General features: G+C 62.8%; 55 protein-coding genes (1 of these 55 only partly in view). 43 read left to right on the forward strand and 12 right to left on the reverse strand.

Annotated elements, in window-relative coordinates; all coding sequences use genetic code 11:
- The 7 genes from mscM to frdD all read left to right on the forward strand — a co-directional run.
- The coding region (gene mscM / locus BN1127_RS11905) for a miniconductance mechanosensitive channel MscM (RefSeq protein WP_042649590.1) at positions 1-3,012 on the forward strand (3,012 nt) is incomplete at its 5' end.
- A gap of 77 nt (positions 3,013-3,089) precedes the next feature.
- Positions 3,090-3,767 (forward strand): glycerophosphodiester phosphodiesterase, encoded by a 678-nt coding sequence (locus BN1127_RS11910; RefSeq protein ID WP_042649591.1) that lies wholly within the window; start codon positions 3,090-3,092, stop codon positions 3,765-3,767.
- A gap of 159 nt (positions 3,768-3,926) precedes the next feature.
- Complete coding sequence (locus BN1127_RS11915) at positions 3,927-5,804, forward strand: methyl-accepting chemotaxis protein (RefSeq protein WP_005329900.1); 1,878 nt, start codon at positions 3,927-3,929, stop codon at positions 5,802-5,804.
- A gap of 514 nt (positions 5,805-6,318) precedes the next feature.
- Entirely contained in the window at positions 6,319-8,103 is a 1,785-nt protein-coding gene (gene frdA, locus BN1127_RS11920) for a fumarate reductase (quinol) flavoprotein subunit (protein ID WP_042649592.1), read from the forward strand.
- Positions 8,096-8,830 (forward strand): succinate dehydrogenase/fumarate reductase iron-sulfur subunit, encoded by a 735-nt coding sequence (locus BN1127_RS11925; protein ID WP_005317203.1) that lies wholly within the window; start codon positions 8,096-8,098, stop codon positions 8,828-8,830. The genes frdA and BN1127_RS11925 overlap by 8 nt, the downstream gene beginning before the upstream one ends.
- 11 nt (positions 8,831-8,841) lie before the next feature.
- Entirely contained in the window at positions 8,842-9,240 is a 399-nt protein-coding gene (locus tag BN1127_RS11930) for a fumarate reductase subunit C (RefSeq protein WP_041205215.1), read from the forward strand.
- An 11-nt stretch (positions 9,241-9,251) separates the two neighbouring features.
- Positions 9,252-9,608 carry a fumarate reductase subunit FrdD gene (gene frdD, locus BN1127_RS11935; RefSeq protein WP_041205216.1) on the forward strand — a complete coding sequence of 119 codons (357 nt, stop codon included), beginning with the start codon at positions 9,252-9,254 and terminating at the stop codon, positions 9,606-9,608.
- Positions 9,609-9,707: 99 nt separating this feature from the next.
- Here frdD and BN1127_RS11940 read toward each other — a convergent pair whose 3' ends face one another.
- Entirely contained in the window at positions 9,708-10,946 is a 1,239-nt protein-coding gene (locus BN1127_RS11940) for a winged helix-turn-helix domain-containing protein (protein WP_042649593.1), read from the reverse strand.
- Between the two features lie 74 nt (positions 10,947-11,020).
- Positions 11,021-11,662 (reverse strand): class I SAM-dependent methyltransferase, encoded by a 642-nt coding sequence (locus BN1127_RS11945; RefSeq protein ID WP_042649594.1) that lies wholly within the window; start codon positions 11,660-11,662, stop codon positions 11,021-11,023.
- Positions 11,663-11,792: 130 nt separating this feature from the next.
- Here BN1127_RS11945 and BN1127_RS11950 point away from each other — a divergent pair, with 130 nt between their 5' ends.
- From BN1127_RS11950 to BN1127_RS11980, 7 genes are all read left to right on the forward strand, one after another.
- Positions 11,793-12,458: a thermostable hemolysin gene (locus BN1127_RS11950; RefSeq protein ID WP_042649595.1), complete on the forward strand. Its 666-nt coding sequence runs from the start codon at positions 11,793-11,795 to the stop codon at positions 12,456-12,458.
- Positions 12,455-13,948, forward strand: a complete 1,494-nt coding sequence (locus BN1127_RS11955) for an AMP-dependent synthetase/ligase (protein WP_042649596.1) — start codon at positions 12,455-12,457, stop codon at positions 13,946-13,948. Before BN1127_RS11950 ends, BN1127_RS11955 begins: the two co-directional genes overlap by 4 nt.
- Positions 13,945-14,601: an iron-containing redox enzyme family protein gene (locus BN1127_RS11960; RefSeq protein WP_042649597.1), complete on the forward strand. Its 657-nt coding sequence runs from the start codon at positions 13,945-13,947 to the stop codon at positions 14,599-14,601. The genes BN1127_RS11955 and BN1127_RS11960 overlap by 4 nt, the downstream gene beginning before the upstream one ends.
- Positions 14,598-15,446, forward strand: coding sequence for an SDR family oxidoreductase (locus tag BN1127_RS11965; RefSeq protein WP_042649598.1), 849 nt, complete (start codon positions 14,598-14,600; stop codon positions 15,444-15,446). Before BN1127_RS11960 ends, BN1127_RS11965 begins: the two co-directional genes overlap by 4 nt.
- Before the next feature lies 1 nt (position 15,447).
- Positions 15,448-16,083, forward strand: a complete 636-nt coding sequence (locus BN1127_RS11970; RefSeq protein ID WP_042649599.1) for a tetratricopeptide repeat protein — start codon at positions 15,448-15,450, stop codon at positions 16,081-16,083.
- Positions 16,084-16,166: 83 nt separating this feature from the next.
- On the forward strand, positions 16,167-16,859 hold the full coding sequence (locus BN1127_RS11975; RefSeq protein WP_042649600.1) for a response regulator: 693 nt from the start codon (positions 16,167-16,169) through the stop codon (positions 16,857-16,859).
- Positions 16,856-18,298 (forward strand): ATP-binding protein, encoded by a 1,443-nt coding sequence (locus tag BN1127_RS11980; protein ID WP_042649601.1) that lies wholly within the window; start codon positions 16,856-16,858, stop codon positions 18,296-18,298. The genes BN1127_RS11975 and BN1127_RS11980 overlap by 4 nt, the downstream gene beginning before the upstream one ends.
- Positions 18,299-18,373: 75 nt before the next feature.
- Here the strand turns inward: BN1127_RS11980 and rloA3 are convergent, their stop codons facing one another.
- Complete coding sequence (rloA3, locus tag BN1127_RS11985; protein ID WP_081934664.1) at positions 18,374-18,874, reverse strand: retropepsin-like aspartic peptidase RloA3; 501 nt, start codon at positions 18,872-18,874, stop codon at positions 18,374-18,376.
- Positions 18,875-19,272: 398 nt separating this feature from the next.
- On the opposite strand from rloA3, the gene BN1127_RS11990 reads away from it, so the two are divergent.
- The 6 genes from BN1127_RS11990 (at position 19,273) to BN1127_RS12015 (ending at position 24,957) form a co-directional block, all read left to right on the forward strand.
- Complete coding sequence (locus BN1127_RS11990) at positions 19,273-20,316, forward strand: GMP reductase (protein ID WP_042649602.1); 1,044 nt, start codon at positions 19,273-19,275, stop codon at positions 20,314-20,316.
- Positions 20,317-20,410: 94 nt separating this feature from the next.
- A complete protein-coding gene (gene earP, locus BN1127_RS11995) occupies positions 20,411-21,604 on the forward strand; it encodes an elongation factor P maturation arginine rhamnosyltransferase EarP (protein ID WP_042649603.1) in 1,194 nt (397 codons plus the stop codon).
- Between the two features lie 43 nt (positions 21,605-21,647).
- The gene (gene efp / locus BN1127_RS12000) at positions 21,648-22,214 is read left to right on the forward strand and encodes an elongation factor P (RefSeq protein WP_011707002.1); all 567 of its coding nucleotides are present in this window, start codon (positions 21,648-21,650) and stop codon (positions 22,212-22,214) included.
- 198 nt (positions 22,215-22,412) lie between these two features.
- A complete protein-coding gene (locus tag BN1127_RS12005) occupies positions 22,413-23,024 on the forward strand; it encodes a DUF2238 domain-containing protein (protein WP_042649604.1) in 612 nt (203 codons plus the stop codon).
- A 106-nt stretch (positions 23,025-23,130) separates the two neighbouring features.
- Positions 23,131-23,883, forward strand: a complete 753-nt coding sequence (locus BN1127_RS12010; protein WP_042649605.1) for a DUF3530 family protein — start codon at positions 23,131-23,133, stop codon at positions 23,881-23,883.
- Between the two features lie 117 nt (positions 23,884-24,000).
- Positions 24,001-24,957 (forward strand): D-2-hydroxyacid dehydrogenase, encoded by a 957-nt coding sequence (locus BN1127_RS12015; protein ID WP_042649606.1) that lies wholly within the window; start codon positions 24,001-24,003, stop codon positions 24,955-24,957.
- 110 nt (positions 24,958-25,067) lie between these two features.
- Here BN1127_RS12015 and BN1127_RS12020 read toward each other — a convergent pair whose 3' ends face one another.
- From BN1127_RS12020 to BN1127_RS22125, 3 genes are all read right to left on the reverse strand, one after another.
- Positions 25,068-25,544 carry a glycine zipper domain-containing protein gene (locus tag BN1127_RS12020; protein WP_042649607.1) on the reverse strand — a complete coding sequence of 159 codons (477 nt, stop codon included), beginning with the start codon at positions 25,542-25,544 and terminating at the stop codon, positions 25,068-25,070.
- A gap of 244 nt (positions 25,545-25,788) precedes the next feature.
- On the reverse strand, positions 25,789-27,336 hold the full coding sequence (locus BN1127_RS12025) for a sensor domain-containing diguanylate cyclase (RefSeq protein ID WP_042649608.1): 1,548 nt from the start codon (positions 27,334-27,336) through the stop codon (positions 25,789-25,791).
- Between the two features lie 18 nt (positions 27,337-27,354).
- Positions 27,355-27,603: a hypothetical protein gene (locus BN1127_RS22125; RefSeq protein WP_156139769.1), complete on the reverse strand. Its 249-nt coding sequence runs from the start codon at positions 27,601-27,603 to the stop codon at positions 27,355-27,357.
- Positions 27,604-27,616: 13 nt separating this feature from the next.
- Between BN1127_RS22125 and BN1127_RS12030 the strand changes: the two genes are divergently transcribed.
- Complete coding sequence (locus BN1127_RS12030; RefSeq protein ID WP_042649609.1) at positions 27,617-28,219, forward strand: nitroreductase family protein; 603 nt, start codon at positions 27,617-27,619, stop codon at positions 28,217-28,219.
- Positions 28,220-28,329: 110 nt separating this feature from the next.
- Positions 28,330-29,811, forward strand: a complete 1,482-nt coding sequence (locus BN1127_RS12035) for a sensor domain-containing diguanylate cyclase (RefSeq protein WP_042649610.1) — start codon at positions 28,330-28,332, stop codon at positions 29,809-29,811.
- Between the two features lie 77 nt (positions 29,812-29,888).
- On the opposite strand, the gene BN1127_RS12040 is transcribed toward BN1127_RS12035, so the two are convergent.
- Positions 29,889-30,488, reverse strand: a complete 600-nt coding sequence (locus BN1127_RS12040) for an HAD-IA family hydrolase (protein ID WP_042649611.1) — start codon at positions 30,486-30,488, stop codon at positions 29,889-29,891.
- Positions 30,485-30,709, reverse strand: a complete 225-nt coding sequence (locus BN1127_RS12045; RefSeq protein ID WP_025326108.1) for a hypothetical protein — start codon at positions 30,707-30,709, stop codon at positions 30,485-30,487. The genes BN1127_RS12040 and BN1127_RS12045 overlap by 4 nt, the downstream gene beginning before the upstream one ends.
- 113 nt (positions 30,710-30,822) lie before the next feature.
- Here BN1127_RS12045 and BN1127_RS12050 point away from each other — a divergent pair, with 113 nt between their 5' ends.
- On the forward strand, positions 30,823-31,719 hold the full coding sequence (locus tag BN1127_RS12050) for a LysR family transcriptional regulator (protein ID WP_005329839.1): 897 nt from the start codon (positions 30,823-30,825) through the stop codon (positions 31,717-31,719).
- Between the two features lie 45 nt (positions 31,720-31,764).
- Here BN1127_RS12050 and BN1127_RS12055 read toward each other — a convergent pair whose 3' ends face one another.
- Both BN1127_RS12055 and BN1127_RS12060 read right to left on the reverse strand, forming a co-directional pair.
- Positions 31,765-32,415, reverse strand: coding sequence for a cold shock domain-containing protein (locus BN1127_RS12055; RefSeq protein WP_042649612.1), 651 nt, complete (start codon positions 32,413-32,415; stop codon positions 31,765-31,767).
- Positions 32,416-32,563: 148 nt separating this feature from the next.
- Complete coding sequence (locus tag BN1127_RS12060) at positions 32,564-33,727, reverse strand: FAD-dependent monooxygenase (RefSeq protein WP_042649613.1); 1,164 nt, start codon at positions 33,725-33,727, stop codon at positions 32,564-32,566.
- A gap of 225 nt (positions 33,728-33,952) precedes the next feature.
- Between BN1127_RS12060 and miaB the strand changes: the two genes are divergently transcribed.
- The 5 genes from miaB to lnt all read left to right on the forward strand — a co-directional run bounded on the left by miaB (position 33,953) and on the right by lnt (position 39,668).
- Entirely contained in the window at positions 33,953-35,386 is a 1,434-nt protein-coding gene (gene miaB / locus BN1127_RS12065; protein ID WP_042649614.1) for a tRNA (N6-isopentenyl adenosine(37)-C2)-methylthiotransferase MiaB, read from the forward strand.
- Between the two features lie 49 nt (positions 35,387-35,435).
- Entirely contained in the window at positions 35,436-36,494 is a 1,059-nt protein-coding gene (locus BN1127_RS12070) for a PhoH family protein (protein WP_042649615.1), read from the forward strand.
- The gene (gene ybeY / locus BN1127_RS12075) at positions 36,491-36,961 is read left to right on the forward strand and encodes an rRNA maturation RNase YbeY (protein WP_042649616.1); all 471 of its coding nucleotides are present in this window, start codon (positions 36,491-36,493) and stop codon (positions 36,959-36,961) included. The genes BN1127_RS12070 and ybeY overlap by 4 nt, the downstream gene beginning before the upstream one ends.
- A 99-nt stretch (positions 36,962-37,060) precedes the next feature.
- On the forward strand, positions 37,061-37,942 hold the full coding sequence (gene corC / locus BN1127_RS12080; RefSeq protein WP_005329827.1) for a CNNM family magnesium/cobalt transport protein CorC: 882 nt from the start codon (positions 37,061-37,063) through the stop codon (positions 37,940-37,942).
- A gap of 196 nt (positions 37,943-38,138) precedes the next feature.
- Entirely contained in the window at positions 38,139-39,668 is a 1,530-nt protein-coding gene (lnt, locus tag BN1127_RS12085; RefSeq protein WP_042649617.1) for an apolipoprotein N-acyltransferase, read from the forward strand.
- A gap of 228 nt (positions 39,669-39,896) precedes the next feature.
- On the opposite strand, the gene BN1127_RS12090 is transcribed toward lnt, so the two are convergent.
- Complete coding sequence (locus BN1127_RS12090) at positions 39,897-40,379, reverse strand: zinc ribbon-containing protein (RefSeq protein WP_042649638.1); 483 nt, start codon at positions 40,377-40,379, stop codon at positions 39,897-39,899.
- Positions 40,380-40,614: 235 nt separating this feature from the next.
- Between BN1127_RS12090 and leuS the strand changes: the two genes are divergently transcribed.
- The 15 genes from leuS (at position 40,615) to BN1127_RS12165 (ending at position 56,157) form a co-directional block, all read left to right on the forward strand.
- Entirely contained in the window at positions 40,615-43,191 is a 2,577-nt protein-coding gene (gene leuS / locus BN1127_RS12095; protein ID WP_042649618.1) for a leucine--tRNA ligase, read from the forward strand.
- A gap of 109 nt (positions 43,192-43,300) precedes the next feature.
- The gene (locus BN1127_RS12100) at positions 43,301-43,783 is read left to right on the forward strand and encodes an LPS-assembly lipoprotein LptE (RefSeq protein ID WP_041205225.1); all 483 of its coding nucleotides are present in this window, start codon (positions 43,301-43,303) and stop codon (positions 43,781-43,783) included.
- Between the two features lie 27 nt (positions 43,784-43,810).
- Positions 43,811-44,845: a DNA polymerase III subunit delta gene (gene holA / locus BN1127_RS12105; protein ID WP_042649619.1), complete on the forward strand. Its 1,035-nt coding sequence runs from the start codon at positions 43,811-43,813 to the stop codon at positions 44,843-44,845.
- A gap of 64 nt (positions 44,846-44,909) precedes the next feature.
- On the forward strand, positions 44,910-45,563 hold the full coding sequence (gene nadD, locus BN1127_RS12110) for a nicotinate-nucleotide adenylyltransferase (RefSeq protein ID WP_042649620.1): 654 nt from the start codon (positions 44,910-44,912) through the stop codon (positions 45,561-45,563).
- Between the two features lie 213 nt (positions 45,564-45,776).
- Positions 45,777-46,115, forward strand: coding sequence for a ribosome silencing factor (rsfS, locus tag BN1127_RS12115; protein WP_042649621.1), 339 nt, complete (start codon positions 45,777-45,779; stop codon positions 46,113-46,115).
- A 20-nt stretch (positions 46,116-46,135) separates the two neighbouring features.
- Complete coding sequence (gene rlmH, locus BN1127_RS12120) at positions 46,136-46,603, forward strand: 23S rRNA (pseudouridine(1915)-N(3))-methyltransferase RlmH (protein ID WP_025326093.1); 468 nt, start codon at positions 46,136-46,138, stop codon at positions 46,601-46,603.
- A gap of 99 nt (positions 46,604-46,702) precedes the next feature.
- Positions 46,703-48,631, forward strand: coding sequence for a penicillin-binding protein 2 (gene mrdA / locus BN1127_RS12125; RefSeq protein WP_042649622.1), 1,929 nt, complete (start codon positions 46,703-46,705; stop codon positions 48,629-48,631).
- A gap of 66 nt (positions 48,632-48,697) precedes the next feature.
- Positions 48,698-49,801, forward strand: coding sequence for a rod shape-determining protein RodA (gene rodA / locus BN1127_RS12130; protein ID WP_005329812.1), 1,104 nt, complete (start codon positions 48,698-48,700; stop codon positions 49,799-49,801).
- Entirely contained in the window at positions 49,801-50,814 is a 1,014-nt protein-coding gene (gene mltB, locus BN1127_RS12135; protein WP_042649623.1) for a lytic murein transglycosylase B, read from the forward strand. The genes rodA and mltB overlap by 1 nt, the downstream gene beginning before the upstream one ends.
- Positions 50,756-51,688, forward strand: coding sequence for a septal ring lytic transglycosylase RlpA family protein (locus BN1127_RS12140; RefSeq protein ID WP_042649624.1), 933 nt, complete (start codon positions 50,756-50,758; stop codon positions 51,686-51,688). Before mltB ends, BN1127_RS12140 begins: the two co-directional genes overlap by 59 nt.
- 192 nt (positions 51,689-51,880) lie before the next feature.
- The gene (locus BN1127_RS12145) at positions 51,881-53,110 is read left to right on the forward strand and encodes a D-alanyl-D-alanine carboxypeptidase family protein (protein WP_042649625.1); all 1,230 of its coding nucleotides are present in this window, start codon (positions 51,881-51,883) and stop codon (positions 53,108-53,110) included.
- A gap of 289 nt (positions 53,111-53,399) precedes the next feature.
- A complete protein-coding gene (gene ybeD, locus BN1127_RS12150; RefSeq protein ID WP_005329804.1) occupies positions 53,400-53,663 on the forward strand; it encodes a DUF493 family protein YbeD in 264 nt (87 codons plus the stop codon).
- An 82-nt stretch (positions 53,664-53,745) separates the two neighbouring features.
- Entirely contained in the window at positions 53,746-54,423 is a 678-nt protein-coding gene (gene lipB, locus BN1127_RS12155; protein ID WP_042649626.1) for a lipoyl(octanoyl) transferase LipB, read from the forward strand.
- A gap of 85 nt (positions 54,424-54,508) precedes the next feature.
- Complete coding sequence (gene lipA, locus BN1127_RS12160; RefSeq protein WP_042649627.1) at positions 54,509-55,474, forward strand: lipoyl synthase; 966 nt, start codon at positions 54,509-54,511, stop codon at positions 55,472-55,474.
- A gap of 164 nt (positions 55,475-55,638) precedes the next feature.
- A complete protein-coding gene (locus tag BN1127_RS12165; RefSeq protein ID WP_048824789.1) occupies positions 55,639-56,157 on the forward strand; it encodes a GNAT family N-acetyltransferase in 519 nt (172 codons plus the stop codon).
- Between the two features lie 48 nt (positions 56,158-56,205).
- On the opposite strand, the gene nqrE is transcribed toward BN1127_RS12165, so the two are convergent.
- Positions 56,206-56,435, reverse strand: partial view of an NADH:ubiquinone reductase (Na(+)-transporting) subunit E gene (nqrE, locus tag BN1127_RS12170; protein WP_042649628.1) — the final stretch only. It continues 370 nt past the right edge of the window; 230 of the gene's 600 nt are visible here — the last part of the coding sequence; its start codon lies off the right edge, out of view — the gene reads right to left on this strand; it ends in the stop codon at positions 56,206-56,208.

Consider the following 56,435-nt stretch of genomic DNA (forward strand, 5'->3'; position numbering starts at 1 on the left):
CTGCACAACTATCAACCCCAGCCCCGCCCACCCCTCTCCTCCCTGAAAGAAGAGACGTTGCGCCAGGCCATCAGCCTCAGCAGCAACCGCCAGATCAACCTGCGCAAGGAGCGCCAGGCCGTGACCGACAGCCTCAACCAGCTGGAGAGCACGGGCCAGGAGTATCATGTGCGGGTCGATGAGCTGCGCAAGCAGCTGTTGCAGACCCGCTCCCAGCTCGATCGCCTGAGCTTCAGCAACGAGTCGGACAGGCTGCAGGAGGCCCAGCAACTGGCCACCCGCCTCAAGGAGCAGAGCCTCTCCGACCGGATCCAGATGCTGGAACTGGAACAGCTCTCCGCCCAGCAGCGCAACGATCTCGGCAAGCTGAAACTGCAGGAGCTCAACCTCGCCATCACGGACGAGGACGAGTGGCAGAACAGCCTGCTCGCCCAGCAAAACCAGTTGCGGCGAGAAAAGACGGTGCAGGCGTTGGCCGAGAGCGAGCGGCTGCGCAGGCAGCTCACCTCGGATCTGCCCCTGCTGCAGGAGCAGCAACAGCAGAACCAGGCGCTATCCCTGCAACTGGGTGCCCTGGAGGATCAGATAGAGCGGGTACAGGACGAGCAGCGCGGCCTCGACACCTCCCTGTCAGGACTGAACGATCTGGTCAACTCGGTGCGCGAACAACTGGAATGGTTGCAGATAAGCAACGCCTACGGCGAAAACCTGCGCAGCAAGCTGGCCGATCTGCCGGCCTACTTCCCGCTGGAGAAACTGGAGTCCGACATCGTCAAGGCGCGCATGGCGAAATACCAGTACGAGACCGAGCAGGATGCCCTCAAGGATCCCGCGCAGATCCGCAACGAGCTGCTCAGCGGGGATGAGATCACCCTGGACAGGGCCCAGCGTGCCGTGCTCGACAACCTGCTCAAGGCCAGACGACAACTGCTGACCCGGCTCAACGACGCCTCGGATACCCTGATTCAGGAGCAGACCCGGCTCAAGCTGCTCTACAGCCGCCAGAACAGCAAGATCGACGAGATCCGCGAGATCAGCGCCAGCCATCTGTTCTGGATGCCGGATGTGCGCCCGCTCACCCCGGCCGTCCTGCTCGGTGTGCCCACCGCCCTGAGCCTGCTGCTCGATCCCGTCAACTGGCTGCAACTGCCCAGGGCCATCGTGGAAAACAACCCCATGACCCTGACCCTGGCCGGGCTCGGTCTGCTGGTGCTTGCCTGGTGCTGGGCCAAGCTGGGACGCCATCTGGTGCAATACAGCCACTACATAGCCCCGCGCATCGGCAAGGTAACCCAGGACAAGTTCAGCCTCACCAGCCGGCTGCTGATGCGCTCCCTGCTCGCGGCCCTGCCGCTGCCCGCCATGGTGTTGATGATGCGCGGCCTGCTGGACGGCGCCTGGCAATACCCCTTCGCGGTGGCGGTGGCCCGCGGCCTTGGCGAGATCTGGTTTTTGCTGCTGGCGCTGCTGGTGGCCCGCCATCTCACCCTAGAGAAGGGGATCCTCATCCTCCATTTCCGCTGGCAGAAAGAGCGGGTCCAGAAGGTGTGGGGCCAGTTCCGCACCCTGCTGCTGGTGCTGATCCCGAGCTTCTTCGTGCAGGGCATGGCCAACAGTTATCAGGAGCACGCCTTCTACGACTCCCTCGGCCGGCTGGCCTTCATCGTCGGCGCCCTCTGGCTGCTGCTGTTCTTCGCCCGCCTCAACCGGGAGAAGCTGCCCCTCACCTGGGGCCAGGCCGACATGACCAAGCCACACCTGCTGCACCACTTCATCTGGAACAGCCTGATGCTGGCCCCCCTGCTGGCGGTACTGGGCACCCTGTTCGGCTACTTCTATACCTCCCGGATCCTGCTGCGCCAGCTGGAGCTGAGCCTGCTGGCTGGGCTCGGCTGCCTGCTCGTCTACTATCTGGCGCACCGCTGGATGCTGATCCAGCGCCGCCGCCTCGCCTTCGATCGTGCCAAGAGCAAGCGGGCCGAGATCCTGGCCCAGCGGGAACGAGAGGATGACGATTTAAGCTCCGAGATCCCGGACGTGGTGGAGGAGCCTGAGCTGGATCTGGACACCATCAGCGCCCAGTCCCTCGGCCTGGTGCGCACCCTGCTGATGCTGGGCTTCACCATGCTGGTACTGGTGCAATGGTCGGATCTCAACTCGGCGTTCAGCTTCCTCAGCAGCATTGAGGTGTGGCAGGTGAGCAGCAAGGTGGCTGGCATAGAGCAACTCTCCGCCATTACCCTGCAGGATCTGATGCTGACCGCCTTCGCCTTCATCCTGACGGTGGTCACCGCCCGCAACCTGCCGGGGCTGATGGAGCTCACCCTGCTCCAGCACCTGAGCCTCTCCCCCGGTACCGGCTTCGCCCTGACCACGGTCAGCAAGTATCTGGTGATCCTCATCGGCGCCCTCACCGGCTTCTCCATGCTCGGCATCGACTGGTCCAAGACCCAGTGGCTGGTGGCGGCGCTCTCGGTGGGTCTGGGCTTCGGTCTGCAGGAGATCTTCGCGAACTTCGTCTCCGGCCTCATCATCTTGTTCGAGAAGCCGATCCGGCTCGGCGACACCGTCACCATTCGCGATCTGACCGGCACTGTCACCAAGATCAAGACCCGCGCCACCACTATCGTGGACTGGGACAGGAAGGAGATCATCGTCCCCAACAAGGCCTTCATCACCGAGCAGTTCATCAACTGGTCGCTGTCTGATGCCATCACCCGGGTCAAGCTGCGCATTCGCATCGGTCTGACCCAGGAACCCAAACGGGTACAACAGTTGCTGGAACAGTGCGTGCAGGAGTCCACTCTGGTGCTGGATACCCCGACCCCCGAGGTGTTCCTGATCGAATTCACCGACTCGGCCCTCATCTACGAGATCCGGCTCTATGTGAACAACATGGACCACAGAATGCCGATCACCCATGAGGTGCACTCGCTGATCCTGGAGAAACTCAACCAGCTCGGCATGCATCTGCCCCACCAGCAGATCGATATCAGGATGAGCCGAGGCTGATGGCTCCCTCCCCTTCATAAGGGGAAGGGTGGGGTTCTAGCTCACTCATCCCCCAATGACGACAACAGGAGCAGCGAATGCAGATCATTGCCCATCGCGGTGCCAGCAAACTGGCACCGGAGAACACCCTCAAAGCGATGGAGATAGCCATCGCACTCGGAGTCGGCGCCATCGAGCTCGACGTACAGTGGGCAGACGGCGAGCTCTGGGTCTTCCACGACCGACGGCTGGAGCGTTGCACCGACGGCCATGGGGTGCTGACAGAGCAGTCCCGGGACTATCTTGCGAGCCTGGATGCGGGGGACGGGGAGCGGATCCCGACCCTGTGGCAGGTGATGAGCCTGATTGCGGGGCGCTGCGAGCTGCACATCGAGCTCAAGGGGGCGCACACCGCCGAGCCGGTGGCGGCCCTGACCAGGCGGGCCGAGGCGGAGCTTGGCTTCACCCCGCCCCACTGGGTCGTCTCCTCGTTTCACCATCCCGAGCTGGCGCACTTCGCCCGGCTGAGGCCGGAGCTGCGCCTCGGCGCCCTGACCGCCAGCCTGCCGCTGCACGGCGCCCGCTTCGCCGAAGAGTTGGGGGCCTGGTCCCTGAACTGCGACGTGGATTTTGTCGACGCCGGACTGGTGGCGGATGCCCATCGCCGAGGGTTAAAGGTATTGGTCTATACGGTCGACGAGGTGAGTGATGGGGATGCCCTCGCAGCCATGGGGGTCGATGGCATCTTTACCAACCGGCCAGATCGATTCAGCTGAGTATTAGCACGCCCTGGCAGGCCATCAGGAGGTGAAAAAAGATCGAAAATTTTCTGTGCACCGGGATACATAAAGTCCACTTTCAGCCGATACAGAGTTGGCTCATAACAATAACAAACACCACACAGATCTCAGACTGACGCTCACAAGGATGTAAACATGAACCTATCCATCAAGAACAAGCTGGTCCTCGCCATCGGGGCCATCATCCTGGTCATCACCGGCCTGCAGGTCTGGTACAACACCACCCAGCTGCGCAGCGAAACCCAGCGGCTGATCTGGAGTTTCATCGATGACAGCTCCATCGCCAACGTGAAGGGCATCTCCCGCTGGCTCGATGCCCGCATCAACCTGGTCACCGCCACCAAGGAGGCCTTCACCAAGGAGGACGAGCCCCTCAGTCACCTGGCCCAGTCCATGAACGCGGGCAACTTCGACCTGGTCTATGTGGGCACCAAGGATGGCCGGATGATCCAGAGCAAGCCCACCGATCTGCCGGCCGGCTATGATCCGCGCCAGCGCCCCTGGTACAAGGACGCCACGGCGGCCGGCAAACTCGCCATCACGGCCCCCTACGCCGACATCACCACGGGCCAGCTAATCATCACCATCGCCGAGCCTTTCAGCCGTGGCAACACCGACGGGGTCATCGCCGGTGACGTCTCCATCGACGGTCTGGTGCGGGACGTGCTGGCCATGAACTCGGAAGGCACCTACGCCATCCTGGTGGACAGCAACGGCACCATCATCGCCCACCCGGACAAGGCGCTGGCCCTCAAACCCGCCACCGCCCTCTCTCCCGAGCTGACGGCGGCCAAGGTCAACGAGCTGGCCCATGACAACACCATCTCCGAGATGATGATCAGCGGCAAGGCCAGCGTGTTCGATCTCACCGAGATCCCCAACACCAACTGGTATTTCGGCATAGTGGTGGATGAAGCGGTCGCCTACCAGTCCGTCTCCCGCATGGTCACCTCCGCCCTGCTGCAGGGCCTGCTGACCATCCTCATCGTGGCCGGCTTCTCCTACGTGGCCATCAACAGTTCCCTGGCCCCACTGAAAACCCTGGGCGAGGCGATTGCCGATCTCTCCCGCGGCAATGGCGATTTGACCCGTCGCATCAAGATCGAGCGGGAAGATGAAGTCGGTACCGTCGCCAAACACGTCAACACCTTCATTGAGCGCATCCACGTGATGGTGCAGGACATCTCCAACTCCTCCGGACAGCTCAACCAGCAGGCCAGGTCCTCCCACGACATGGCGGAGAAATCCAACCAGGGGCTGGCCCGCCAGCAGAACGAGATCTCCCAGATTGCGACCGCGGTGCACGAGATGTCCGCCACCGCCGTCGAGGTCGCCAGCAATGCCGAGCAGACCGCAGAGGCGGCCCGCAGCTCCTCCAGCAGTTGCGAGCACGGCAAGCAGGTGATCGCGCGCAACCAGCGCTCCATCACGGATCTCGCCACCCAGGTCAAGCAGGCCTCCGGCATCATCCAGGAGCTGGAGAAGAACGCCCAGGAGATCAACACCATCCTCTCCACCATTCAGGGCATCGCCGAGCAGACCAACCTGCTGGCGCTCAACGCCGCCATCGAAGCCGCCCGGGCCGGTGAGCAGGGTCGCGGCTTCGCCGTGGTCGCCGACGAGGTGCGAGTGCTGTCACAACGTACCCACAGCTCCACCGTCGAGATCCGCAGCATGATCGAGACCCTGCAGCGCAATACCCAGGGCGCTGTCAGCACCATGCACGAGGGTCAACTGCTGGCCCAGAACAGTGTGGAAGATGCGAACGACGCCACCCAGGCCCTGGAGCAGATCACCACCTCCATCAACCAGATCTCCGACATGGCGACCCAGATCTCCAGTGCCGCCGAGGAGCAACGGGCGGTGACCGACGAGGTCAGCCGCAACATCCAGGCGGTCAAGGACGTCTCGGACGAGCTGGCGGTGGATGCGGACAGTTCACGCAACCTCTCGGCTCAACTTAAAAATATTTCAGGTGAGCTCAACAATCAGGTCGGTATGTTCCGCATCTGATCGAATCAATCAAAAGGGGCCGTCCAGGCCCCTTTTTTATATAAACCCTTTTTGTTTCAATGGTTATAATTCCCCTTCGACACAGAACACTCTGTGATCAGCCTCTCCATTCGAATATCCTTGTGACACAAATGATGCCTGCCACGGCTATATTCGCATTACTTTTTTGATGTCTTTTCATCGGTCGCCAACATGATAATAGTTATCATTAAACATTTCTGATAAAAAACTTAAAAACTTTATGGGTAATACCTAAAAAGAGAGGCATTTCTCATTTTTTTGAAAGAAAACTACGTACAATCTTGGGGTTAAAATCACTCGAGTAGCGAGTACGGCTGATCCAGATCACTGATGGATGGCGATAATGACGGCATTTTCATCCAAGGAATGGGGTGGTTGTAATAAAAATCACCGTTGCCAAGCACTAAAACAAAGCAGTTTGACTTGCATCAAGCCTGAATTTTTTTCATAGAGCAAAATCGTGCCCAGCAAATCTATCCCTAAGGAGGCAGATGTGGATATTATCAAGACCGATGTTGCCATCATCGGTGCCGGTGGCGGTGGCCTGCGTGCCGCAATCGCCATTGCAGAAGCCCACCCGGAGCTGGAAATCGCCCTGATTTCTAAGGTCTATCCGATGCGCAGCCACACCGTGGCCGCCGAAGGTGGCGCCGCAGGTGTCGTGCGTGATGACGACTCCCTCGAAAACCACTTCAACGACACCGTCTCCGGTGGTGACTGGTTGTGTGAGCAGGACGTAGTCGAATACTTCGTCAACAACGCCACCAACGAAATGATCCAGCTGGAGCACTGGGGTTGCCCCTGGAGCCGCAAGCCGGATGGCAAGGCCAACGTCCGCCGTTTCGGCGGGATGAAGATCCCGCGCACCTGGTTCGCCGCAGACAAGTCCGGTTTCCACATTCTGCACACCCTGTTCCAGACCTCCATCAAGTACCCGACCATCAAGCGCTACGATGAGCACTTCTGTCTGGACCTGATCGTCGAAGATGGCCGCGTGCAAGGCGTGCTGACCTTCGATATCCAGAACGGCATCACCCGCTTCATCCAGGCCAAGTCCGTGGTGCTGGCTACCGGCGGTGCCGGTCGCGTTTACCGCTACAACACCAACGGTGGCATCGTCACCGGTGACGGCATGGCGCTGGCCTACCGTCACGGCGTACCGCTGCGTGACATGGAATTCGTCCAGTATCACCCGACCGGTCTGCCGGGCACCGGCATCCTGATGACCGAAGGTTGTCGTGGTGAGGGTGGCATCCTGCTCAACAAGGATGGCTATCGCTACCTGCAAGACTACGGCCTGGGCCCGGAAACCCCGGTCGGCCAGCCGAAGAACAAACACATGGAGCTGGGTCCGCGCGATCGTCTCTCCCAGGCATTCTGGCAGGAGCAGCAGAAAGGCCGCGTGATCCAGGGCCCGATGGGCGACGTGGTTCACCTCGACCTGCGCCACCTCGGCGAGAAGTACCTCAAAGAGCGTCTGCCCTTCATCTGCGAACTGGCCAAGGCCTACGTGGGTGTGGATCCGGTCAAGGAGCCAATCCCGGTCCGTCCGACTGCCCACTACACCATGGGTGGCATCGAAACTGACGGCAAGTGCGCTACCCGCATGCCCGGCCTCTACGCCGCTGGCGAGTGTGCCTCCGTTGGCCTGCACGGTGCCAACCGTCTGGGCTCCAACTCCCTGTCCGAGATCGTGGTCTTCGGCAAGGTGGCCGGTGAACAGGCAGCCGAATTCGCGGCGACCCAGCAGCACGGCAACACCGAAGCGCTGGCCGCCAAGGCCGAGGCGCTGATCAAGCAGCACCTCTCGCTGATGGACATCGACGGGACCGAAAACCCGGCCGACATCCGCAACGAACTGGGCATGTCCATGGAAGCTGGCGTCGGTATCTACCGTACCGAAGAGCTGATGCAGGGCACCATCGACAAGATCAACGAGCTCAAAGCCCGTTACAAGAAGATCAAGATCAACGACAAGTCCTCGGTCTTCAACACCGATCTGCTGTACGCCATCGAACTGGGCTACATGCTGGACGTGGCCGAAGCCATGGCGCACTCCGCCATCAACCGTAAAGAGTCTCGTGGTTCCCACCAGCGTCTGGACGGTTATGAGGAGCGTGATGACGTGAATTTCCTCAAGCACACTCTCTCCTTCTATGCACCGGAAGGGGCCCCGACCATCGATTACTCCGATGTGAAGATCACTAAATCCCAACCGGCGAAGCGTGTGTACGGTTCCGAGGGTGAGAAACAAGACGAGGCTAAGAAGAATGGCTGAGATGATCGAAATTGAAATCCTGCGCTACCGTCCCGAGCAGGATAACGAGCCCTGGATGCAGACCTTCCAGGTGCCTTACCTGAAAGAGATGTCCCTGCTGGATGCGCTGCAGTACATCAAGGATCAACTGGACTCCACCCTGAGCTTCCGCTGGTCCTGCCGGATGGCGATCTGCGGCTCCTGCGGCATGATGGTCAATGGCATTCCGAAGCTGGGTTGCAAGACCTTCCTGCGGGACTACCTGCCGGGCAAGATGAAAATCGAGCCGCTCAACAACTTCCCGATCGAGCGCGACTTGGTGGTCGACATGTCCGATTTCATCGAGAAGCTGGAGAGCATCAAGCCCTACATCATCCCGAGCGAACCGCGCAGCCTGTGCGACGGCGAGTACACCCAGACTCCGGCCGACATGGCGAAATATCACCAGTTCTCCATGTGCATCAACTGTGGTCTGTGCTACGCCGCCTGCCCGCAGTATGGCATCAACAAGAAGTTCACCGGCCCGGCGGCCCTGGCGCTGGCTTATCGCTACAACGCCGACAACCGCGACAGCGCGTCCAAAGAGCGGATGAAGATCATCAGCCAGGACGAGGGCGTCTGGGGTTGTACCTTCGTGGGTTATTGCTCCGATGTCTGCCCCAAGGGTGTGGATCCGGCCGCAGCCATCCAGCTTGGCAAGGTCGAGAGCGCCAAGGACTACATGATCGCCATGTTCAAGCCGGATTGAGGAGTGAGACCATGAACAACACAGAGAGCAAACGTAAGCCTTACGTGCGCGAAATGAAGAAAGACTGGTGGCTGAAGAATGCCTTCTACACCGGTTACATGATCCGCGAAGGCACCAGCATCTTCGTCTCCATCTATGCCGTCGTGCTGATGTGGGGTCTGTTGCGGCTGGTTCAGGGTCAGGAAGCGTTCAACGGCTGGCTGGAATCCCTGCAAAGCCCGGTCGCCATCCTGTTCCACGTCATCGCGCTGGCAGCCTGCCTGTTCCACGCCAAGACCTGGTTCGCCCTGGCCCCCAAGGCCATGCGTATTTTCCGTGGTGAAGACCTGGTGCCGGAGAAGCCTATCGTCATCGCCCAGTATGTGGCGCTGGCGGTGGTATCCCTGCTGATCCTGATCATCGTGGCTTGAGGAGATTAATGATGAGACGTTCTGACGAGCCCATTTACTGGGGACTGTTTGGTGCCGGTGGCATGGTTGTCGCCATGCTGCTGCCGGTGATTGTCCTCATTACTGGTCTGCTGGTGCCCATGGGCATCATGGACGTGGAGACCATGAGCTACGAACGCGCACTCGAGTTCGCCAGCTCCTGGTGGGGTGCCTGCATCCTGCTGGTGATCATCGCCCTGCCGATCTGGCACGGCATGCACCGCATCTACCACGGCCTGCATGATCTCGGGATCCACACCACCAAGCTGCACCACTACGTGTTCTATGGCTTCGCCTTCCTGGTGTCAGCCATCACCGTCGGTCTGCTGATGGTGCTGGTACTCCAGTAATCCTTTAGTTGCCAGCAACAGATGATAAAACCGGGCCCAGTGCCCGGTTTTTGTTTGGCTGATGGTTGGCGCGCGGCGCGTTGTCTGGCTGCGTATTGCTCAAGGAAGCGGCGCTGACTCCGGCCACAGGGCCCGCAGGGGCGCCGGCATGGCGCCGAGGCGAAGCAGCGGGGTCTGGTGCCACTGCGCCAGTTTTTGCAGCGCCTTCTCCAGATCCTGCGCCAGGCTGGCGGTCACCCTGACCCCTGGCTCCAGATAGAGGCTCTTGACCTCGAACACCCCCTCCTTGCGATGGGCCTTGGCATCCAGGCGCCCCACCAGCTTGCCTCGGCGCAGCAGAGGCAGCACGAAGTAGCCGTACTGGCGTTTGGGGGCCGGGGTGTAGCACTCGATGCGGTAGTCAAAGCCAAACAGTTCGCTGGCTCGCTTGCGATCCCACACCAGGGGATCGAAGGGTGAGAGCACGGCGGTGTGGGTCGCCTTGAGGCTGCCTGCCTGGGCCCGGGTCAGCTCATCGGAGAGCGATGCGTGCACGAAGGCACCGTGCTGCCAGCCCTCCACCCGCACCGGCAACAGCTCCCCCTCGTCCGCCAGCTGATGGAGCAGGACATCGTATTTGCCGCGCTTGAGCCGGTAGTAATCCGCCACCCAGCCGGTCTTGACCAGCCCCAGCGCCCGGCAGCTGGCACGCACCATGTCCCGCTGGGCGAGCTCAGGGCTCGGCAGATCCCGCCCGTCGTCCCACTCGGGCATGACCCGCTCGGCGAGATCGTAGACCCGCTGGAAGTTGCGCCGCTCGCGCACCATCAGCTGACCCGCGGTGAACAGCACCTCCAGGTGGCGCTTCTCGGGCTTCCAGTCCCACCAGCCGTTGCCGCCCCCCTTGCGTTCGCCTCTTTCGTTTCCAATATCGGCTGCCCGCACCGGGCCCTCCCGGCGGATGCGCTCGACTATCTGCGCAATCTCGCCGCCGTGGGTCTTGAGCCACTGGGCGGAGAACTTCCAGCCCATGGCGGCGGGATCCAGCATGCGATGGCGCAGCAGCCGGTAATCCTCCCGGGGGACGAAGCAGGCCTCGTGGGCCCAGTATTCGAAGAGATCCCCCTCGGCCAGCAACTGCTCCAGCCAGCGCGGATCGTAGTGGCCGAGCCGGCTGAACAGCACCAGATAGGGGCTGCGGGCCACCACCGAGATGGTGTCTATCTGCAGCAGCGCCATGCGGCGGATGCAGTCAAGCAGATCGGAGGGGCCGGCCTTGGCGCGGCGCGGGGTCAGCAGCCCCTGGGCGGCGAGTTGCAGGTGGCGGGCGTCTTGCAATGACAAATGGGGGATCGACATGAAAATAGGGGCATCCGTTCCTGAGTGTCAGGTCACCAGCATGCCCAAGCCGCCGCCAAATGAAAATGCCCCGTTCAGGGTTTGGTGAACACGGCCACATCGGTGTGGGGGAAGCAGAGGTCCGCCTGCCAGCGGGCAGCCAGGGCGCGGAACGACGCCTCGGCAAAGAAGACGATGTGGGTCGGATCGTGGCGATAACGCCAGCTCTTGAAGCGCTCGTCACCCAGCACCCGCTGGGTCTGCAACACCAACACGCCGCCGGGGTTGAGGCAGGCCCAGAGCCCGTCCAGCACGGCGCGGGGGGCGGCCAGGTGCTCTATCACCTCGGTGCTGGTGATGAAATCGTAGCGACGAGTGAGCAGCTCGGGCTGGTCGGCATAGAACTTGTCGTAACCCGCCATATCAAAGCCCGCCTCCCGCCCCATGGCGATGAGGGCAGGCCCGGGACCGCAGCCGAAATCGAGGCCACAGGCAGGAGGGCTCACCCGGGAGAGCACCTCGCCGAAGGCCCGCATCAGAAAGCCGCGATAACGGGGATCATCCACCCGGTTGTCATGCCCGTCATAGACCGCCTTCTCTGCCGCATCGTCCAGATGATCCGCCTCATCCAGCCAGACCAGCTCGCAGTCCAGACAACGGTGATAGCGCTTGCCTGCCACCGACAGGGGGTAACTGTGGCGAGCCGAGCAGAGGGGGCAGCTGACGCTTGATGACATGACGGATCCTCCTGGGTAACAGCCGCGCAGATTGCCTGCCCGCCGCCTTGCTGACAACTTTTTTTGCGCCTTAAGGGTTTCTTAAGTTTGCCCTTTTACTCTCAACCCATCGCAAGAGAAGGAGCCAACCATGACCATCGAGATCCAAGCCCCCTACAGGTTGATCCTGGCCGAATCCCCGCAGCAGGTCATGGCGCTGCAAACTTATATCCAGGCCGCCTACACCCTCGAATTCAACGCCCGCATTCCCCATTTTCTGCCCTGTCTGCTCGGGCTCTACCGGGCCGATGGGGTGCTGGTCGGCGCCTGTGGCCTCAACCAGGCCTGCAACGGCGAGGGCGAGCAACCCCTCTATCTGGAGCAGTATCTGGAGCAACCCATCGAGGCCGCCATCGAAACCCGCCTCGGGGTAAGACCGGCCCGCAGCCGCATCATCGAAGTGGGCAACCTCGCCTGCAGCGAGCCGGGCAATGCCCGCCTGATGTTTGCCGCCCTGTGCCGCCTGCTGTGTGACAACGCCCTCGATTACGTGGTGTTCACCGGCACCGCCAAACTGCGCAACAGCTTTGCCCGGCTGCGTCTCAACCCGGTGGAGCTGGCCCCCGCCCAGGCCCACCAGGTGGGGGAAGACGCCAGTGCCTGGGGAGAGTACTACCGCTGCCAACCCAAGGTGATGGCAGGGGACATCAACCAGGGGCGCGAGGTGCTCGCCCAGAGCAGCCTGCTGCTCAACCTGTTGGGGCCCATGCCCATGCTTTTTAGCCACGCCGACAATGACAAGAGGTGCGCTCAATGAGCCTGTTTGACGCCATCGCCCGCCACGCCAGCCTGACGCCGCGACAACCGGCACTGCAAGGCAGCCAGGGTTTGCTGGATTACCAGACCCTGTGGCAGCAGATCCAGCACCTGGCCGACCGCTTGCAGCAAGCCGGCATTCGCCGCCTGGCCCTGCAGCTCGACAACGGTCTGCCCTGGGCGCTGCTCGATCTGGCCTGCACCCGGGCCGGGATCGTGGTCATTCCAGTTCCCCACTTCTTCAGCCCGGCGCAGCAATCCTGGCTGCTGGAGAGCAGCGGGGCCGACGCCCTGGTGGGGCCCGAACATGAGGGCTGGCAGGCCGCAGCCCCCCTCATCCTGATGACGGGCACCGCCGACGAACAGGAGCTGCCCCTGTGGCGGCGCACCCCGCTCGCGCCTCCGGCCCTGCCGGACGGCACAGCCAAGATCACCTATACCTCGGGCACCACGGGCCAGCCCAAGGGGGTCTGCCTGTCCCTTGCCCAGATGATGGCTGTCTGCGAATCCCTGGCCCTAAGGGTCGCCCCGGCCGGGGTTGAACAGCACCTGACCCTGCTGCCCCTGGCCACCCTGCTGGAGAATCTGACCGGTCTGTACGTGCCACTGCTCACCGGCGCCTGCAGCCGCATCCCCTCGCTCGGCGAGCTGGGTTTCACCGGCTCCAGCACCCTCGACCCGGCCATGCTGGGTCAGGCCCTGGCACGCTGGCCCAGCCACAGCCTGGTGCTGGTACCCGAGCTGCTGCGCCTGCTACTGGCGCTGTGCGCCAACACCCCGGCCCTGGCCGAACACCTCAAGGGGCTTCGCTTCGTCGCCGTCGGTGGCGGCAAGGTCGCCCCCGCGCTCATCGCCCATGCCCGTGCGCTGGGGCTGCCAGTCTATGAGGGCTATGGCCTGTCGGAGTGCGGTTCGGTCGTGGCGCTCAACGGCCCGGACGATGACCGTCCGGGCAGCGTCGGCCGCCCCCTGCCCCACTGCCAGGTGACGATCGCCGCCGACGGCGAAGTCATGGTGAGCGGCAGCGCCATGCTCGGCTATCTGGGGGAAGAGGGCGCTGCGGCCAGCCAGATCGCCACAGGGGATCTGGGTCACCTGGACTCAGAGGGCTACCTGCACATCACGGGGCGCAAGAAGAACGTGCAGATCACCGCCTTTGGCCGCAACTTTTCGCCGGAGTGGGTGGAGGCCCAGGCCCAGCTCTGCCCGGCCATCGTCCGCATCGTGATCTTCGGTGACGGCCAGCCCGCCAACGTCGCCCTGATCCAGCCGCTGCCGGGCACCCAGTTCCAGTTGGCCGAGCAGATTGCCCGGCTCAACCAGCAGTTGCCCGATTACGCCCGCATCCATCACTGGCTGCCGGTGGCGCTGGATCAGCACCCCGGCCTGCTGACGGCCAACGGTCGCCCCCGTCGCAACGAGATTTATCACCACTTTTCCCGGCAGATCGACCAATGCCTGACTCAAGGCCTCACAGGAGAATCCTCATGAGTTTCTACCAGACCCTGCAACACGCCACCGCCGTCGAGCGCGAGCACCTGTTCAATGCCCCCATCATCGAGGCCTGCCGCCGCGGCGACATCAGCCGGGAGACCTACCTCGCCTTTCTGGCAGAGGCTTACTACCACGTGCGCCACACGGTGCCGCTCCTGATGGCCACCGGCGGCAAGCTGGGACAGGAGTATGAGTGGGTGCGCGGCGCCATCCGGGAGTACATCGACGAGGAGTACGGCCACCAGGAGTGGATCCTCAATGACATCCGCGCTTGCGGCGGTGACGCCGAGGCGGTGCGCCATGGCCGACCCGGCCTGCCCATCGAGCTGATGGTCGCCTTCCTCTACGACCAGATCCAGCGCGGCAACCCCATGGGCTTCTTCGGCATGGTGCAGGTGCTGGAAGGCACCAGCGTCGCCATCGCCCTGACGGTGGCGGACCAGCTCAAGAGCGGTCTGGGCCTGCCACCCCAGGCGATGAGCTACCTCAGCTCTCACGGCGCCCTGGATCAGGAGCACCTCAAGTTCTTCGAATCCCTGATGAACCGGGTGGAAGACGCCGCCGATCAGGCCGCCATCATTCACTCAGCCAAGGTGGTCTACCGCCTCTATGGCGACATGCTCCATCAGCTCACGGGATCCTGCCAATGAAGCTCGAAGGCAAACGCATACTGCTCACCGGCGCCAGCGGCGGCATAGGGGAAGCCCTGGCCCTGGAGCTGGCGGCCCAGGGGGCGCATCTGCTGCTGCACGGACGCCGGGCCAGCGCACTGGAACGGCTGCGCAAGGAGCTGCCCCACCCAGAACGCCATCAGACGGTGACCGCCGATCTGGGCTCGCCCCAGGAGCGGGCCCGGTTGTTGCAGCACCCGGCGCTGGATGACGGGCTGGACGTGCTGATCAACAGCGCGGGCTGCAACCAGTTCGCCTGGCTGGAGGATCAGAGCAGCGAGCAGGTGACGCGCCAACTGCTGCTCAACGTCGAGGCTCCCATCCAGCTCACCCGCGCCCTGCTGCCGAGGCTGCGCAAGCCCGCCGTCATTATGAACATAGGCTCCAGCCTCGGGGCCATCGGCTATGCCGGTTACAGCGTTTATTGCGCCAGCAAGTTTGCCCTGCGGGGCTTTAGCGAGGCGCTGGGCCGGGAGCTGGAGGGCTCCGGCATCAAGGTGCTGCACTTTGCCCCCCGCGCCACCCGCACCCACCTCAACTCCGAGGCGGCCTACGCCATGAATGCCGAGCTCGGCACCCACACCGACAGCCCTCAGGACGTCGCCGAGGAGGCCGTCATCGCCCTGTGCAACGAGACACGCCGCAGCTGGCTCGGCTGGCCGGAGAAGCTGTTCGTGCGGCTCAACGGCCTGCTGCCCGCCCTGGTCGACAGAGCGCTGGCCAGACAACTGCCCGTCATCGAGCGCCATGCCCGCCGCCCAGCCCACCCGGCCACCGATCACGGGGACAACCCCACCTGTGCCACGCACGAGAAGGAACATTGAGATGAAACACGCCACTTTCCGCCCCCGATTTGGCCACAGCGTCCTGCTGCTCGCCCTCGCCAGCAGCCTGGTTCAGGCCGCAGATGCCCTGCCCACCATTCAACAGCAGTGGGCCCACTGCCAGTACCAGCAGACCGGCAAGGCCAAGGAGAGCTGCCTGGAGACCCTGAGTGCCCAGGCGGATCAGGCCAGTGCCAAGGAGGCCTTTCGCACCGATCTGCTGATCTGGTCTGCCATCGTCAAGAGCACCTGGGCCGGCGCCAAGGGCGGCCTCGGTGCCCTCAGCCTGGTGAAAGAGGCCAAGGCCAAGCTGGAGATTGCCATCAAGCAGGATCCCAAGGCGCTGGAGGGCTCCGCCTACACCAGCCTGGGCTCGCTCTACTACCAAGTGCCGGGCTGGCCGGTCGGGTTCGGGGATGACGACAAGGCCGAGCAGCTGCTCAAGCAGGCACTCACCATCAATCCCACCGGCATCGATCCCAACTTCTTCTACGGCGATTTCCTGCTGGAACAGGGGGACAAGGCCCAGGCGAAGATCTATCTGGACAAGGCCCTGGCCGCCCCGGCCAGACCGGGCCGCGAGGTGGCGGACGAAGGGCGCAAGACGGAAATCCGCGAGCGTCTCGCCAAGCTATAAACACAAGCAGATCAGTGCGCTATTTAAACTCTGCCCACCAACTTGCATACTGGTGGGCAGCGTCATTTGAGGGGAAAAAAACAATGCGGATCCTGTTGGTGGAAGATGACATGATGCTGGGGGATGGCATGGTGGATGCCCTGCGCAGCAGCGGCTACACGGTGGACTGGCTGCAGCAGGGGCTGCCCGCCCTGTCGGCGCTCAAGAGCGAGGAGTTTGCCGCCTTAATCCTGGATCTCAATCTGCCGGACATCGACGGCATCAGCCTGCTACGCAAGCTGCGCCGGGAGGGACAGACGCTGCCGGTGCTCATCCTCACCGCCCGTGATGCCCTGGACGACCGGGTGCTGGGGCTGGACGCGGGCTCCGACGACTACATGGTGAAACCCTTCGCCCTGCAGGAGCTCAACGCCCGCCTGCGCGCCCTGGTGCGCCGCAGCAAGGGGCAGGCCCAGGCGGTGCTGGAGTATGGCGATATCCTCATCTACCCCGAATCCCAGCAGGTCACCTATCAGGGGGAGGCGATCAGACTGACCCCCCACGAATACAAGCTGCTGCAGGAGCTCATCAGCCAGAGCGGCCGGGTGCTGAGCCGTGATCAGCTGCAGCAGAGCCTCTATGGCTGGGATGAGGGAGCCGAAAGCAATGCGGTGGAGGTACACATTCACCACCTGCGCAAGAAGTTCTTCCCCGAGCTCATCCGCAACATCCGCGGCGTCGGCTACATTGTGCCGCAGCCAGATACCCCGGGCACCAGAGGGATATCCAGCCAATGAGTCGCGTCCGCTCCATCCGTCGCTTCCTGCTCTCCGGCATCCTGGCCCTGGTCAGTCTCAGCCTGGCCGTCAGCGGCCTCATCGGCTATCTGGAAGCCAACCACGAGATGGAAGAGCTGTTCGATGCCCGTCTCGCCCAGTCCGCCCGCATCACCAACCAGCTGCTCAGCCGTTATCTGAAGCAGCGCGGCGAGCTGCCCAGCAACGGCGCCGTCTACCAGGAGTGGGAGCAGGCCGTGCCCGACACCTTTCATCAGGAGAAGCGCAGCTTCAGCCAGCTTGGGCGGGACAACGAGTTCACCCCCTACGGCCACGAGTTCGAACACAACCTCTACTTCCAGCTGCTGAGCGAGCAGGGCATCATACTGCTGCGCTCACCCAATGCGCCGGAGCAGCCCCTGACCACCCTGGAGCGCGGCTTCAACAGCGAGACCAAGGATCACCACGAGTGGCGCACCTTCACCCTCTACAACGAGGATGAGCACACCTGGCTCATCGTGGCGGAGCGCGATGACGAGCGAGGGGAGCTGGCCAGCAAGATGGCCACCCTGACCATGCTGCCGCTCTTCATCACCCTGCCCTTCCTGCTCGTCCTGCTCTGGTGGCTGGTGCAACGTGGCCTGGCTCCGTTGCACCAGCTGACCCAGGCCATCGGCGAGCGCCATCCTGCCAACCTGAGCCCGCTCAACCTGGCCATCAAGGCCGAGGAGCTGACGCCGCTGGTGGCGGAGATCAATCGGCTGATGCACACCCTGGCGGACACCATAGAGCGGGAGAAACAGTTCACCAACGAGGCGGCCCACGAGCTGCGCACCCCGCTGGCGGTGCTACGCATCCACAGCGAGAATGCCTTGGCGGCCGAGGATGATCTCAGCCGCGAACAGGCGCTGCGCAAGATGTTGCTGGCGCTCGATCGCAGCGACCGGCTGATCCGCCAGTTGCTGACCCAGGCCCGCATCGACAATCAGCAGGTCCCGGCGCTCGGCAGGCTGGATCTGAGCCTGCTGTTGCAGGGCACCCTGGCCACCCTTGCCCCCATCGCCCTGAAGAAGGACCTGCAACTCTCCCTCGAGGGCGACGAGCATCTGCAGGTGATGGGACAGGCCATGTTGCTGGAGCTGATGTTTGGCAACCTCATCGACAATGCGCTGCGCTACACCCAGGTGGGCGGCGAGGTCGCCGTGGTGATCACTCAGGAGGGCAACAGGGTCAGGGTCGATGTGCGGGACAATGGCCCCGGCATTCCCACCGCCGCCCTGTCGCGCCTGTGCGAGCGCTTCTTTCGGGTCAACCCCCAGCAGGGGGATGGGGTGGGACTTGGCATGGCCATAGTCCAGCGCATAGTACAGCTGCACGGCGCGGACCTCGACATCCACAACCGGCCCGAGGGGGGCCTTGAGGTGAGCGTGCTGCTGCCCGCCGCCCCCCGCCCGGCATAGGAGGCACAGACCTCAGGGGAGAAAAACGCGGGGCCTCGAGCCCCGCGTGCGATCCTCGCGCCTTTGGAATGACGCCTAACCACAGCTCGGCTGCACCGTGAAGGTGCGGGCGGAGTCCACCGGCCCCAGCTCCGCCAGCAGACGACGACCGAGCAGCACGGGATAGATCATGTCGCTGCGATCCCGCAGGGTGAACCACTCCTTGTAGACCTTGTCACCGACACAGATGGACATAGTCACCGTGGGACGCTCCTCCATGCCACCGGCACCGCGCACCGTCACGCTGCGCTCCACCGGCCGCTCCAGGGTCTGGCGCACCTCCTTGTCGGTGTTGGCATCGGTCAACGCCAGTGTGAAGCGCACCCAGGGCTTGCCGTCACGCTTGAAGTGGTGCAGCTCCCGCGCATCGAGGGACGAGGTGAGCGCCCCGGTATCCAGCTTCATCTTGACCGCGACGCCACTTGGCATGATCAGGCCCTTCTCGATCCAGCCATAGACGGTGGGGGCCGCCCAGGCGCTCGATGAGAAGCAGAGGCTGGCCAACAACAACCAGCCGGCTTTGTGTGATACGGACAATGTGTTCTCCTCGTCGAAGCGGGCCCACGCTGGCCCTCTGCGCCAGAGTGGGCAGCACGCAGGCCCCTGTCAACTGGCAAACGTGGCGCAGGCGCCCAGAACCCCGGCCTCTGGCACTCACGGCATGGGGGATCCGACAGCAGTTGACTCTGGTGCAGGGGGAAAAAAGAGGGGAGAGAGGGGCCACGGCGAGGTGCTGGATGAAGCTGGTGGCCGACCTCAGGTTGTGACGCCAAAGGCTACCACAATGCTGAGCGAATTATCAGTCTTGTTCTGGCGGGATTTTTGCCTAGACTGTTGTAAACCGGAGGCCTTGAAAACCTGCGGTTTTTTTGTGCCTGCCGAAAATTTTGCCCACTGCAACAGTGACTTTCACAAGGCTCAATAAGGAATTTGCAATGCGTATCGAAGAAGACTTGAAGCTCGGTTTCAAGGATGTCCTGTTTCGTCCAAAGCGCTCTACCCTCAAGAGCCGTTCCCAAGTCAGCCTGACCCGTCAGTTCACCTTCAAGCACACCCAGACCCAGTGGCAGGGGGTGCCCGTCATCGCCGCCAACATGGACACCGTCGGCACCTTCGCCATGGCGCGTACCCTGGCCGGCTTCGAGATGATGACGGCGGTACACAAGCACTACAGCCTCGCCCAGTGGCAAACCTTCGTGAACGACACCGATCCTGCTCTGCTGGGCCATGTCATGGTCTCCACCGGCACCTCGGAAGAGGACTTCATCAAGACCCGCCAGATCCTCGCCATGTCCGAGGCGCTGCGCTTCATCTGCGTGGACGTGGCCAACGGCTACTCCCAGCACTTCGTCGAGTTCCTGCGCAAGATCCGTGAAGCCTGCCCGAACCACGTCATCCTGGCGGGCAACGTGGTCACCGGCGAGATGGTGGAGGAGCTGATCCTCTCCGGCGCCGACATCGTCAAGGTGGGCATAGGCCCGGGCTCGGTCTGCACCACCCGGGTCAAGACCGGCGTCGGCTACCCCCAGCTCTCCGCCATCATAGAATGCGCCGATGCGGCCCACGGCCTCGGTGGCCAGATCGTCGGTGACGGCGGCTGCACCTGCCCGGGCGACGTGGCCAAGGCGTTTGGCGGCGGCGCCGACTTCGTGATGCTGGGGGGCATGCTGGCGGCCCACGAGGAGTGCGGCGGCGAAGTGGTGGACGTGGATGGCGAGCCCTTCATGAAGTTCTACGGCATGAGCTCTTCCAGTGCCATGGACAAGCACGCCGGCGGCGTCGCCGAATACCGTGCCTCCGAGGGCAAAACGGTGCTGCTGCCCTACCGCGGCCCGGTCGAGAACGCCGTGCGCGATATCCTCGGCGGTGTGCGTTCCACCTGCACCTATGTCGGCGCCAGCCAGCTGAAAGAGCTCACCAAGCGCACCACCTTCATCCGGGTGCGCGAGCAGGAGAACAACGTCTACGGCAAGGAGTAATCTGCCGCAGCCCCGTCACGCGCTGACGGTTAGAAGCCAGGCCACCGGTGTGCTACCCTGCGCACCGGTTTTTTTGCATCTGGAACCTCAAGCCATGACAAGCCCCCTGCCCCCCTTCGACTGGGACATCTTCTGCACAGTGGTGGACAACTTCGGCGACATAGGCGTCACCTGGCGGCTGGCCCGCCAGCTCGAGCAGGAAGGGCATGGAGAGGTGCGGCTCTGGGTGGACGACCTGGCGAGCTTTGCCCGCATCTGCCCGGGGCTTAATCCCGCGCGGGATCGCCAGTGGGTTGAGGGAATTCACATCCAACGCTGGCAGGGCCCCCTGCCAGCGGATGCCATTCCGGCCAGAGTGGTCATAGAGGCCTTCGCCTGCGAGCTGCCCGCCCCCTTTATCGAACGCATGGCCGAGCAGAGCCCGCCCCCCTGCTGGATCAATCTGGAGTATCTCTCGGCAGAGAGCTGGGTCGAGGATTGCCACGGCCTCGCCTCGCCGCAGCGGGTCGGCAAGCTGAGCCTCAATAAATACTTCTTCTTCCCGGGCTTCACGGCTAAGACCGGTGGACTCTTGTGCGAGCAGGGGCTCATCGCCGAGCGGGAGCGGTGGCAGCAGGATGAGGCAGGCCTTGCCGCCTACTGGGCGAGCCTGGGGCTGCCGCCCAGGGCGCAAGACGAGCTGCGGATAAGCCTCTTCACCTACGAGAGCGAGGCGCTGAAAAGCCTGGTGCAAAGCTGGAGCCAGGGCGCCACCCCGGTCACCCTGCTGCTGCCGCTCGGTCGCTCCCTCAACGACGTGCTCAGCGGCGCAGGGCTTGAGAGTGCCATCGGCACGGCCAGGGCGGGGGAGCTGCTTCAGGTGGGCCAACTTGCCATCAAGCTGCTGCCGATGACGAGCCAGGCAGGCTACGATCGGCTGCTGTGGAGCTGCGATCTCAACCTGGTGCGCGGCGAAGACTCCTTCGTGCGAGCCCAATGGGCGGCAAGGCCCTTCCTGTGGCACATCTATCCCCAGGACGATCAGGCTCACATTGCCAAGCTGGATGATTTCCTTGACCACTACTTATCTAGCTTGCCAGATCTGGCCGACTTGCCGACCGATGCGGCCCACTGGCTGCGCGCCTTCAATCATGCCCTCAACCATGGGCAAGATGTGCGCGAACTCTGGGCCCAATGGCCGCAATTCGGCACTATTTGGCAACAACATGCGCGAAGCTGGTCACAGAAGTTGCTTGCCGATGGGGATCTCGTCACTCGGCTGGTGAAATTTTTAGAAAGCCGTATATAATCTGGCAGTTTTTATCTGCCCGTATACGAACAGGAATTTTTACATGAAAACCGCACAGGAAATCCGCGCTGGTAACGTCGTCATGATCGGTACCGAGCCGATGGTGGTCCAGAAAGCCGAATTCAACAAATCCGGCCGTAACTCCGCCGTGGTCAAGATGAAGCTGAAAGGCCTGCTGAACGGCAGCGCCACCGAGACCGTATTCAAGGCCGACGACAAGCTGGAAGTCGTTCAGCTGGAGCGTAAAGAGTGCACCTACTCTTACTTCTCCGACCCCCTGTATGTCTTCATGGACACCGAGTACAACCAGTACGACGTCGAGAAAGACAACCTGGGTGACGCCCTGAACTACATGGTTGACGGCATGGAAGACATCTGCGAAGTGACTTTCTACAACGAGAAAGCCATCTCCGTAGAACTGCCGACCACCATCGTTCGCGAAGTCGAGTACACCGAGCCGGCCGCCCGTGGCGACACCTCCGGTAAAGTGACCAAGCCGGCCCGCCTGAAGGGCACCACCTACGAGCTGGCCGTTGCCGCCTTCGTAGAGATCGGCGACAAGATCGAAATCGATACCCGCACCGGTGAATTCAAGCGTCGCGTCAACTGATTTGACGGCTTCACGCCCGTGTTGAAAAAAGCGAGCCCCAGGCTCGCTTTTTCTTTATGGGCACCGGCCCTGCGATCATTCAGCCCCGGTCAGTGACAGTGGGCCTTCCATTGAGGGAGAATTCCCCTGCCCCCTTTCGTCTCGCGCCGATTGGGACTACACCATGAAGTCAGGTTCCTCCTCCCTCACAGGCTCCCTATGACATCTCATCAAAAACTTCTGCTGTTGCTGCTCACCCTGGTACTGCTGGTGCTCTCCGGCTGGCAACCCTATGACAGGGTCACCTGGCTGCTGGAAGTCGCCCCCGTGCTGATCGTCGTGCCGCTGTTGCTGCTGAGCCAGCGCAGCTACCCCCTCACCAGCCTGCTCTACCTGTGCATCTTTCTGCACGGGGCCGTGCTGATGCTGGGGGGTGCTTACACCTATGCCCGGGTGCCGCTCGGTTTCGACCTGCAGCAGTGGTTCGATCTCGGTCGCAACCCCTATGACAAGATTGGCCACTTCTTCCAGGGGTTCGTGCCCGCCCTGGCCTGTCGCGAGATACTGCTGCGCGGCCACCATGTGCAGGGCAAGAAGATGCTGGTGTTTCTGGTGATCTGCGTGGTGCTCGCCGTCAGCGCCAGCTATGAACTCATCGAGTGGGGCGCCGCTCTGGCTCTGGGTCAGGGCGCCGACGAGTTCCTCGGCACCCAGGGGGATCCCTGGGATACCCAGTCCGACATGTTCTTCGCCCTGATGGGGGCCGTCAGCGCCCTATTGCTGCTCTCCCCCCTGCACGACCGCCAGCTCGGCAGGCTTGCCCGGCCCTGAGCCCGTCGAGGGAAGGGCCTGCCCCTTCCCTCTTGCTACTGGATCCCCCGACCCCCTTCAGAAATCCGGCACGCCGCCGCTAACCCAGTCAACCGGGGAGCGCATTATGGCCAGATTATCCTTACCACTGCTGTTTTTGACCCTGCTGGCGAGCACCACCTTGCCGGCCAACGAGATCTCGCCCCCGGCCCCTCTCTATCACTGGCAGGAGAGCGACTGGAAGGGAGTGCCTGACAGCACCCGGATCGACAAGCAGAGGGTGCTCTTTGCCAAGCACGACGGCGACAGCTATCTGGGGCTTGCCATCCTGCTGCCGGACTGGCAGCGTAGCGGCCAGCTGTGGCAACTGACCCGGGATCTGGGTCGACTCGGCTTCGATACCCTGCTGCTGCTCCCCTACCCCCAGCAGACCGAGCTGGATCCGGCCTCAGAGCAGAAGCAGGAGAGCATTGACGCATTTCGCCGGCAATTTGCCGAACGCATCGTCAAGCTCGGTGACGCCAAGCTGCAGGAGGGCGGGTTCAAGCTGTTGCTGGCGCAAGGCACCAGCGCGGCCTGGGCCGCCAACCTCATCACCAGCGAGCAATTGCCCGCCCCCGATGCCCTGGTGCTGCTCGACGGTTTCTTTCCCAACCAGCTGAGCAACCAGACCCTGGCCAAGCAGGTGGCCCAGGCCAGCATTCCCACCCTGGATCTCTATCAGGAAGACGGGGGACGCTGGCCCCTGCTGGCTGCCGAGGCTCGCCAGAGCGAGAGCCGCCGCAGCCACAAGCTCAACTACCGTCCCTATGCCTTGATGGAACTGGGCGAAACGCCGGGTCGCATCCAGGGCTGGCTGACCCATCTGGGCTGGATCTGACCCCAAAAATGCCGCCGGCCTCACATCCGGCGCGATTGCCAAGCCATTGATGCGCTGCAAACTGGCCCTCGGTCGCCGATGTTTGGCATCATAAACGCCTCAACGGCAGGAGGCTTAATGCAGCAAATCGTGTTTCTCGACAGTGACACCCTGGACGCCGGCATCAATCTGCGTCGCCCCGACTTCCCCCATCACTGGCAAAGCTACCCCGAGACGAGGCCGGAACAGGTGGTGGAGCGGCTCAGTTGCGCCAGCATCGCCATCATCAACAAGGTGCGCATCGGCGCCGCCGAGCTGGCCCGGCTGCCGGACCTGAAACTCATCGCGCTGGCCGCAACCGGCAGTGACAACCTGGATCTGGAGGCGTGCCGCGCCGCCAACGTCGGCGTCTGCAACATCCGCAACTACTCGGGCCCCTCGGTGCCGGAACACGCCATGGCGCTGATGCTGGCCTTGTCTCGCAACCTGTTCGCCTGGCGCCAGTCCCTGCTGGAGGGGCGCTGGCAGCAGAGCGGCCAGTTCTGCTTCTTCGATCACCCCATCACGGATCTGCACGGCAAGCGCCTCGGCATCATCGGCAAGGGCACCCTGGGGCAGGCTCTGGGGCAGAGGGCCAGTGCCATCGGCATGGAGGTCTTTTATGCCCAGAGCCAGGTCGGCGCCAGCCACGACGAGGATCGGTTGCCCCTCGACGAGCTGCTGCAAAGCGCGGACATCATCAGCCTGCACTGCCCGCTCACCCCCTACACCCGCCACCTGATAGGTCCGCGGGAGCTGGCCATGATGAAACCGGGAGCTCTGCTGATCAATGTGGGCCGCGGCGGCCTGGTGGACGAGCAGGCCCTGCTGGAGGCGCTGGCCAACGGTCGCCTCGGCGGCGCCGGGTTCGACGTGGCGAGCATCGAGCCACCTCCCCCCGACCACCCCCTGATGCAGGCGCTGCGTTACCCCAACTTCATTCTGACGCCCCATGTGGCCTGGGCCAGCGAGGAATCGATGCAGCGCCTCGCGGATCAGTTGATCGACAACATCAACGCCTTTGCCGCCGGCAGGCGCCAGCACCGTCTGGTCTGACACGCCGAGGCCGGGGCCGGCAACATCGCTCGGCGGGTATCCCTACCGCCTTCGATACGATGGGCACGAAAAAGGGGCCCCTGGCCCCTTTTTCTCTCTCCTGGCTGACCTCAGTCGTCGTCATGCCATCTGTGCTTGCGGTGCTTTTTGTGATGCTTGTGGTGCTTGTGATAGCGCCTGTCGTCATAGTAGCGATCGTTGTTGCTCTCGTGACCGTCGCCGGTTTTGGCGCCTATGGCCGAACCACCAGCCCCGCCGATGCCGGCACCGATCAGCTGGCCAGTGCTGCCACCCACGCTCTTGCCGATGGCGGCACCGCCCAGGGCACCGACCGCGCCCCCCAGGGCTGCCTCATTCTTGTTGCCCCGGTCGGCCGTGGCCGCACCGCCCGCCGCACCGCCAACAGCGGCCCCCACCAAGGCGCCGGTGTCGCCCCCCAGCTGCTTGCCGATCATGGTACCTGCAACCCCGCCGACACCACCACCGAGTATGGTGTTGACGGTCTCGGACGCCTGCGCCTGACCATTGCCCAACAGCAGCGCGCCCAGCAGCGCCATCGCGCTCATGCCGTATTTTCTCATTTCCATGGGGTACTCCTGTCAAACCTGATGTCTGATTGATTATTTTTCCCTGCACTATACAAAGCGTCCCGGACTCCGCCACCAGGATTACGGCGTCCTCGCCGGCAGGGAAAGTGTCTCTCCTTCGCGACATGGCACAATCACATGAGCTAACCGACTGAAAATGAATTAAAAAAAAAGGTCACATGGGAAATTATCCCCACTGTGACCCCTTTCTCGGCCATTCAGGCCCTTTTTCTCCCGATGGCGGTCAGACAGATACTGTCACGACCTCCCCTTTTGGGGGATCTTGGGTGGGTGACAGGTGCCAGCAATCCCGTCCCTGCCGCTTGCTTTGGTACAGGCACTCATCCGCCCGATCGAGCAGGGCGGCGGCGTCATCCGGATAGCGAGCTCCACCCGCGCTCAGGGTGATGGACTCCTCAAACTCGCGCCACTGCAGCACCCGCACCCGGGTCAGCAGCTGGGTCAGACGCTCCTCGACCTCCTCCTGCTCCCAGGGCAGCAGGGCCGCAAACTCATCCCCACCTATACGGTAGACCTGAGCCTCTCCCAGGGTTCTCGCCATGATGGTGGCCACCCGGAACAGCACCGCATCGCCCACCCCGTGTCCCCAGCTGTCATTGATGCGCTTGAAGCAATCCACATCAAACAGCACCAGCCAATGGGGCGTGCCCTCCTGCGCCAGCCTGGCCCTGCCTTGCTCGAAGGCCCGCCGGTTCATGATGCCGGTGAGGGGATCGTGCAGCAGAGCATCCTGTCCCTCCAGCAAGCTGTTTCTCACCTGACTGATCTCCCCCAGGCTGCCGTGCACGAACCACGTACGCCGGCGCAGCTGGATCTCCATCAGCGCCGCATCCTGGACGAGGCCGCTGAGAGATCGCTGCACCAACGCCTGCTCCTGGCGAAAAATGCGCACCAGAAACAACAGACTGCACAGCCAGATACCGAGCAGTGCCAACGCGGGCAGCACCACCATCAGCAGGGTATCTTGCAGGTTGTCATGAAAGTGGGCGGGAGGCAGATAGATGTTGAGATCCCAGTCGATATCCGACAGCGGGTGTGTCAGGTGGCAACCTTCCCGGATCACCTTCAACTCGGCCCCCTGGCTCGGCGTGCCGGGCACCGCCGGCAACAGTGACAGGTTGTGTCCCACCACCAGTCGGTTTCCCTTGCCCTCGGTGATGTAGATGGCAGCCTGATCGCTGCCCATCGCCCGTCGCAGCGCCGACTGCAGCGAGTTGAACGACATGTCGACCATCAGCAAACCCAGCAGTTCCCCCTCGTCATCCTTGACCCGCTTGATCAGGGTCAAGACCTCTGCGTTGCCGCCGAACTCCTGGTAGGGACCAAACCAGACCAGCTCGTCGCTGTCGTTGGCCAGGGTCTGATACCAGGGGCGCTTCTGTGCCTGGTAGCCGGTCGGCACCTGCCACTCGGGGTAGCTCTCGAGACGGTCGACGCGGGTGTTGTAGAAGTAGAGGAAATGGGCGTCGTGCTTGAATTGGTGGGCGATGGCCCAGATCGGGTTGATGGCAGAGCCCCCCCGCGCGATGGCCCGCTTGTCCAGGGAGGCCTCCAGCACGCCGAGCTGCCGCCGATTGGCCAGCACCATCTCGTGGATCAGGGTGGCGTCGATGGAGGTGAGCATGCGGTCATAGCCGGCGATGGTCTTGTCGATGCTGCGCAGGTAGCTGGCCGCCGCCAGCAACAGGGTGGTGATCAGCACCAGGGCACCGAGCAGAAACGACAGCGGTGTCAGTATGTAGTAGCGCTCCTTGATGATAGCCGCAGCCATGCCATCCTCTATAAAATGTCACATAAGATACATTTTATAGTGGAAAACACCGCCCAAGTATTGATTGAAGTCATTAACAACTACGGTTAATGACAACCAAGACATCAGCGGGCCATACCCGGTTTCATCAAGTGAATATCCATGAAAAGTGGAAACAGTCATCACCCAGCGTTGACGGTTTCTTGCACAGAAGGTGTTATAGTCCATGACTGGATAAATCGGAGCCAGATGACCTTTATCGGCAATGCTGGCGGTGATGATCCACAACCAAGGAGATGTTATGAGCAGTCCGTTTATCGAACAGATCAAAGTACGTCGTACCATCTATGCCCTGGGTGACCAGGTGACCCATTCCGAGGCTCAGCTGACGGCTCTCATCAAGGATGCCATCAAGCACAGCCCTTCCTCCTTCAACTCCCAGAGCTCCCGTGCCGTCATCCTGTTTGGCGAACAGCACCACAAGCTGTGGGACATCGTCAAAGCTGAATTGAAAAAGATTGTACCGCCAGAGGCTTATCCCCAGAGCGAGGCCAAGGTAAACGGCAGCTTCCGCGCAGGCTTCGGCACAGTGCTGTTCTTCGAGGACACCGCCGTCATCAAGGATCTGCAGCAAAAATTCGCCCTCTATGCCGACAACTTCCCCATCTGGTCCGAACATGGCACCGGGATCGCCCAGTTTGCGGTCTGGACCACCCTGGCCCAGGAAGGTGTTGGCGCCTCCCTGCAGCACTACAACCCGCTGATCGACGAGGCGGTCCGCAAGGAGTGGGACCTGCCCGCCAGCTGGCTGCTGCGTGCCCAGATGCCCTTTGGCAGCATAGAGCAACCGGCCGGTGACAAGACCTTCATGGACGACGAGGTCCGCTTCCGGGTCTTCGGCTAACCCCAAAGGCCCCCTCGCCGAGGGGGCCCTTGCCCCTGCTTCCTCCCGCATTTTCCGCTCCGTGCAACCATACTCAGGGCTATCACGCCAACCGCCCTCAGGAGAGACGCATGGGAGAAGCCAGACGCCAGCGTATCTTGTCCACTCTCTATCCCTTGTTTGCCCTGCTCTGTGTCGCCACCCTCATCCTGCTGTTTTCACTTGTCGGCATCTTCACCCGCCCTCCCAGCCTGCTGGCGGCCTTCTGGCCCGCCAATGCCGTCCTGCTCGGCATACTGCTGCGTTACCCGCGCCTGGCCTCGCCCCCAGGCTGGCTGGGGGGCCTGCTGGGTTATCTGCTCGCCTCCCTGTTCACCGAGGACCCGCCCCTCAAGACGGCGCTGCTCACCCTCGGCAACCTGGCCGGCGTCAGCGTCGGCTACCTGCTGTTCCGCCGGCTGGATCACGAAGACAAACGGCTCAGGCGACCCACCTCCATCGTCTATCTGCTGCTGATCGCCATGGCGGCCTCCTTCGCCGCCGGGCTGGTCGGGGCAGCGATCAACCCCATGCTGTTTCAGGGCTCACACCTCTACGGACTCGGCTTCTGGTTCGCCAGCGAGCTGGTCAACTACATGGCCATACTGCCGGTGATCCTGACCCTGCCCCCGCCGGGCACACTGCCGGACTGGCGCCGCCTCCTGTATCAGACAAATATCTCCTGGAGCAGGCTGCTGCCCCTGCTTAGCCTGGTTGGCACCCTGCTGCTGACCCTGCTGATCGAGGGGCCTGGCTCCATTGCCTTTCCGGTCCCGGCCCTGCTCTGGTGCGCCATCAACTACTCCGTCTTTGCGACCAGTCTGCTCTCGCTCTCCTTCAGCACCCTGATCCTGCTCGCCCTCTCCAACGGCTACCTGACCATCAGTCAGGATGTCCAGACTCAGTACTGGATGTTCTCGGTGCGGATCGGCGTCATGTTGATTGCCCTCACCCCGCTCACCGCCGCCAGCATAATGGCGACGCGCAATAACCTGCTGCGCAGGATGGAATACCTGGCGCACCACGATCATCTCACCGGCGTCCTCAATCGGGCTGGCTTCTGGCCCGGTGCCGAACAGATGGCGGAGAAGCTGGAACGGGGGAAACGCCCCCTCGCAGTCTGCATGCTGGATCTGGACAACTTCAAACGCATCAACGACCGCCATGGTCACGAGGCGGGCGACAAGCTATTGAAGGCCTTCACCACCACGGTGAGCCAGCATCTGCGCCAGGAAGACCTGTTCGGCCGGATGGGAGGAGAGGAATTTGCGGTGCTGCTGCCCGATACCACCAGGGCCCAGACACTGGACGTGGTCGAGCGGCTACGGGAGGAGGTTGCTCGGCTGAAGGTGCTGGATGGGGAAGGCAACCCGGTCTCGGTCACTGTGAGCATAGGAATAGCCTGCCAGCACCAGGGTCACTTCAACCTGGACAGGCTGCTCTCCCGCGCCGATCAGGCCCTCTATCAGGCCAAGCACAATGGCCGCAATCGGGTGGAGCTGCACGGGGGCGAAGAGGCAGACAGGAGCTCGGGGGATGCGGCGCCCCCCGCCATGGACTCGGATCCCTCTTGACGCCCCGGCAGATGGAGGCCGGCCTCAGTCCGGCAGCAGGTTCGCCATGCAAAGCTGCAGGCCAGCTTCGTCCTCGGTCAGGCGGATAGCCGCGCCCTGACCCCGTCATCGAGCCGTTTGTCGCCCCCTATCTGCACCACCTGAAAGCCAGCCTGCAGGGCGCTGCGTATCCCCGCCGGGGCATCCTCGAACACCAGGCAATCGGCGGGGGCAAGGCCAAGCTGGCGTGCGGCAAGCAGATAAGGCTCGGGATCCGGCTTGCCCCGCACCACATCTTCTGCCCCGATCAATAGTCTCGGCAACGGCAACGGCAACCCGGCACTGGCCAGGCGGTGCCGCGCCACCCGCTGGCTCGCGGAGGTCACCAGCACCCAGCGCGCCGGCGACAAGGCCCCAAGCAGGGTGCGGGCCCCGGCGATCGGCTCGGCCACCCCCGCATGCTGTATCTCCAGCTCGTCGAGCAGGGCCACCTCCCGGGCCAGATCCAGCTGCGGCGCCAGCGCGCGTATCACCTCCCGCGAGCGCATCCCGTGGCACATGGCCAGCACAGGCTCGGGATCCAGCCGATGGCTCTGGCACCAGAGCCGCCAGACGGTCTCCACCTCTGTGGTGGAGTGCACCAGGGTGCCGTCCATGTCCAGTAACAGGGCCTCGGCTCTCAGGGTGAGCACGGTCATGCGGTTCTCCCCGCCAACACGTCGACGAAGGCCTGCCGCTGGGCCGACTGCTCATAGCAGGCAAGCGCCTGCTCGGTATTGCTCGCCCACACTGGCAGAGGCCCGACGGCAAACCCCTGCTGCAACAGGCTGGTCAGAAGCTCACCCGTCTCCGGCGCCGCCAGTGGCTGGGCCATTACCAGGCTTCCCTTGATCAAGAACAGATAGCGTTCACTCGACATGACATGACTCCTTGTGGCTGGTCAGGGGGCCAAAGGCCCGTTTCGAGACCATTAGAACAAGGGAGTTAGATAATTTATAATCAATAAATCGCCACATTGGATAACCAAATGGAATGAAATTCGACTTAAGACAGCTGCAGGCCTTCGTCATGCTGGCCGAGACCGCCAACTACCGGGAGGCCGCCAGTCGGCTCTTCATCACGCAACCGGCGCTGACCAAGCAGATCCAGGGGCTGGAACTGGTGCTCGGCAGCACTCTGTTCAACCGGGGCCGTCATGGCGCCGAGCTGACCGCCATCGGCACCCAGTTGCTGCCCCAGGCCCGCGCCCTGGTGGAACACGGCAAGGGATTCGAGCAGCACGCTGTGGCGCTGGCGAGTGGCGCCGCTGGGCGCCTCAAGATAGGGTTCGGGTTGTCGAGCTTCGCACTGGCCCCCTCTCTGGTGGCCCGCTTCAAGCAGCAGGCCCCGGATGTAATGGTGCATCTGCAGGACATGACCTCCGCCGTCCAGCACGATTTGCTGCTGGCGGGGCGGCTGCAGATAGGCTTCATGCGAAGGCCGCAGGCGCCACAGCTGCGGGAGCACAGGTTGCTGACCGACCGGCTGGTGCTGGCCGTGCCAAGCCAGATGACGGGGCCGGATCCGGCTACGTTCGACGTGGAGCGGGCGCTGACCACGCAGCCGTTGCTGCAGATGGTGGGCCACCGCTGCCCCGGCCTCAGCCAGCAGATCGCCCGCTTCCTCGGCGCCAACCGGCTGACCGGCATGATCCAGGAGGCGGAGGACATCCAGACTCTGGTGGCCCTGGTGGCCGCCGGCATAGGCAACGCCATACTGCCCCGCAGCGTCGGCTTCATCGCGGGCAAGGACGTGACCCTCTATCCCCTGTCCGGCCCCTGGTCCGAGTGGGAGATAAGCCTGGTGTGGAACCCCGACTTTGCGGATCCCATTCGGGATCGCTTCCTGACCCTGGTCAGGGCGATGCACCCGGAGGGGAATAACCTCTGACAGGAGTGCTGCCCAAACAGGGAAATGGAAAGCAGCAAGGCTGGCTCAATGGCCACACCACTGATCTTCACAGGGGATGCCATCCCCCTCTCCATCCATCTTGGTATTGGGGCAATGTTGCAAGAACCAGGTCGCCTCTTCGCAGGAGGTCATCTGGGAGCAGTGCTGACGACCGTCGCACTGACGGACAAAAGAGGACGCCTGCGCCTTGCCGTACGAGGTACTGGTCTCCTCCTGACTGAAAGTGGGTGCTGCTGGAGGGGAGACAAACTCCGCAGAGAAGCGGGAATAGAGGGAGAACAGTCCCGCCAGCACCAGCAGGGGGACAAGCTTGCCACGCCAGTTGCCCTTGCGGCGAGGGGCGTGATGCACGCGGGCTCTGGGCATGGCGGGTTGTGGTGCCCTCATGTTCACATCGGCCCTGTTCCCGCGATCCGGCATGGGGGACTCGATGGATGGTCTCAGCCCGTCTGCCAGCGAGAGAGGGCGGTCGGAGAAGAACACCTGCACGGCGCAGGGCCTGTCATCCTTGCCGCTCCCGACCTGATAGGAGACCCTCTCTCCCACCTCCGGCAACCTGCCATCGAATTGCAGGGCGGTGATGTGCACGAAGAGATCGGCTCCGCCCTGATCCTGCTTGATAAAACCGAAGCCGCGCTGCGGGTTCCAGCTCGCGATCCTGCCCTGATGTCGCATGTCCTCATCCTTGTGGCCAGCACTGTTTTGACCATGTTGCCTCAAAACGACAGGGTTTCAACAGGGCATTGAAATCAACCCCGTGCCGGCCTGATGCGCCGACGAGCAGACATCAGATACCGTCATCGCTTTCCGGTCAGAGGAACTTTTATACCAGCCCCAGGGCGTAGCGCAGCGCCATCTCCTTGAGCGGCCCCGCCTTGTCCGCCAGGGTTAGGGCCAGATTGCGGGCCAGCTTGAGTGGGCCTATCTCATTGCTGAACACTCCGTAGAAGAGATCCATCCCCGACTGCATCAGCAGGTTGTCGGGGCGGCGACGGCGCTCGTAGCGGCTGGCCAGGGTGATGTCGTGCCAGTCAGCCCCCGCCTTGCCCAGCAGCTCGGTCCAGCAGGCCACGTCCTTGAAGCCGAGGTTGACCCCCTGCCCCGCCAGCGGGTTGATGGTGTGGGCGGCGTCGCCGAGCAGCACCACCCGTCCGGCGTGGTAGTGGTTGGCGTGGCGGCGCACCAGAGGGAAGCTGCCCTTGCCAGTCACCTGGAAGCCGCCGAGCCTAGCCGGGAAATGGCGACGCACCTCCGCGGCCAGGGTCTCGTTGCTCATGGCGGCCAAGGCCCGGATGCGGGCCGGGCTGTCATACCACACCAGGGAGCCGTGCCGGCCGGGCAGCGGCAGGAAGGCCCGCGGGCCCTGCGGGGTGAACTGCTGCCAAGTGATGTCTTCCTGCTCGAACTCGGTGTCGATATTGATCAGCATGCAGTGCTGGCGGTACTCGAAGCGCGACACCCCGATCCCGGCGAGGCGGCGAGTGAGCGACTCGGCGCCGTCGCAGGCCAGCACCCAGCGCGCCTGCAGTTCGGTACCGTCATCGAGCAGCAGGCTGGCGTGCTCGGCACCTTGCTGCAACCGGACCACAGCCGCCGGGGTGTGGGTCTGGATGTTGGGGAAATCCTCCATTCGCCTCAGCAGGGCGAGCTGCACCAGCCGGTTCTCTATGATGTAGCCGAGCTGGGGCAGCCCCAGATCCGCCGCGTCGAAGCGGGTGGCAAAGCCGTCCAGCTCCCAGGTCTCCAGCCGGCGATAGGGGCACAGCCGCATCTGCTGCAGATGCGACCAGGCGCCGGCCTTGTCCAGCAGCGCCACTGAGGCCTGGCTGATGGCGGAGACCCGCAGATCCAGCGGCTGATCCGGGGCGTAATGCTCCGGCAACCGGGTCTCGATGACCCGCACGTTGAGACCCTCTGCCGCCAGCAGGCAGGCGGTGGCGGCGCCCACCATGCCGGCGCCGACGATGGCGATATCACACTGTTCCATAACTTGATTCCTGCAAGGGGTCGCCCCGAACAAGGAAGAGAGGGGCGAACCGGATGGGCATGATAACGCAAGGAGACCGGATAAACAGTGCGTCAGGCGGGCAATTGCCGCGACGGGCCAGGCCATATGGCAGCGGCGCGGCCCCAGACTGGTCAGCACCGGGATTGCGGAGTAAAATGGCCGGTCCTTTGACCCTGCCGATCTTAAACACAGTCAAGAGTAGCAATGAGCAAGAAACTTCATATCAAGACCTGGGGCTGCCAGATGAACGAGTACGACTCGTCCAAGATGGCCGACCTGTTGGACGCCAGCAATGGCTACACGCTGACCGAAGAGCCCGAGGAGGCAGACGTCCTGCTGCTCAACACCTGCTCCATCCGTGAAAAGGCCCAGGAGAAGGTGTTCCACCAGCTCGGTCGCTGGAAGAAGCTCAAGCTGAAAAAACCGGGACTGGTGATCGGGGTGGGGGGCTGCGTCGCCTCCCAGGAAGGGGAAGCCCTGCGTAGCCGGGCGCCCTATGTGGACATCGTCTTCGGCCCCCAGACCCTGCACCGCCTGCCCGCCATGATCAAGCAGGTCCAGGAGGGGCGCGGCGCCCAGGTGGACATCGCCTTCCCGGAGATCGAGAAGTTCGACAACCTGCCGGAGCCCCGCGCCGAGGGGGTCACCGCCTTCGTCTCCATCATGGAAGGCTGCTCCAAATACTGCTCCTTCTGCGTGGTGCCCTACACCCGTGGCGAGGAGGTGAGCCGACCGCTCGACGATGTGCTCTACGAAATCGCCCAGCTCGCCCAGCAGGGTGTGCGCGAAGTGAACCTGCTCGGCCAGAACGTCAACGCCTACCGCGGCCCGACCTTCGATGGCAATGACTGCACCTTCGCCGAGCTGCTGCGCCTGGTAGCCGCCATCGACGGCATCGACCGCATCCGCTACACCACCAGCCATCCCATCGAATTCACCGACGACATCATCGAGGTCTATCGGGACACCCCTGAGGTGGTCAGCTTCCTGCACCTGCCGGTGCAGAGCGGCTCTGATCGCATCCTGACCATGATGAAGCGCCCCCATACCGTGCTGGAGTACAAGTCCAAAATCCGCCGCCTGCGCGCCGTCCGTCCCGACATCACCATGAGCTCGGACTTCATCGTCGGCTTCCCGAACGAGACGGACGAGGACTTCGAGGCCACCATGAAGCTTATCGAAGAGATCAACTACGACATGAGCTTCAGCTTCATCTACAGCCCGCGCCCCGGCACCCCGGCAGCGGACCTGCCGGACGACGTCGACATGGAAGTGAAGAAGGCCCGCCTGACCCGGCTGCAGAACCAGATCAATCACCAGTCCATGCTCATCGGCCGCGCCATGCTGGGCTCGGTGCAGCGCATCCTGGTGGAGGGCCCCTCCAAGATGGATCCCATGCAGCTCAGTGGCCGCACCGAGAACAACCGGGTGGTCAACTTCGAGGGGCCGCACCGCCTCATCGGCGGCTTCGCCGATGTTGAGATCACCGACGTGCGCCCCTACTCCCTGCGCGGCCGCTTCATCCGCGGCGAGGACGAAATGAATCTGCGCATCGCCACGGCGCCGAGCGAAATCCTGGCTCGCCGCCCGGACAACGTCCCCGATGATCTCGGGGTGGCGGCCTTCAGACCCCATTAATTTTCTCCCCCCTCCCGAGGGCGGGGGGAACAGCCGATACGAGGACACCTTGAGCCGACACATTTCGACCCTGAACCTGCACCTGGAACCCGCCGACAACCTGCGTCTCGCCAGCCTGTGCGGCCCCTTTGACGACAACCTCAAGCAGCTGGAACGCCGTCTCGGCATCGAGATCAGCTACCGTGACAACCACTTTCAGCTGCTCGGCAAGCAGGCCCAGATAGATGCGGCGGCCGTCATCCTCAAGCACCTCTATGTGGAGACCCAGCCCCTCAAGGGGGGCAAGGTGACCGACATCATCCCCGAGATGGTGCACCTGACGGTGCAGGAGTCCCGGGTGTTGGAGCAGGACGATGACGAGGCGCCGAGCCAACCCTATGGCAAGGAGGTGACGGTCAAGACCAAGCGCGGTCTTATCAAGCCGAGGAGCCCCAATCAAGCCCAGTACATCGCCAACATAGTGCGCCACGACATCAGCTTCGGTATAGGCCCGGCCGGCACCGGCAAGACCTATCTGGCGGTGGCCGCCGCCGTGGATGCCCTGGAGCGCCAGGAGATCCGCCGCATCCTGCTGACTCGCCCGGCGGTGGAAGCCGGTGAGAAGCTCGGCTTCCTGCCCGGGGATCTCTCCCAGAAGGTGGATCCCTACCTGCGCCCCCTCTACGACGCCCTGTTCGAGATGCTGGGCTTCGAGCGCGTCGAGAAGCTGATGGAACGCAACATCATCGAGGTGGCACCCCTCGCCTATATGCGCGGAAGAACCTTGAATGACGCCTTCATCATCCTGGACGAGGCCCAGAACACCACCACGGAGCAGATGAAGATGTTCCTGACCCGTATCGGCTTCAACTCCAAGGCGGTGGTCACCGGCGACATCACCCAGGTGGATCTGCCGCGCAGCACCAAATCCGGCCTGCGCCACGCGCTGGAAGTGCTGCAGGGGGTCGATGGCCTGTCGTTCAACTTCTTCGAATCCAAGGACGTGGTGCGCCACCCCGTCGTCGCCCGCATAGTGCAGGCCTACGAGGCGTTCGATGCCCAGCAGGCGGCCGACAAGAGCGCTCCCAACACCCGCAACGAGAACACCAGCAAAGAGAGTGCCCAATGAGCGTGACCCTGGATCTGCAGCTGGCCTGCGCCAGCACCGACAGCCTGCCAACCGAAGCCCAGCTGCAAGGCTGGCTCGATGGCACCATCCTGGGTTTCCAGGACGAGGCCGAGGTGACGGTGCGGCTGGTGGACGAGGCGGAGAGCCGCGAGCTCAACCACACCTATCGCGGCAAAGACAAGCCCACCAACGTGCTCTCCTTCCCGTTCGAGGCCCCCCCCGGCATGGAACTGCCCCTGCTCGGGGATCTGGTGATCTGTCGTCAGGTGGTCGAGGCCGAGGCCATCGAACAGGGCAAGCCCCTCATGGCCCACTGGGCTCACATGGTTGTGCACGGCAGTCTGCATCTGCTAGGTTATGACCATATCGAGGACGAGGAAGCCGAGGAGATGGAGCAGCTCGAGCGCGACATCATGCAGGAACTCGGCTTTGCGGATCCCTACCTCGACGACGACGTAGAAGAGTGACAGGCCGGTAAAGAGGTCACCGTCTTGAAACAGACAGCCGCCATCCTTATATCGGCAAGACAACATCCCGAATGTTCACACGAGTAACCAAGAGAGAAAATGACCGACGATCACCCTAGTACCGGCTCGCCGAAGAAAACCTGGCTCGACAAGCTCAGCCAACTCTTCCAGGGCGAGCCAAAAGACCGCAATGATCTGGTAGAAGTCATCGCCGATGCGGAAGAACGTGACCTCATCGATCAGGACACCAAGGACATGATCGAAGGCGTGCTCGAAATTGCCGAGCTGCGCGTGCGTGACATCATGATCCCCCGCTCCCAGATGGTGACCATCGAGAAGTCCCAGCCTGTGGACGACTTCCTGCCCGTCATCATCGAATCCGGCCACTCCCGCTTCCCGGTGATCAACGAAGACAAGGATCATGTGGAGGGCATCTTGCTCGCCAAGGATCTGCTGCCGTTCGGCTTTGGCGGCCATCACGCCAGCGAGCCGCTGCAGCTCGAGAAGATCCTGCGCCCCACTGTGATCGTGCCGGAGAGCAAGCGGGTCGATCGCCTGCTCAAGGAGTTCCGCGAAGAGCGCTACCACATGGCCATCGTGGTAGACGAGTTCGGCGGCGTCTCGGGTCTGGTGACCATCGAAGACATACTCGAACTGATCGTTGGCGAGATTGACGACGAGTTTGACGACATCGAGGATGAGCCGGAAGAGATCCGCCGCATCAGCAAGCGGGTCTTCTCCGTCAGCGCCCTGACCGAGATCGAGGATTTCAACGACTTCTTCGGCACCCAGTTCAGCGATGAAGAGGTAGATACGGTAGGCGGCCTGGTGATGCACGCCTTCAGCCACCTGCCCAAGAAGGGCGAGGAGATAGAGCTGGACGGCTACCTGTTCAAGGTGATGCATGCGGACCGTCGTCGCCTGCAGCAGCTGCAGGTGAAGATCCCGGAGAATCACGCGGCGGCCCAGCCGGAGTCCTGATCCCGCCCTCCCGCGCCATCAATCAACGCCCCTGCTTTCAGGGGCGTTTGTCATTCTGCCGCCCCTGCGCCTTCCCATTCCCCTGCTGCGCTCCCTTCGACATCCGGCTGGCCGGGAGGCTCGCCGTTGGCGCGGTTTGCGGTTAAGATGTCGGCCATTCCACATTCATTCAGCCCAATTCGAGCCCCGATCCCCCGTGAAATCGAAACTTCTGACAAGCCTGTTCGCCCTGGCCTCTGGCGCCATCGCCGTGCTGGCCTTCTCCCCTTTCGGCTACTGGCCTCTGGTGATCCTCTCCCTGCTCGGTCTCTATGCCCTGCTGGACAAGGCCAACCCCAGGCAGGCGGCATGGCGCGGCTTCGGCTATGCCATGGGACTGTTCTTGCCGGGACAATGGTGGATCCATGTCAGCATGACGGAGTTTGGCGGCATCCCGCTGCCCGCTGCCTTCGTGCTGCTGGCCGGCCTCTGCGCCTATCTGTCGCTCTATCCGACCCTGGCCTGCTGGGTCTTCGCCCGCTTCTTTGGCGGTCGCCACTGGAGCCGCTGGCTGCTCGCCTTCCCGGCGCTATGGCTGATGGCCGACTGGCTGCGGGGCGCCGTCATGACCGGCTATCCCTGGCTCTGGTTTGGCTACACCCAGATTGACGGCCCCCTCAAGGGCTTCGCCCCCATCCTCGGGGTACAGGGCATCACGCTCGCCCTGCTGCTCACCACCTCCGCCCTCTGGCTCACCTGGCAAAGCCGCAAACCGGCCTGGCTGCTGCTGCCGGTCGTGCTGGTCGGCGCCGCCCAGGGGCTGATGCAGCTCAACTGGGTGACCCGGGGCGAACCGGTCAAGGTGGCCCTGGTGCAGGGCAATATCGCCCAATCCCTCAAATGGGATCCGGAGGCCCTGATCCCCACGGTGCGCACCTATCAGGATCTCAGCCGCGAGAATCAGGACGCCGACATCATCGTCTGGCCGGAATCGGCGATCCCGGCCATCGAGAAGGAGATGGGTACCTATCTGGAGAGCCTGGACAAGGCGATGAAGGTGAATGACACCGGCCTGCTGGCGGGGATCATCCATTACGATCTGAAGCAGCAGCGCTTCTTCAATACAGTGCTCGGCATGGGGGTGCAGGATCTGGACGGCAAGGAGTCCTATCACTATGAGCACAAGAACCGTTACTACAAGTACCACCTGCTGCCCATCGGCGAGTTCGTGCCCTTTGAAGATCTGCTGCGTCCCATCGCCCCCTTCTTCAACCTGCCCATGTCCTCCTTTAGCCGGGGTGACGAAGTGCAGCCGAACCTGATCGCCAAGGGGCTCAAGTTTGCCGCCGCCATCTGCTACGAAATCATCTTCCCGGACGAGGTGCGCCGCAACGTGCAGCCGGATACCGACTTCCTGCTGACCGTCTCCAACGACGCCTGGTTCGGCACCAGCATCGGTCCCTGGCAGCACATGGAGATCGCCCGGATGCGCGCCCTGGAACTGGCTCGCCCGCTGCTGCGCGACACCAACACCGGCATCACCATAGTCACCGAGATCGACGGCAGCATCATCGCCCAGATCCCGCAGTTCGAGGCAGGAGTGCTGCGCACCGAGGTGCGTCCCGCCCACGGCCAGACCCCCTACCTGCGCTTTGGCAGCTGGCCCATGTATGCGCTGGCCGCCCTGCTGCTCGGCCTGGCGCTGGTATTGCGCCCCCGCGCCCACCCCTGGGCGCGCCAGCGTTGATCCAGCGTTGCTATCCGATAAACAAGAGAGGCGCCCAAGGGCGCCTCTCTTCTGTTCAGTCTGATACCCGCTCAGAACCTGTTCAGGCTCTGTAACGAGAGGTCGTCAGCAAGGTGAAGAGCAGCGCAGGAACCGGAGCGTATAGATATGCGTGAGCCATCGGTTTCACATAAGCGAGCAGCACATGAGCCTTGATCACTGCCTCGCAGCAAGAGCGTGGGCAGGTTCTCAGGGAGAGAGCGGCTCACGGTGATACTCATCGGCCCCGCACTCCGGACAGGTACCGAGCTGCTGCGGGTGCAGCACAGTCTGGCGCCACTCGCAGTGATCGCACACCAGCACCCCCAGCCCCACCCAGTCACCTGCCCGATAGACGCCCTTGTGTTCCAGCTCGTCCGCCAGCTCGCTCCACTCCACCTGGGCGCGGTCGGTCACGTCCGCCAGCCAGGACCACACTGTATCCTTCAATGCCAGCATAAAGGCGGACTCGGGCACCTCGGCACGACTCTCGTCATAGTTGCCGAGATCCCGCTTCACATATTCTGCGATCAGCGCCAGCTCGTCCTGGGTCAGATCGCCGGCCGCCTCCAGATAGGCCTGTACCTTGGCGATCATCCGGTTGAGGCGCTCTCCCTGAAACTCTTCCGTCTCTTCCCACTGCTTCTTGAGCTGGGCGATGAAGGCTTCATACCCTTGTCGACGTTTGTCCATGGCCATTACTCCTCTGCTGAACCCTGATCGTGCCCGGCCTGAGCCAGAGACTGAGCGGTGCTGGCGGTGGTTGCCGCCCTCTGTCACCCTTGCTGCTCCGCGAAACCTCGATGCTGCCCGGGTCGGGCCAGAGACTGGGCGGATGCTGGCGGTTGTTGCCGCCGCAGGATATGGGTATTCTATCGGGATTTCCCAGCCGTTTTATCTATTCATTTCACAGATCCGGATGTCACCAATGCAAGAGCAATACGTTCCCCAATCCATAGAACCAGCAGTGCAAAAGCACTGGGATGCCAAGAAAACCTTCAAGGCCGTGGAGAAAGTAGACAAGGAAAAGTTCTACTGCCTCTCCATGTTCCCTTATCCGTCTGGTCGTCTACACATGGGGCACGTGCGTAACTACACCATAGGTGATGTGATCTCCCGTTATCAACGGCTCAACGGCAAGAATGTGCTGCAACCGATCGGCTGGGACGCCTTCGGTCTGCCGGCGGAAAACGCCGCCATCAAGAACGCCACTGCGCCGGCACCCTGGACCTACGAAAACATCGAATACATGAAGAACCAGCTGAAGATGCTGGGTCTGGGCTATGACTGGGACAGAGAGCTTGCCACCTGCAAGCCGGACTACTATCGCTGGGAGCAGTGGTTCTTCACCAAGCTCTACGAGAAGGGTCTGGTCTACAAGAAGACCTCCTCCGTCAACTGGTGTCCGAACGACATGACGGTGCTGGCCAACGAGCAAGTGATCGACAACTGCTGCTGGCGCTGCGACACCCCGGTGGAGCAGAAAGAGATCCCCCAGTGGTTCATCAAGATCACTGACTACGCCGAAGAGCTGTTGAATGACATCGACAACCTCGAAGGCTGGCCGGAGATGGTCAAGACCATGCAGCGCAACTGGATTGGTCGCTCCGAAGGGGTCAACATCAGCTTCAATATCGAGGGTCAGGACGAGCAGCTGGAGGTCTACACCACCCGCCCGGACACCTTCATGGGTGTGACCTATGTGGGCATAGCCGCCGGTCACCCGCTGGCCGCCCAGGCTGCCGCGACCAATCCCGAGCTGGCCGCCTTCATCGAGGAGTGCAAGCACACCAAGGTCGCCGAGGCTGACATGGCGACCATGGAGAAGAAGGGCATGGCCACCGGCCTCTATGCCATTCACCCGCTGGATGGCCGCAAGGTGCCGGTCTGGGTCGCCAACTTCGTGCTGATGAACTACGGTACCGGCGCCGTGATGGCGGTACCGGGCCACGACCAGCGCGACTTCGAATTCGCCACCAAATATGGCCTCGACATCAAGGCCGTGATCAAGCCAGCCGATGGCGAGGTGGACGTGAGCGCGGCCGCCTACACCGAGAAGGGCGTACTGTTCAACTCCGGCGAGTTCGACGGTCTCGACTTCCAGGGCGCGTTTGATGCCATCGCCAACAAGCTGGAAGCCCTCGGCCACGGCAAGCGCACCGTCAATTTCCGTCTGCGTGACTGGGGTGTTTCCCGTCAACGTTACTGGGGTGCTCCCATCCCGATGCTGACCCTGGCTGATGGCACAGTCGTGCCGACGCCGGAAGATCAACTGCCGGTGCTGCTGCCCGAAGACGTGGTAATGGATGGCATCCAGAGCCCCATCAAGGCCGACCCCGAGTGGGCCAAAACCACTTACAACGGTCAGGAAGCGTTCCGCGAGACCGATACCTTCGACACCTTTATGGAGTCCTCCTGGTACTACGCCCGCTACTGCTCCCCGGACTACGACAAGGGCATACTGGACCCAGCTGCTGCCAACCACTGGCTGCCGGTGGATCAGTACATCGGCGGCATCGAGCACGCCTGTATGCACCTGCTCTACGCCCGCTTCTTCCACAAGCTGCTGCGTGACGCTGGCTTGGTGAACAGCGACGAGCCGTTCAAGCGCCTGCTCTGCCAGGGCATGGTGCTGGCAGACGCCTTCTACTACAAGGACGAGAAGGGCGGCAACGTCTGGGTCAGCCCGACCGAGGTCAAGGTAGAGCGTGACGACAAGGGCCGCATCACCAAGGCCGTGGACAATGAGGGCCGTGAAGTCATCCACTCCGGCATGACCAAAATGTCCAAGTCCAAGAACAACGGCATCGATCCGCAGCTGATGGTAGAGCGTTACGGCGCCGATACCGTGCGTCTGTTCATGATGTTCGCCTCCCCGGCCGACATGACCCTGGAGTGGTCCGACTCCGGCGTAGAGGGCGCCCAGCGCTTCTTGCGTCGCCTGTGGCGCACCACCTTCGAGCACGTCTCCGGCGGGGCCGTTGCCGCGCTGGATCTGGCTGCCCTCACCAACGAGCAGAAAGCGGTACGCCGTGAACTGCACAAAACCATCGCCAAGGTGAGCGATGACGTGGGTCGCCGTCAGACCTTCAACACCGCCATCGCCGCCATCATGGAGCTGATGAACAACCTGGCCAAGCTGGGCTCTGACGAGCAGGACCGCGCCCTGATGCAGGAAGCGCTGGAAGCCGTCGTCGTCATGCTCTACCCCATCACCCCGCACATCGGTTTCGAGCTGTGGAAGATGCTGGGCAAGGAAGGGGACATAGACGTGACCGGCTGGCCGGTGGCCGATGAAGCCGCCATGGTCGAGACCGAGAAGCTGGTGGTGGTGCAGATCAACGGCAAGATGCGCGGCAAGCTGACCGTCCCGGCCGAGATAAGCCAGGCCGACGTCGAGAAGCTGGCCATGGCCGATGCGTCGGTGCAGAAGTTCACCGAAGGCCTGACAGTGCGCAAGGTCGTCTATGTACCGGGCAAGCTACTCAACATAGTCGCAAACTGAGGATGACCGCCCCTATTCCCTCCCCATGGGAAGGAGCGGGGGGTCTGAACGGACGTATGACGGCGGGCAAGCGCCCGCCGTTCTTCACTTGATGCAAAGAGGAATTCACATGGGCATGTCCCTCACTCGCTGGATTGCCATCATGCTGACGGGCCTGCTGCTGCAGGCCTGCGGTTTTCAGATGCGGGGAACCGCCATCCCCCCCGAGCTGATGACCATGAAGGTGGTCGGTGACAACAAGAGCGACTTTTATCGGCTGGTGACCACCCGCCTCAAAGCCTCCGGGGTGACCCTGGCTGACAAGGAGGGCATTCCGGTACTGACCCTGTCCGGGGTACGCAGCAGCAGCCAGGTCGCCTCCGTTGACTCAATCGGCCAGGACCGCGAGTACCTGCTGGGTTACAGCACCCAGTTCACCGTCTCCATGCCGGGCAAGCCGACCCAGGTCTTCCCCATCACCTTCAACCGCAGCTTCCTGAACAAGCCGGATGCGGCGCTGGCCTCCTCCCGCGAGCAGGAACAGCTTGGCAAGGAAATGCAGGAGCAGGCCGCGAACCTGGTGATCCGCCAGTTGAGCCAGGTCAAGTTCTGATGCGCGTATCTTGATGAGAGTGTGTTGATGAGAGTCTATCCCGAGCAGTTCGCAGATCATCTCAAGGCAGGGCTCAAGCCCTGCTATCTCGTTTTTGGTGACGAGCCGCTGCTCAAGCTCGAGGCCATCGACGCCGTGCGTCAGGTGGCCCGCAAGCAGGGTTTCGATGAACGCCACAGCTTCGTGGTGGAGGCCGGGCTGGACTGGAATCAGGTCTATGACGCCTGTCAGGCCATGAGTCTCTTCTCGGCCCGCCAGATCATCGAGCTGGAACTGCCCGCCAAGGTCGACAAGGATCTGGCCGCCCGCATCACGGAGATCGGCAAACAGCTGCATCCCGACCTGCTGCTGGTGCTCTCGGGGGGGCGTCTCAACCAGACCCAGATGAAGGCAGCCTGGTTCGACAAGCTGAGCCAGAGCGGCACCTATGTGCCGGTCAATCACCCCGAGCCCCGTTTCTTCCCGCGCTGGATGAGTGCGAGATTTCAACGCTTTGGCCTCAAGGTGCTGCCGGATGCAGTCAACTTCATGTGCCACGCCTTTGAGGGCAACCTGCTGGCCGCGAGCCAGGAGATAGAGAAGCTGACCCTGCTCGGCCCACCCCAGCCTATCAGCGTCGCCTATCTGCAAGAGACCATCATACGCCACGCCCACTTCACCCCGTTCCAGCTGGTCGATACCCTGCTGGAGGGCAAGGTGAACCGGGCTCAGCGTATCCTGCTGGCGCTGCGAGCCGAAGGCACCGAGCCCGGCATGCTGGCCTGGACCCTGTGCCGGGAGCTGGAGCAACTCACCGAGCTGGCCCTGGCAGCCCGCGCCGGTCAGCCGCTGGTGGAACACTTCAGCCGGTTGCGCATCTGGCAGAGCCGCCAGCAACTCATTCAGCAGGCCCTGACCCGGCTACCCGTTGGCAAGATACAGCAGCTGTGGCAGCTGATGGCCCGGCTCGATGACGCCCAGCGCCGCTTCGACACCGAGCAGGCCTGGCTGATGTTGCAGACCATCGCCCTGGGTTTTCGCGATGGCGCGCCGCTGCCCCTGCTGGAGGTGGAACCATGCTGATCGCACCGGTTAAACGCCGGGCGGGCTCCTTGGCACCCTTCCATGATCTGACTGGGAGAGTCTCATGCTGAAGGCCCCCATCGGCATCCTGGGCGGCACCTTCGACCCCATCCACATCGGTCATCTGAGGCCCGCCATCGAGGCACGCGACGCTCTGGGCCTGGCCGAGGTGCGCCTGCTCCCGAACCATATTCCGCCCCATCGCGCCAACCCGTTCTGCTCCAGCGAGCAACGGCTCGCCATGGTCGCGCTGGCGGCGGCGGAGAACCCGGGCTTCGTAGTGGATGAGCGGGAGCTGCAACGGGATAAACCGTCCTGGACCATAGACACTCTCATCGAGCTCAGCCAGGAGCTGCCGGATACCCCGGTCTGTTTTCTGATGGGCATGGACTCCCTGCTCGGCTTGCCAAGCTGGCATCGCTGGCAGGAGCTGCTCGATCATGCCCACCTGGTGGTGAGCATGCGCCCGGGCTGGCAACCGGATTACCCGGGCGAGGTGGCCAGCCTGCTGGCCCGCCACCAGACCCGGGATGTGCAGGATCTGCATCGACACCGCCAGGGCCATGTCTGGATCGCCGACAACCTGCCCATCGAGCTGTCGGCCACCCGGCTGCGGGCTCTGCTGGCGGCGGGGCAGGACCCCAGGTACCTGCTGCCGGCCCCGGTTGCCGACTACATCCGGCGGCATCGGCTCTATCAGCCATCACCAAGCCGGTGAGCGGCGCCACGCGGGCTTGTCAGCCGACACCCTGAGGCGCACCCGGCACAGGCTTGACTATTGTCCCGCCCGGTTGCGCACTATAGTGATCAACAGGGGCCTGCCTTGCCCACGGGCGGCGGCCCCGGATCCATTCCCCTTTGCCAGACTGGGAAACGGGAGTGACCATGATATAATCCGCCGCCCTCTGGCGCCGGAAGATAGGAGAAGACATTGCAAGGCCAAGAACTGCTCGCCTTTATCGTCGACAAGATCGATGACATGAAAGGCCGCGACATCATCACCCTGGATGTCCGCGGCAAATCCAGCATCACGGACACCATGATCATCTGCTCCGGCAACTCCAATCGCCACGTCAGCGCCATCGCCCACAACCTGGCCAGCGAGGCCCGTCATGCGGGGCTCGACCTGCTGAGCGTGGAAGGGGAGCTCACCGGTGAGTGGGTGCTGGTGGACATGGGTTCCGTCATCGTCCACGTGATGCAGGATGAGTACCGCGATTTCTACCAACTGGAAAAGCTCTGGGGCGGCGCCCAAGTACAGGTGCAATAAGGGTGCAAGCGTAAAGAACGATGAAGATCCAGTTGATTGCAGTGGGCACCAAGATGCCTGCCTGGGTAGAGCGTGGCTTCGAAGAGTACCGTCGCCGTTTCCCGAAAGACATGCCGTTCGAACTCGTCGAGATAGGCGCGGGCAAACGCGGCAAGAATGCCGACATTCCCCGCATCCTGCAAAAGGAGGGGGAAGCCATGCTGGCCGCCGCCGGCCGCTCGCGCATCGTCACCCTGGACATTCCCGGCAAGCCCTGGACCACGGAGCAACTCGCCGTGTCGCTGGAAGCCTGGAAGCTCGATGGCCGGGATGTGGCGCTGCTGGTGGGCGGGCCTGAAGGCCTCTCCCCCGAGTGCAAGGCCGCCGCCGAACAGAGCTGGTCCCTGTCGCCCCTGACCCTGCCCCATCCGCTGGTGCGGGTACTGGTGGCCGAGAGCCTCTATCGCGCCTGGAGCATCACCACCAATCATCCGTATCACAGAGAGTGATCCATGCAGAGCCCACGCATTCCGCTCACCCGCCCTGCCCCCGGAGCCTGAGCATGCATACCACCTCTCTCACCCGCACGTCAGCCATAAGGTAACGGCATGCTGAAGAATCGCATCGAAATGCGCGATCACAGTGCCGAGGGACGTCTGTTCTTCCGGCGCACCCTGGTCGCCTACATCGGCATGGTCGTCCTCATGCTGGTGCTGCTGGGTAATCTCTATTACCTGCAAGTGGAGTCTTACGAAACCTATCAGACCCGCTCCAACGACAACCGGATCCGGGTCGTGCCGGTGGCACCGCCACGGGGCCTCATCTATGACGCGAACGGCGTACTGCTGGCGGAGAACCGCCCGGTCTACAGCCTGGAAATCGTGCCGGAAGAGACCAAGGATCTGGAGAAGACAGCCGACGAGCTGATCACCCTGCTGGCCCTGCCGGAGGGGACCAAGGAGCGGTTCCTGGCCGAGGTGAAGCGCCAGCGCCGCTTCAAACCGGTGCCCCTGTTCGAGAAGCTGACCGAGTATCAGGTCGCCCTCTTCTCGGTCAACCAGCACAACTATCCGGGCGCCAGCATAGAGGCCTACCTCAAGCGCTACTATCCGTTTGGCGATACCCTGACCCATGCGCTGGGCTATGTGGCCAAGATCAACACCCGTGACGTGGAGCGCCTCGACAAGGAGGACAAGCTCGCCAACTATGCCGCCACCAAGGACATAGGCAAGCAGGGGGTGGAGAAGTTCTACGAGGATCAGCTGCACGGCGTGGCGGGCTACCAGGAGGTCGAGGTCAACAACCGCGGCCGGGTGGTGCGTACCCTCAAGTTCCAGCCGCCGGAGCCCGGCAAGGACATCTACCTCAACATCGACATCCGCCTGCAGCTTAAAGCACAGGAGCTGCTGGCCGGTCGTCGGGGCGCCATCGTCATGATGGATCCCAATACCGGCGCCATCCTGGCCATGGAGTCGAGCCCGAGCTACGACCCCAACCTGTTCGTGACCGGCATCTCCAACACCAACTACTCGGCGCTGCTCAATGATCCGGCGCGCCCGCTGGTGAACCGTACCACCCAGGGCATCTATGCCCCCGCCTCCACCGTCAAGCCCATGATGGCGGTGATGGGGCTGAACGAGGGAGCCATCACCCCCAACTATCGCTACTTCGGCGGTCCCAGCTTCTCCATCCCGGGCACCACCAAGAAGTTTCGCGACTGGCGCCGCTGGGGCCATGGCTGGCTCGACGTCTATCGCGCCATCGAGGTATCGGCGGACACCTACTTCTACGATCTCGCCTACCGGGTCGGCATCGACAAGATCCACAGCTACATGACCAAGTTCGGCTTCGGTCAGTACAGTGGCGTCGACCTCTATGAAGAGACCAAGGGGGTCATGCCGTCCCGCGACTGGAAGATGGCGCGCTGGCGTCAGCCCTGGTATCAGGGGGACACCATCTCCATCGGTATCGGCCAGGGCTACTGGAGCTCCACCCCCATCCAGCTCGCCAAGGCGATCAGCATCCTGACCCAGAACGGTCACGACGTGACGCCACACCTGCTCAAGAGCACCGCCTCGGCGGATGGCGTGGTCAATGCCCCCATCAACCCGAACGTGGCCATCGCCGCCAAGAGCGACACCTACTGGCAGGTGGCCAAGGACGGCATGTGGCGCGTCATCAACGGTCACGAGGGCACCGGCCGCCGCGCCTTTGCCAATACCCCCTACAAGGCGGCGGGCAAATCCGGTACCGCCCAGGTGGTGGGCCTGAAAGAGAACCAGGTCTACAACGCGGCCACCACCAAGGTGGAACACCGCGACAACGCCCTGTTCGTCGCCTTCGCGCCGTTCGAGGCCCCCAAGGCCGTGGTCGCCCTGGTGCTGGAAAACGCCGGTGGCGGCAGTGCCATGGGGGCGCCGGTCGCCCGCCACATGCTGGATGCCTACCTGCTGCCGCCGGAGCCACAGTTGCCCCCCGCCCCCAGCAAGCCATCCACCCAAAGCCCGGATCAGAGCGAGGCCGTTCCCAATGAGTAACTCCGCACGCCTGCAAGGCATCTTGCCTCCCCAGGCCATCCATGCAGCACGAGGGCTTCTCCCATCATGAGTAACTCCGCCCGCCAACAGAGCCTCTGGTACCGACTGCACATCGACCTGCCGTTGCTGCTCGGCCTGCTGGCGCTGATGACCCTCTCCATGGTGGTGCTCTACTCCGCCTCCGGTCAGGATATGGACTCCATCGTGCGCCAGCTGGTGCGCGGCGGCCTCGCCTTCGGCCTGATGATCGGCCTGGCCCAGCTGCCCCCCTCCCTCTATGCGCGCTGGTCCGTGCCCCTGTTCACCCTGGTGGTGCTGCTGCTCATCGCGGTGGACGTGTTCGGTCACATCGGCAAGGGGGCACAACGCTGGCTGGACCTCGGCTTCATGAAGTTCCAACCCTCCGAGGTGATGAAGCTCTCCATGCCCATCATGGTGGCCGCCTGGCTCAGCCGGCACTCCCTGCCCCCCAAGTTCAGCCATGTGCTGATCGCGCTGGTGATGGTGCTACTGCCTACCCTGCTGATCGCGGCCCAGCCCGACCTCGGCACCTCCATCCTGGTGGCGGCCTCCGGTTTCTTCGTGATCTTCCTGGCGGGGATCAGCTGGTGGCTCATTGGTCTGGCTGTGCTGCTCATCGCCGCCTTTATGCCGGTGCTCTGGTTCTTCCTGATGCACGACTACCAGCGCCAGCGGGTACTGATGCTGCTGGACCCGGAGAAAGATCCCCTCGGGCGCGGCTACCATATCATCCAGTCCAAGATAGCCATCGGCTCAGGCGGCGTGTTCGGCAAGGGGTGGCTGCAGGGCACCCAATCCCAGCTGGAATTTTTGCCGGAGCGCCACACCGACTTCATCTTCGCGGTGTTCAGCGAGGAGTTCGGCCTGGTTGGCGTGGCCCTGCTGCTGGTGATCTACCTCTACATCATCAGCCGCTGCCTCTTCATCTCCATGCAGGCCCAGAACAGCTTCGAGCGCCTGCTCGGCGGCGCCCTGACCCTCACCTTCTTCGTCTATGTGTTCGTCAACATGGGCATGGTGAGCGGCATACTTCCTGTGGTGGGGGTCCCCCTGCCGCTGGTGAGCTATGGCGGCACCTCCATGGTGACCCTGATGGCGGGCTTCGGCATCCTGATGTCCATCCAGACCCACAGAAGGCTGCTGGCCTGATGAGTCTGGGGTGGCGGGGGCTGGCCTGCTGGTTGCTGACGGCCGTGTCACTGACGGCCGGTGCGGCCCCCGAGCCACCGCAGCTGGAGCGGCTGGCCCTGCAGCACTCGGTGCCGCTTGCCGAGTTGCAGGCAGCCACCGCAAAGGCCCAATTGCGCCAGGAAGTGCTCGACACCATAACCCGCCCCTGGGAGGCCAAGCCCTGGCATCGCTACCGGCCGCTATTCGTCACCCCGGAGCGGATCAGGGACGGGGTCGGCTTCTGGCAACGCCACGCCGCCACCCTGACCAGGGCCGAGCAGCACTACCGGGTGCCCGCTTCCCTCATCGTCGCCATCATCGGCATCGAGACCTTCTACGGTCGCCAGATGGGTCGCCATTCCGTGCTCGACAGCCTCTACACCCTAGGGTTCCACTACCCCGCGCGCGAGGAGTTCTTCGCCAAGGAGTTCGCCCAGCTGGTGCTGCTTGCCCGGGAGGAGAAGTGGCCACTCACCCGCCTGAAGGGCTCCTACGCGGGCGCCATGGGCATGGGGCAGTTCATGCCCTCCAGCTATCGCCACTACGCCGTCGACTTCGATGGCGACGGCAAGCGGGATTTGTTTGCCAACCCGGCAGATGCCATCGGCAGCGTGGCCAACTACTTCGCCGAGCACCGCTGGCGCTGGGGGGAATCCGTCGTGGAGCCCGCCTTGATTGGATTGGCGCCTGTGGGTACCCTGCTGAGGCCAGAGCCCGAGCTCAAGCAGCAGTGGGCCGAGCTGGCCGCCGCCGGGATCGAGCTCGCCGCCCCGCTGGCACCGGACACGCCGGTCAAACTGCTGGCATTGGAACAGGCAGACGGACCCGAATACTGGGTCGCTCGCCACAATTTTTATGTGATCACCCGCTATAACCGCAGCCCCCTCTATGCGATGGCGGTGCATCAACTCAGTCAAGCCATCCAGGACGCTTATGCATTACAGCCACAGACTTCTCCCCCTCAGCCTGACCTTGTTGCTGGCCGCCTGTAGCAGCCAGCCGGAGCCACAGCCGCTGCCGCCCGAACCCGTCCCGCAGGAAAAACCCCAGGTGATCGAGATCCCGCAGGCCACCGGCGCCATCCCGCGCCCAGAGCCCCTGAGCGAGAGCGGCAACCGTGACTACTGGATCGGCAAGCAGAAATTCGAGGTGTGGCGCGACATCAAGCACTACAGCGAGGAGGGCACCGCCAGCTGGCTGTCTCAGGATCTCGATGGCAACAAGACCGCCAACGGCGACGTGCAGGACAGCACCCTGTTCAGCGCCGCCCACCGCAACCTGCCACTGCCGAGCTATGTGCGGGTCACCAACCTGGACAACGGGCTGGAGACCATAGTGCGAGTCAACGATCGCGGTCCCTTCGGCAGCGAACGCCTGATCGATCTCTCCCAGGCTGCGGCCACACAGCTGGAGATGGTCGATGGCGGCGAGGCCCGGGTGCGGCTGGAACTCATTACCGATCAGCCGGATCAGATGGTCGAGATGGTGCCCATGACGCCGATGCAACCCATGCAACCGGCAGCCCAGGAGGCCGCCTTCCTGGGTGAAGCCCAGCCAGCGGCTGCGACCACAGTCGCCCCGGCCAAGGCTGCTCCCGCTGCGACCGCCACGGCGACCACCACCCTCTCCACACCCAAGGCCGCAACCGGCCAGGGCAAGATGATCCAGGTGCTGGCCAGCGGCTCCCAGCCCAGAGCCGAGGCCATGGGCAAGGTGATGACCCAGCGCTATGGCGTGCCCTACCAGGTGGTGGCCCACGACGCCATTTTCCGGGTCTTGCTGGGACCGGTCGCCGCCGATCAACAGGCCAGTCTGCTGGAGCAGATCCGGCAGGGGGGGCTGGAACAGGCTTTCATCGTTCCCTGATGACAGGGTCGACAGAGTGAACCGTCACTTTCCCTCGGCGTCACGTCGTTTCCCGGCGTGACGTCGACAATCGATGGATAAAAAACCAGACCAGATGGCACGCCGGACTATGACCGACCGGCACATCTGGTATAGTGGAGCCCGCTTTTTTTCAACTTGGGTACTCCCCATCCAGGCACCAGGAATTTCAAGATGTCCAAATTTGCCCGTTCCGTTATTCTGGCCTCCCTGCTAAGCGCGACCGCCCAGGCCAACCAGCCGGTACCGACGCCGGATTCGGCTCTGCCGACTGCCCAGCCGGTCCCCACCCTGAACAGCGCCCCCATGGTGGTGCCTGCCGCGCCGGAGATCTCCGCCAAGGCCCATATTCTGATCGACTACTACTCCGGTCAGGTGCTCGCCGAGCAGAACGCCGAAGAGCGTCTGCCCCCCGCCAGCCTGACCAAGATGATGACCTCCTACATCATCGGCCAGGAGCTGCTGAAGGGGAACATCAAGCGCACCGACATGGTGACCATCAGCCAGAACGCCTGGTCCAAGAACTACTCCGACTCCTCCAAGATGTTCATCGAGGTGGGCAAACAGGTCTCGGTCGATGATCTCAACAAGGGCATCATCATCCAGTCCGGCAACGACGCCTGCGTCGCCATGGCCGAACACCTGGCGGGCAGCACCGACTCCTTCGCCAGCCTGATGAACTCCTGGGCCGCCAAGCTCGGCATGAACGACAGTCACTTCATGAACCCCCACGGTCTGGATGCGGAGGGTCACTACAGTACCGCCCATGACATGGCCCGTCTGGGTCAGGCGCTGATCCGCGACCTGCCGGAGGAGTACAAGATCTACTCCCAGAAGTCGTTCGTGTTCAACGGCATCACCCAGCACAACCGTAACCGCCTGCTGTGGGATCAGTCCCTGCAAGTGGATGGCATCAAGACCGGCCACGTCAGCCAGGTCGGCTACAACCTGGTCTCCTCCGCAACCAACAACGAGGGCATGCGCCTGATCGCCGTGGTGCTGGGCGCCAGCAGCGAAGGTTCCCGCGCCGCCGAGAGCAAGAAGCTGCTCACCTACGGTTTCCGCTTCTTCCAGAGCCTGACCCCCTACAAGGCGGGTACCGAGCTGGTCACCCAGAAGATCTGGATGGGCGACAAGTCCGAGGTGAAGCTGGGCGTCGATCAGGATGTCTCCGTGCTGGTCACCCGTGGTCAGGGCAACAACCTGAAGGCAGACTTCCAGCTCGAGAGCGAACTGAAGGCACCGCTGGCCAAGGGTCAACGTGTCGGTACCGTGTTCCTGAAGCAGGGTGACAAGGAGATCAAGCAGGTTCCGCTGGTCGCCCTGGAAGAGGTGCAGGAAGGTGGCCTGATGAGCCGTCTGTGGGATTACCTGGTGATGCTGGTCTCCAGCTGGTTCAAATAAGCAAGGCCTATTATCATCACCAAACAGCGGCGCCAACAGGCGCCGCTGCTGTCTTTACCGTGCAATTGCAGTGAATAACCCTGCAATCTGCAGGTTCCGCCGACGCTCCATTTGTGGTAAAAAGCAGCATTCCCACGTCCTGTCGACCTGGCGGGCCTTGATCCCGTGCCGGGCAATGCCCATATAACGTGGAACCGTGCCCATGGTTGACGCGACTGGCGGCCCGAGCCCCTCGGCCAAACAAGATGCAAGATGACGTCGTTTGATGACGACACTAAAGGTGAGTGAGATGAATACCAAGTTTGATGAGCTGCTGGAGTTCCCCTGCAAGTTCCCGTTCAAGGTGCTTGGCGTGGCCGATCCCGCCCTGCCGGATCAAGTGGTTGAAGTGTTGCAGCAACACGCCCCAGGCACTTATAGCCCGACCGTTCAGCCCAGCACCAAGGGCAACTATCACTCGGTACGAGTGACGGTCACCGCCCAGAGCAAGGAGCACATCGAAGCCATGTACACCGCACTCGGCAAGATCGAGCTGGTTCGCTACGTCCTGTGAGTCGCCTCTCTCGCCCCGCCATCGGGGCGAGCGATTATTTGCCATTCTGTTTTGCCGACGCAAGCGCCGTCAGTGAGGAAAGATGTCATCACAGATCCCCGCCCAGCCACGGCTGTTAGTCAGACAGTTGGGCCGTCGCCCCTACCAGCCGGTGTGGGACGCCATGAAGGCCTTCACCGACAACCGCACCAGCGATACCCCGGACGAGTTCTGGGTGGTGGAGCACGACCCCGTCTACACCCAGGGCCAGGCTGGCAAGGCCGAGCATCTGCTCGCCCCCGGTGACATTCCGGTGGTGCAGAGCGATCGCGGCGGCCAGGTGACCTATCACGGTCCCGGCCAGCTGGTGCTCTACGTGCTGGTGGACGTGCGCCGCAGCAAGCTCTCTGTGCGCGAACTGGTGACCTGCCTGGAAACCGCCATCATCAATACCCTGGCGAAGAGCGGTATTGAGGCCTATGCCAAGGCCGATGCCCCCGGCGTCTACGTGAAGAACGATCTGGGCATGGAGGCCAAACTCGCCTCCCTGGGCCTGCGCATCCGCAAGGGCTGTTCCTTCCACGGGCTGGCGCTGAACGTCAACATGGACATGACCCCCTTCCTGCGCATCAATCCGTGTGGCTATGCGGGCATGACCATGACCCAGACCAGCGCCCTGGGCGGCCCGCAGAGCGTGGCCGAGGCGCAATCCATCCTGGTGATGGAGCTGGCCAGCCTGATTGGCTATGAGACGATCACGAATACCGAAGAGGCAGCATGAACAAGCCCATGCTGCGTGGTCATGAGGGCCCCGACAGGACCCTGGTGACTATCAATCAGACAATAACAAACACCGAGAGTGAATCATGAGCAAACCCGTTCGTATGGAGCCGGGCGTCAAGCTGCGCGATGGCGACAAGATGGCCCTGATCCCGGTGAAATTCATGCCGGATCCCAACGAGGAAGTGCTGCGCAAGCCGGACTGGATGCGGATCAAGCTGCCGCCGTCGAGCCAGAAGATCGAGCATATCAAGAGCACCCTGCGCAAGAACAAGCTGCACTCGGTATGTGAAGAGGCCTCCTGCCCCAACCTGGCGGAGTGCTTCAACCACGGCACCGCCACCTTCATGATCATGGGCGCCATCTGCACGCGCCGCTGCCCCTTCTGCGATGTGGCTCACGGCCGCCCGCTGGCGCTGGATCCCGAGGAGCCGAAGAAGCTGGCACTCACCATCAAGGAGATGGGGCTGAAATACGTGGTCATCACCTCGGTGGACCGCGACGATTTGCGGGACGGCGGTGCCCAGCACTTCGCCGACTGCATCAAGCAGATCCGCGAGCACAGCCCCCAGACCCGCATCGAGATCCTGACCCCGGACTTCCGCGGCCGCATGGAGCAGGCGCTGGAAGTGTTCCGCGAGACGCCGCCGGATGTGTTCAACCACAACCTGGAAACCGCCCCGCGCATGTACCGGGTTGCCCGCCCGGGCGCCGACTACAAGTGGTCTTTGGAGCTGCTGCGCCGCATCAAGGAGATGCACCCCCATGTGCCGACCAAGTCCGGCGTCATGATGGGCCTTGGCGAGACCAACGAGGAGATCGTCCAGGTGCTCAAGGACCTGCGCGAGCACGGCGTCAACATGCTGACCCTGGGTCAGTATCTGCAGCCGAGCCGTCACCACCTGCCGGTGAAGCGCTACGTGCCGCCCGCAGAGTTCGACGAGCTGAAAGACGTCGCCATGGATCTCGGCTTCAGCCACGCCGCCTGCGGCCCCTTCGTGCGCTCCTCCTACCATGCGGATCTGCAAGCCAAGGGCGAAGAGGTCAAATGATCTCGCCCGAAAGAGGGGTCAAATAACCTCTCCTGCTAAAAGAAGAGCGCCCAAGGGCGCTCTTCTTGTTGAACATGTCGGACTCGACACGCCCGGCCAACCCCATGGCTAATTCCCGGCGCCGGGGTTAAGGTGGCGACTCCCTTTCCTTGAGTGACACTCAGATGCCAACCCCTATCGTTCGTCTGATCCCCATGGATGAGGCGGCTTTCCCCGCCTATCGCGACTACTTCATCGATGACTACGCCCAGGATCTTGCCAGCAATCACGGGCTGACCTTGGCCGATGCTCGCCATCAAGCCGAGGCTTCCTTGCTGCAACACCTGCCCCAAGGAGCCGCCACGCCGGGCCAGAGCCTGTTCTGCATCCTCCCTGTGAGTGACACTGTGAGTGGCAATACGGGGAATGAAGTCGCGCCGACGGCGGCCATCGCCGGCTATCTCTGGCACTGTGTCGACAGCGCCGCCCACACCACCTTTATCTATGACTTCTACACACTCCCGGCCCATCGTGGCCTGGGATATGGCAAGGCCGCCATGGCGGTGCTGGAGGCCGAGTTGAAGTGCCTCGGCGTCAGTCAGATCAAGCTGAGGGTCGCCCATGACAACCCCAGAGCCAGGGCCCTCTACGAAGAGATCGGCTTTCACATCACGGGCTACAACATGGCCAAGATGCTGGGTTGATGGCTCTCGTCATCAACCCTCTTTCCTCATGCCATGGTGAGCCGGCGCTCACAGCGAGATCCCGGAAAACGACATGAAGCCCAGTGACATCAGCCCCGCCACTATGAAGGTGATGCCGATGCCCCTCAATCCCTCTGGCACGTCCGAGTACTTCATCTTCTGGCGCAGGCCGGCGATGGCGACGATGGCCAGCAGCCAGCCAAGCCCCGACCCCGCCCCATAGACCACGGATTCGATGAAGTCGTAGTCCCGCTGGGCCATAAACATCACGCCGCCGA

The organism is Aeromonas media (assembly GCF_000819985.1).
Taxonomy (GTDB): Bacteria; Pseudomonadota; Gammaproteobacteria; order Enterobacterales; family Aeromonadaceae; genus Aeromonas; species Aeromonas media.

Excerpts from the sequence above, each read along its gene's own strand:
- BN1127_RS11915 (WP_005329900.1), top strand. The coding sequence starts at position 3,927 with ATGAACCTATCCATCAAGAACAAGCTGGTCCTCGCCATCGGGGCCATC.
- ybeY (WP_042649616.1), top strand. The coding sequence starts at position 36,491 with ATGAGCGTGACCCTGGATCTGCAGCTGGCCTGCGCCAGCACCGACAGC.
- holA (WP_042649619.1), top strand. The coding sequence starts at position 43,811 with ATGAGAGTCTATCCCGAGCAGTTCGCAGATCATCTCAAGGCAGGGCTC.
- BN1127_RS11945 (WP_042649594.1), bottom strand. The coding sequence starts at position 11,662 with ATGTCATCAAGCGTCAGCTGCCCCCTCTGCTCGGCTCGCCACAGTTAC.
- BN1127_RS12015 (WP_042649606.1), top strand. The coding sequence starts at position 24,001 with ATGCAGCAAATCGTGTTTCTCGACAGTGACACCCTGGACGCCGGCATC.
- rodA (WP_005329812.1), top strand. The coding sequence starts at position 48,698 with ATGAGTAACTCCGCCCGCCAACAGAGCCTCTGGTACCGACTGCACATC.
- BN1127_RS11960 (WP_042649597.1), top strand. The coding sequence starts at position 13,945 with ATGAGTTTCTACCAGACCCTGCAACACGCCACCGCCGTCGAGCGCGAG.
- BN1127_RS12055 (WP_042649612.1), bottom strand. The coding sequence starts at position 32,415 with ATGCGACATCAGGGCAGGATCGCGAGCTGGAACCCGCAGCGCGGCTTC.
- BN1127_RS12035 (WP_042649610.1), top strand. The coding sequence starts at position 28,330 with ATGGGAGAAGCCAGACGCCAGCGTATCTTGTCCACTCTCTATCCCTTG.
- BN1127_RS12145 (WP_042649625.1), top strand. The coding sequence starts at position 51,881 with ATGTCCAAATTTGCCCGTTCCGTTATTCTGGCCTCCCTGCTAAGCGCG.
- leuS (WP_042649618.1), top strand. The coding sequence starts at position 40,615 with ATGCAAGAGCAATACGTTCCCCAATCCATAGAACCAGCAGTGCAAAAG.
- BN1127_RS12090 (WP_042649638.1), bottom strand. The coding sequence starts at position 40,379 with ATGGACAAACGTCGACAAGGGTATGAAGCCTTCATCGCCCAGCTCAAG.
- BN1127_RS12100 (WP_041205225.1), top strand. The coding sequence starts at position 43,301 with ATGGGCATGTCCCTCACTCGCTGGATTGCCATCATGCTGACGGGCCTG.
- frdD (WP_041205216.1), top strand. The coding sequence starts at position 9,252 with ATGAGACGTTCTGACGAGCCCATTTACTGGGGACTGTTTGGTGCCGGT.
- efp (WP_011707002.1), top strand. The coding sequence starts at position 21,648 with ATGAAAACCGCACAGGAAATCCGCGCTGGTAACGTCGTCATGATCGGT.
- miaB (WP_042649614.1), top strand. The coding sequence starts at position 33,953 with ATGAGCAAGAAACTTCATATCAAGACCTGGGGCTGCCAGATGAACGAG.
- BN1127_RS12060 (WP_042649613.1), bottom strand. The coding sequence starts at position 33,727 with ATGGAACAGTGTGATATCGCCATCGTCGGCGCCGGCATGGTGGGCGCC.
- BN1127_RS11990 (WP_042649602.1), top strand. The coding sequence starts at position 19,273 with ATGCGTATCGAAGAAGACTTGAAGCTCGGTTTCAAGGATGTCCTGTTT.
- BN1127_RS12040 (WP_042649611.1), bottom strand. The coding sequence starts at position 30,488 with ATGACCGTGCTCACCCTGAGAGCCGAGGCCCTGTTACTGGACATGGAC.
- BN1127_RS11955 (WP_042649596.1), top strand. The coding sequence starts at position 12,455 with ATGAGCCTGTTTGACGCCATCGCCCGCCACGCCAGCCTGACGCCGCGA.
- BN1127_RS11980 (WP_042649601.1), top strand. The coding sequence starts at position 16,856 with ATGAGTCGCGTCCGCTCCATCCGTCGCTTCCTGCTCTCCGGCATCCTG.
- BN1127_RS11940 (WP_042649593.1), bottom strand. The coding sequence starts at position 10,946 with ATGTCGATCCCCCATTTGTCATTGCAAGACGCCCGCCACCTGCAACTC.
- nadD (WP_042649620.1), top strand. The coding sequence starts at position 44,910 with ATGCTGAAGGCCCCCATCGGCATCCTGGGCGGCACCTTCGACCCCATC.
- BN1127_RS12025 (WP_042649608.1), bottom strand. The coding sequence starts at position 27,336 with ATGGCTGCGGCTATCATCAAGGAGCGCTACTACATACTGACACCGCTG.
- BN1127_RS12045 (WP_025326108.1), bottom strand. The coding sequence starts at position 30,709 with ATGTCGAGTGAACGCTATCTGTTCTTGATCAAGGGAAGCCTGGTAATG.
- mrdA (WP_042649622.1), top strand. The coding sequence starts at position 46,703 with ATGCTGAAGAATCGCATCGAAATGCGCGATCACAGTGCCGAGGGACGT.
- BN1127_RS11910 (WP_042649591.1), top strand. The coding sequence starts at position 3,090 with ATGCAGATCATTGCCCATCGCGGTGCCAGCAAACTGGCACCGGAGAAC.
- mltB (WP_042649623.1), top strand. The coding sequence starts at position 49,801 with ATGAGTCTGGGGTGGCGGGGGCTGGCCTGCTGGTTGCTGACGGCCGTG.
- BN1127_RS11970 (WP_042649599.1), top strand. The coding sequence starts at position 15,448 with ATGAAACACGCCACTTTCCGCCCCCGATTTGGCCACAGCGTCCTGCTG.
- BN1127_RS12165 (WP_048824789.1), top strand. The coding sequence starts at position 55,639 with ATGCCAACCCCTATCGTTCGTCTGATCCCCATGGATGAGGCGGCTTTC.
- lipB (WP_042649626.1), top strand. The coding sequence starts at position 53,746 with ATGTCATCACAGATCCCCGCCCAGCCACGGCTGTTAGTCAGACAGTTG.
- BN1127_RS11925 (WP_005317203.1), top strand. The coding sequence starts at position 8,096 with ATGGCTGAGATGATCGAAATTGAAATCCTGCGCTACCGTCCCGAGCAG.
- BN1127_RS11965 (WP_042649598.1), top strand. The coding sequence starts at position 14,598 with ATGAAGCTCGAAGGCAAACGCATACTGCTCACCGGCGCCAGCGGCGGC.
- earP (WP_042649603.1), top strand. The coding sequence starts at position 20,411 with ATGACAAGCCCCCTGCCCCCCTTCGACTGGGACATCTTCTGCACAGTG.
- BN1127_RS12005 (WP_042649604.1), top strand. The coding sequence starts at position 22,413 with ATGACATCTCATCAAAAACTTCTGCTGTTGCTGCTCACCCTGGTACTG.
- BN1127_RS11975 (WP_042649600.1), top strand. The coding sequence starts at position 16,167 with ATGCGGATCCTGTTGGTGGAAGATGACATGATGCTGGGGGATGGCATG.
- BN1127_RS12020 (WP_042649607.1), bottom strand. The coding sequence starts at position 25,544 with ATGGAAATGAGAAAATACGGCATGAGCGCGATGGCGCTGCTGGGCGCG.
- BN1127_RS12030 (WP_042649609.1), top strand. The coding sequence starts at position 27,617 with ATGAGCAGTCCGTTTATCGAACAGATCAAAGTACGTCGTACCATCTAT.
- lipA (WP_042649627.1), top strand. The coding sequence starts at position 54,509 with ATGAGCAAACCCGTTCGTATGGAGCCGGGCGTCAAGCTGCGCGATGGC.
- BN1127_RS12050 (WP_005329839.1), top strand. The coding sequence starts at position 30,823 with ATGAAATTCGACTTAAGACAGCTGCAGGCCTTCGTCATGCTGGCCGAG.
- BN1127_RS11930 (WP_041205215.1), top strand. The coding sequence starts at position 8,842 with ATGAACAACACAGAGAGCAAACGTAAGCCTTACGTGCGCGAAATGAAG.
- rlmH (WP_025326093.1), top strand. The coding sequence starts at position 46,136 with ATGAAGATCCAGTTGATTGCAGTGGGCACCAAGATGCCTGCCTGGGTA.
- BN1127_RS12010 (WP_042649605.1), top strand. The coding sequence starts at position 23,131 with ATGGCCAGATTATCCTTACCACTGCTGTTTTTGACCCTGCTGGCGAGC.
- ybeD (WP_005329804.1), top strand. The coding sequence starts at position 53,400 with ATGAATACCAAGTTTGATGAGCTGCTGGAGTTCCCCTGCAAGTTCCCG.
- BN1127_RS12140 (WP_042649624.1), top strand. The coding sequence starts at position 50,756 with ATGCATTACAGCCACAGACTTCTCCCCCTCAGCCTGACCTTGTTGCTG.
- corC (WP_005329827.1), top strand. The coding sequence starts at position 37,061 with ATGACCGACGATCACCCTAGTACCGGCTCGCCGAAGAAAACCTGGCTC.
- BN1127_RS11950 (WP_042649595.1), top strand. The coding sequence starts at position 11,793 with ATGACCATCGAGATCCAAGCCCCCTACAGGTTGATCCTGGCCGAATCC.